Genomic DNA, 55734 nt, shown 5'->3' on the forward strand with positions numbered 1-55734 from the left:
CTTATTTCTATAATCATTAAATAAAAAATACCTTCTGGCATTCACAAAATACTAAAAATGCAATTAACCCCCGTTAGAAATGGAAATAACATACTTTTTTTTATTGAAACTCTTTACCACTTTTTAATTTTGAGATTGCCACAAAAAGTAAAAAAACTTTTTTCGAAATAACAAACTAAAAAAAAGATAGAGCGGAAAGCCAGACCACGCTTTTTTCGCGTGGAAACACCAAAAAAAAATTACTTTTTCTTTTTACGCTTTTTCTTTTTGCGCATTTTAGCAAACATCTTCTTGTAAACTTCTACATTGACTTCTGCTTTTCTTTGGGCAATAATTTTAACAAAATCAAAAACTAGCTTTGAGTCTTGTGGTTTCAAATTATCGTTTTGAAATGCGCGTTGCAAAATATCTTCTATCAAAAAATCTTCGTTTTCTGACTCTGGATGATATTCTGTTTTTAACGAAAGGCTAAAAATATTTGCGGTTGTGTTGTACCAAAAAGCTTTCCAACCACTTCTTAAACTCTTAATGTTTTGAAATGCTGTTTTTCCTGTTTGACGATGAATCAATTTGATTAAAACTCTACCTTCTGTGGTAGTCATTTTTTTTATTTGATCTGTAAACTCGCCTTCTATATACTTTTGTACGCGTTTGGTGTATTTTCTTTTTTTTCTTTTAGATTTGATTCTTTCTAGTCTAGCATTTAAAGAGTCTAATCTCTGAGATGCCAGTTGTGCATAAGGATACGCCTTAAATACTTTTCTGCGAAACCATAAATAATAACGAATATCATTTCTTGATTTAAACTTATGCTTTGGCAATAACGAAAACTCATTAAGTTTTACAGTTAAGGTGTCTCCTGGTTTTACAAAAATATATTCATCTATATTAATAGGTAAGGAATCTTTTTCTTTTATCTGAGCATAAAAGATATATGAATTTAGGATTAAATATATGTAGAGTAGTTTTTTCATATTTAATTTTGATATATAGAAACATAACTTACAAAGTTCTATACAAACAATAGACCAAATTGGTTTTAAGAAATTTTATCTATAAAATCTTGCTCAGAAATAATTTCTATTCCTAAATTTTGTGCTTTTGTTAATTTTGATGGTCCCATATTATCTCCTGCAACTATAAAACTTGTTTTTTTAGAAATTGAAGAACTTACTTTTCCTCCATTATCTTCAATTGCTTTTTTGAGTTCATTTCTACTCATTTGATGAAAAACTCCAGAGACCACAAATATTTGCCCTTGCAATTTATTGGTTTGATTTTCTAAACTTTCTGCCGAAACTTCTAATTGAACTCCTACTTGTTTTAAACGATTTATGAGTTGAATGTTTCCTAAATCGGAAGAAAAATCGATAATGCTTTGTGCAATTCTATCACCAATTTCATCTACAGAAATCAACGTTTCAAAATCGGCAGACATTAAATTATCTATCGATTTAAAATGTTTTGCTAATTTTTTAGCAACGGTTTCACCTACAAAACGAATTCCGAGTGCAAATAATACTTTCTCAAACGGAATTTCTTTTGATTTCTGTATGCCATCAATCATATTTTGTGCAGATTTTTCTGCCATTCTTTCTAACGGAATTACTTGCTCAACTTTTAAATCATACAAATCTGCATAGTTTTGAATCAATCCTTCCTTTCGAAGTAAATCTACAGTTTCTCCTCCTAAACCATCAATATCCATAGCTTTCCTAGAAATAAAATGCTGAATTCTTCCTGTTATTTGTGGTGCACAACCAAATTCATTTGGGCAATAATGTTTTGCGTCACCTTCAGTTCTTATAAGTTCTGTATTACATTCAGGGCAATTGGTTGCGTATTTTGTTGGTTCAGAATCTTTTGGTCTTTTTGTAAAATCTACCGCAATAATTTTAGGAATAATTTCTCCTCCTTTTTCAACAAAAACAGTGTCTTTTTCTCTAATGTCTAGTTTTTCAATTTGATCTGCATTGTGTAACGAAGCACGTTTTACTGTAGTTCCTGCCAATTGGACAGGTTCTAAATTGGCAACAGGAGTTATGGCTCCAGTTCGACCAACTTGATAGGTAATTTCATTTAAAACTGTTGAAACTTGCTCAGCTTTAAATTTATAAGCAATTGCCCAACGCGGCGCTTTTGACGTATATCCTAACTCTTCTTGTTGCTGTAAATTATTTACTTTTATTACAACTCCATCTGTTTCATACGGTAAATCGTGACGTTTAGAGTCCCAATGATTTACAAATTCAAAAACCTCATCAATTGTTTTTGCTAATACTATTGTCTTCGGAACTTTAAACCCTACTTTTCTTGCGTTTTCTAGACTCTCGAAATGCGTTTTATATTTTCTTTCAGAAGTAACCACTTGATATAACAAACAATCTAACGGACGTTTTGCAACTTCTGTACTGTCTTGTAACTTTAAACTTCCGCTTGCGGTATTTCTTGGGTTTTTATATTCTTCTTCGCCATTTTCAACACGATCTTGATTCATTTTATTAAAACCATCTAACGGTAAAATAATTTCTCCGCGCATTTCAAAATCGCGGACGAAGTCTAGTTTTATGCTTAAAGGAATTGATTTTATAGTTCTAATATTTGTAGTTACTTCATCTCCTTGAAAACCGTCTCCACGAGTTACAGCTTTTACAAACTGACCGTTTTCATAGGTTAAGTTGATTGATGCTCCATCATATTTTAATTCACAGGTGTATTCAATTTCAGTTGTTCCTAACATTTTTTGAATGCGTTTTTCCCAATCTAATAAATCTTCTTTAGAATAGGAATTATCTAAAGAATACATTCGATTTTTATGCGTAACCGTTTCAAAATTTTTGGTTATTTCTCCACCAACTCTTTGTGTTGGCGAATTGGCATCAAAAAACTGCGGATTTTCTGCTTCTAGCTTTTCTAATTCTTTGAGTTTGATATCAAAATCATAATCGGAAATAGTAGCATTGTCTAACACATAATAATTATGATTGTGTTGGCGTAATTCTTCTCGAAGCGATTGTATCTGATCTTCTACTGTCATTTTATTTTCTAACTTTTCCTGTTAAAAAACTTGGTCCTTTTGGCAAAGGGTTTCCTGCCGAACGACGAAAAGAAACTAGCTGACCACAATGCCAAATTGCGTCTGCTATTGGACCGTTTATTTGATTCCAAAAGGGATATTTATTTACGCTTCCGTCTCTTCGTTTTATTCTCATTGTCATTTTAGAAATATCTTTAGATGCTTTTAAAATATCGCTAGCTTTTTTAAAATTTTCTAATGTTAACTTTCTCATTTCTTTAAAAGTTAAAGAATCTTCTGTTGGAAATTCCATTTCTGTTCCTTCAACAACACTTAGTGTCATTATAGACAATATTAAAATATGATCTACAGTTTCAAAAGTTGTTCTTGCTTCTTTACTGGGTTTAAATTCTAAATCTTTTTCTGTTAAACCTTCTGTTGCCCAATAATATCGAAAACCTAATCCATCTATCATTCTACTTGCAACGGTACCTGCAGTATATTCTTTTGGAGTTTCAGTGATTTCGTAAAAAGGAAGTTTTTCTTGAGATGCCATAAAACAAGTATAAAATGTAACTAAAAAAAGGAGTTGCTTTTTCATTGTAAATAGAATTATGTGTTTTATCAAAAATAAGACAATAAATGCATATCTCATAGATAAGATTTTATTTTTAAAAAAGAGAATTTTAAACTCTGTAACATAAGTTACATATAGCCTATATATGATTTTTATCATACCATAACTTTTGAATTCACAGTAAATTTGATGCATAAATTATTAATTATGAAAAGCTTAGTTATTTTAGGAGCAGGAACAGCAGGAACAATGATGGCAAATCATTTAGTAAAAAAGCTTCAGAAAAAAGAATGGAAAATTCATATTATAGATCAATATAAAACACATTATTATCAACCTGGTTTTTTGTTTTTGCCTTTTGACACTTATACAGAAGAACAAGTAAAAAAAGTAGGTAAAAAATTCTTACCAAAAGGAGTAAATTATATTCAGCAAAAAATTGAAAAAATTGATACTGAAAATGAATTGATTGAACTTGAAAAAGGCACTTTACCTTACGATTTATTAATTGTGGCAACAGGTTCTAAAATTGCACCCAATGAAGTAGAAGGTATGTTGAGTGAAGAATGGCATAAATCTATTTTCGATTTTTATACTTACGAAGGCGCGCTTGCTTTAAGAAATAAATTACGAGAATTTAAAGGTGGTAAATTAGTAGTTCATATTACTGAAATGCCAATTAAATGCCCAGTTGCACCTCTAGAATTTGCTTTTTTAGCAGACTCCTATTTTCATAAAAAAGGAATTAGAAACAAAGTAGAAATTACATATGTAACACCATTGTCTGGAGCGTTTACAAAAGAGTTTTGCTCTAAATCTCTTGGCTATTTATTAGAAGAAAAGAACATAAAAATAGTTACCGATTTTGCCATAGAAAAAGTAGATTTTAAAAACAACAAAATTATAGATTACATAGACACTGAAGTTGCTTATGATTTACTTGTAACTGTACCTACAAATATGGGCGATGAAGTAATTGAGCGTTCTGGTTTGGGCGATGATTTAAATTTTATACCAACGCATCCTAAAACCTTACAATCTTTAGAACATAAAAATATTTTTGTTATTGGTGATGCAACAAATGTTCCTGCCTCAAAAGCGGGTTCTGTGGCACACTTTCAGGCAGAAACTTTAACAGACAATATTCTATTATATATTAATGATAAACCCCTAAAAGAAGAATTTGACGGTCACGCAAACTGCTTTATAGAAACAGGTAACAACAAAGCATTACTTATAGACTTTAATTACGAACAAGAACCAGTTACAGGAACTTTTCCGTTTGCAGGAATTGGTCCTTTAAAACTATTAAAAGAAAGTGTTTTTAATCACTGGGGAAAATTAGCCTTTAGATGGATTTATTGGAATATGTTACTCAAAGGAATCTCAATTCCATTTGTATCTAGAAATATGAGTCTTAGCGGAAAAAATATTAATAATAAAACTAAATAAAAATGATTAAAACAATAAAACAAGTAGAAATAAATGTTAATGACGAAGGTTATTTAACAGACTTCTCTCAATGGACAAAAGAAATTGGAGAAGAAATTGCTAAAGAGCACGAAATAGAAATGACAGACAAGCATTGGGAAGTTGTTTCTTGGATTCAAGAACAAGTGTTAGCAAACAAAGCTTTGTCTATAAGAGGAATTAAAAAAAGTGGCGTTATAGACATTAAACAATTTTACAGTTTATTTCCAGGAGGACCATTAAAAGTTTCTACCAAAATTGCTGGGGTACCAAAACCAAAAAGCTGTATTTAACTTAAAATCTTAGAAATTATGGGAAAAACAAAAGTAAAAAAGATGCTTTTTATTTTATCGAAAGCAACAATAGAAAACGTTTATGCCGCATTTATTATGGCTAATGGCGCAAGAATGGAAGGAATAGAATCTGAAATTTTCTTTACTTTCTTTGGATTAGAAGCAATTCAGAAAAAAAAGTTAGAGCATTTAAGAGTGGCAACAGTGGGTAACCCTGCAATGCACATACCAACTATGTTAGGTGGTTTACCAGGAATGGAAGCTTTGGCTACCAAAATGATGAAAAAAGAAATGGAAAAACTAGATATGCCACCCGTTGGCGAGTTCTTAGAAATTCTTTCGGATTCTGGCTGTAGACTTTGGGCTTGTAAATTAGCCGTAGAAATGTTCCATCTTAAAAAAGAAGATTTAATTGACGAAATAGAAGACATTATTACTGTGGGAGATTTTTATGAAAGAGCAAATGAAGAAAATACACAAATATTATTTATTTAAACAAAGTTTGATTTTTAAAACTAAAGCTAGCAAACAAGTTTAGCCCAGATTGAAGCATTTGTTTGAGCTCGTTGAGGAACGAAACAGCGAGTGCGAAAAGCTGGAAATAGCTTCAAAAAATAAAAACCCGAATCAAAAAGAAATGATTCGGGTTTCTTTGCTTAAAGATAAGCTGAGGAAATAATATTGAAGATCCTAATATTAAATTAGGATGAGTTCAATTACAAAGTTTCACTAATAATAGGTAAATCTTCTAACCTTAGCAATGTGTTTTGCCAAACGTATTACTTGATGAGAATATCCATATTCATTATCGTACCAAACATAAATTACAATAGTTTCTTTATCTGTTATGGTTGCTTTGCTATCAAAAATTGATGGTGCAGTTGTACCCACAATATCAGAAGATACCAACTCATTGTCTAAAGAGTATTTTATTTGCTCTACTAAATCGCCTTCTAAAGCATATTTTTTTATGATGGCATTAACTCTTTCAGTAGATACTTTCGTTCTTAATTGTAAACTTAAAATTGCTAAAGAACCATTTGGTACAGGCACTCTAATTGCATTTGAAGTTAATCTTCCTTCTAAAGCTGGCAATGCTTTTGCTACGGCTTTTCCTGCTCCTGTTTCTGTAATTACCATATTTAATGCAGCAGCTCTACCTCTTCTGTATTTGCTGTGCATATTGTCTACCAAATTTTGGTCGTTTGTATAGGCGTGTATGGTTTCTAAGTGTCCTTTATGAATTCCGAAATTATCTTCTAAAACTTTTAAAACGGGTGTAATTGCATTGGTTGTACAAGAAGCTGCAGAAAAGATATCTACCTTATCAGGACTGTATTGTTTATGATTTACGCCATGTACAATATTTGGGACTCCTTTTCCTGGTGCCGTTAATAAAACTTTACTAGCTCCTTTTGCTTTTAAATGTCTACTTAATGCTGCTTCATCTCTAAAAGCCCCTGTGTTATCAATAATTAAAGCACCATTTATACCGTATTTTGTATAATCTATATCTTCTGGTTGATTTGCAGAAATCATATAAACCGTTGTTCCGTTAATGATTAAAGCATTGTGTTCTGCATCTACTTGAACTGTTCCTAAAAAATCTCCATGCACAGAATCTATACTTAATAAAGAGGCTCTTTTTTCTAAAACAGTTTCATTAATTTCTCCGCGAGTTACAACTGCTCTTAAACGTAATTGAGAACCTTTACCCATTTTAGACATTAGCTCTCTTGCTAGCAAACGCCCTATTCTACCAAAACCATATAAAACCACATCTTTTGGTTGAATATCTTCTGATTCTGTTGCGCCCTTTAATTTGTTTTTTACAAAGGCAACTTTATCTGCACATTTTTTTTGATTTAAATGACATTCATACGCTAACTTACCAATGTCTAATTTTGATGATGGTAAATTAATTTGCTGAATAGCTTTTGCTATTTCTAAAGCATCTTGTATAGAAATTGGTTTACTTACAAACTCTTTTGCATAGTTTATTAGATTTAAAACTTCACTTGCTCTTTTGTCTACCAAAGGATTTCTAAACAGTACTAACTCTATAGATTTATCATACCATAAATCGTTTACAATATTAATAAACTCTACAGTAGCTCTTCTGTTTTGAGCTTGCGAAAAAACTTCTTCTTCGTAATTTAAGATTGTTGACATAGTTGTGTAACTAAATTTAAAATTTTGCAGCAAAAGTATTTCTTTTTTTAAAAATACGAAATCGATTTCGTGAAATTTTCGTAAATAAAAAAATCCTGATAAAATATCAGGATTTAGCAAATTATATTTTCTATAAAATTATCTAAAAGCGTAACGTTCTCTTTCTCCGTCTAAATTAATAACTTCTATATAAATAGGATTTCCTTTTCCGTAAGTAGCATCAATAGCTTTTGCAGCATCGCCTGCATTTAAAATAGGTTTCTTATTAATTTTAGTAATAATATAACCTTCTTTTACGCCGTAATAAATAAGGTTTTTATTTCCATTTCTACTAATTTTTGCTCCACCTGTAAGTTTATATTTCTTTAATTCTTTTTTTGTTAAATCTTTTAAAATGATGTTTAAACTTCTAGACACATAAGAATCTTTTTTACTCAGTTTCACATTTTTAGTAATAAACTCACCATCTCTATCTATAGTAATTGCTACAAAATCTCCAGGTCTTTTTGCTGTTAACTGTCCTCTTAATTCAGAAAACTTAGAAATTTTTACGTTATTTACTTTCTTAATTACGTCTCCTGATTTTAATCCGGCTTTTAAAGCTCCACCATTTTCTGTAACTGAGGCAATTTTTACTCCTTCAATATTCCCTTCTTTTTGATTGATATTAATTCCTAAAATAGCTTCTTGTACAGCACCAAACTCTAACAAATCATCTACAATTTTTTTAGCAATGTTTGATGGAACTGCAAATGAATACCCAATAAAGGAACCTGTTTTAGAAGAAATTGCTGTATTTATACCCACTAATTCTCCGCGAGTATTTACAAGAGCTCCTCCACTATTTCCAGGATTTACGGCTGCATCTGTTTGAATAAAAGAATCGATTGCAGAATTTCCTTCTAAATCTCTTCCTTTTGCACTGACAATTCCTGCAGTAACTGTAGAGGTTAAGTTATAAGGATTACCCACTGCTAAAACCCACTCTCCTATTTTAATCGTATCTGAATTTGCAAACGCAATGTAAGGCAAATCTAAATCTGCATCAATTTTTAATAAAGCGATATCATTTTCTTTGTCAGAACCAATTAATTCTGCTTTATATTTTTGTCTATTATTTAAGGTGATTTCTATTTCTGTTGCATTCGCAATTACGTGATTATTAGTTACAATATAACCATCTTGCGAAATAATTACACCACTTCCTGTACCTACTTGTTGGTATTTTCTTTTTCCATTTCCGTTTCCAAAGAAAATATCTAAAGGATTTGTCTGCGTTCTAATTGCCGTATTTTTTACGTGTACAACCGCGTGTATAGATTTTTCTGCAGCAAAAGTAAAATCTATTGAATTTACAGCATCAACATTACTATTATATGCTGGGTTGTAATTTGCTTGAACCGTTTTTATAGGTTTAGGCACTGTTTTTTCTACAATAATTTGTTCATTAAATAGCATTTTATAACCTCCTAAGGTTAAGGTTCCTCCTAAAATTGCCATTCCTAAGAATCCAAAAAATTTCTTCATAATCTTAATTTTTAATAGTTCAAATATACAATTTTAACATTTTTAAAAAATCTGTTTAACTTGTTTTTAACGCTCTTTAACCGCTTTTTAACAGTTCTTAATTCTTCATTAAATACCTATATTTGTTGCAATGAATTTAGAATTTTATAAATATCAAGGAACTGGAAACGATTTTGTGATGATAGATAACAGAACAAAAACCTTTCCAAAAAAAAATACTGACATTATTTCACAGCTTTGTGACAGACATTTTGGTATTGGCGCAGATGGTATTATTTTAATTGAAAATGACGCTTCTTTCGATTTTAAAATGATTTATTTTAACGCAGATGGCAGTCAAACTTTCTGCGGAAATGGAGGTAGGTGTGCAGTTGCTTTTGCAAAACAATTAGAAATTATTGATAATGAAACTCATTTTATTGCAGTAGATGGAGAACATTTTGCTGAAATAGAAAATGGAATAGTTTCTTTAAAAATGATAGATGTTGATGAAATAATTGTACAAGAAAATTCAGTTTTTGCATTTACAGGAACGCAACATCACGTTCAGTTGGTTGATAATTTAGAAAATTATCCTGTTTTTGATGAAGGAAAAAAAATAAGGAATTCTTATAAAAACCCTGGAAGTAATGTAAATTTTGTGCAACAAATTGATGCATCAACTTTTAGGGTAAGAACTTATGAAAAAGGTGTAGAAGATGAAACTTTAGCTTGTGGCACCGGAGTTACAGCAGTCGCCATTGCAATGCACAAAACAAAAAAAACAGAAAACAATTTAATTTCATTACCTGTAGAAGGTGGTCATTTAGAAGTTTCTTTTACAGAAAAAAACGGAATTTATACTAATGTATTTTTAAAAGGTTCAGCTAAATTTGTTTTTAAAGGAAACTTTATCATTTGATGAAAATATTAAAAGGAAATAAAATTAATTTAAGAGCTTTAGAACCAGAAGATTTAGATTTTCTTTATCAAATAGAAAACAACGAATCTTTTTGGGAAGTAAGTCATACACAAACTCCTTTTTCTAAATTTATTTTAAAACAATATTTAGAAAATGCGCATCTAGATATTTTTGAAGCCAAACAACTACGCTTGTTAATTGAAGAAAAATCTTCAAGAAAACAATTAGGAATGATTGATTTGTTTGATTTTAATCCGCAACATAAAAGAGCTGGAATTGGTATTTTAATTCATCCTGATTATCAACAAAATGGTTTTGCTTCTGAAGCGCTCTTTTTATTAATCAATTATGCTTTTTCTCATTTAAATCTGCATCAATTGTATGCGAATATTACATCAGAAAATAGTAAAAGTATAGCTCTTTTTAGCAAACATTGTTTTGAAAAAGTTGGAGTTAAAAAAGATTGGATTTTATCCGAAGGAAAATTTAAAGACGAAATTTTGTATCAATTGATAAAAGAGTAATTTTGTAGTTCTTTAAAAACAGAAAATACATTGAGTAAAAAATTTATATTAGCAGTTGTAGCTACAATTGTTCTAGGTTGTGGAATTATTGGCTACAATTATTATCAAAAAATATTTGGAAAAACTATTACTAAAAACACCGAACTTTATGTAAGGTCTTCTGATAGTTTAATAGATATTAAAGAAAAATTAACTGGTTTTTCTAAAAACCCAAACAGTTTTCTTCTGGTTGCTGCCAAGAAAAATTTTAAGACACCAAAAGCTGGTAGATATATTTTAAAAGAAGGAATGTCTAATAACGATTTGGTTAATTTACTAAGAAGTGGCAACCAAACACCAATAAAACTTTCTTTTAACAACCAAGATACTTTAGAAAAATTAGCTGGTAGAATTGCACAACAATTAGAAACAGATTCAATTTCTCTTTTAAACTCTTTTAAAGACAAAGATTTTTTATCAAAAAATAACTTGACAGAAAAATCTATTCTACAAATTTTTATTCCAAATAGTTATCAATTTTATTGGAATACTTCAGCAGAAAAATTTAGAGCTAAAATGCTGAAAGAATACCATCGCTTTTGGAATAAAAGTAGGTTAGAAAAAGCAGAAAAATTAAATTTATCAAAAAAAGAAGTCATCACTTTAGCATCAATTGTACAAAAAGAAACAGCACAAAAAGTAGAGAGACCAATTGTTGCTGGACTGTATTTAAATCGTCTTAAAAAAGGATGGCCATTACAAGCAGATCCAACAATTATATATTGTATCAAAGAAAAAAAAGGACAAGATTATGTGGTAAAAAGAGTGTTAACTGCAGATTTGGAAATCAACTCGCCTTATAACACTTATAAAAAAAGAGGATTACCTCCTTCTTTAATTGCAATGCCAGATATTTCTGCTATAGATGCTGTTTTAAATCCTGCAAAACATAATTACTTTTATATGTGTGCAAGTATTGATAAAATGGGTTATCATAAGTTTGCTAAAACATTATCGCAACATAATAGAAATGCAGCTCAATATCAACGTTGGCTTAATAAACAACGAATTAATAGATAGTGATAAAGAAATTTTTACCAATATTATTTTTCTTTTTTAGTTTGACTTTTTTTGGTCAAGAAAATTCTTTTTATAAAAAATCTGACACCCTAAATAAAAAAAGAAGAAATGCGGTTATTATTACCAAAAGTGCTTTAGCTGGTGGTGCTTTGCTTGCTTTAAATCAGCTTTGGTATAAAGATTACCCACGTTCTAGTTTTCATTTTAAAAATGATAACAACGATTGGAAACAAATGGATAAAATTGGTCATTTTATGACCTCTTATTATGTTGGTAAAGTGGGAATGGAAGTTTTAGATTGGGCAGGGGTTTCTAAGAAAAATCAACTTATTTATGGTGCCACTTACGGTTTTACTTTTTTAACTGCTGTAGAAATTTTAGATGGTTTTTCTAAAGAATGGGGCGCTTCTCTTGGCGATATTTTTGCGAATGCAGCTGGTGCTGGCTTACTTATTGGTCAAGAATTATTATGGAATGAACAAAGAATTACGGTAAAATATTCTTTTCATCAAACTAAATTTGCAAAACAAAGACCCAATACTTTAGGAGAAAGCTTTGCACAACAAGCATTAAAAGATTATAACGGACAAACCTATTGGCTTTCCGCAAATATTTGGTCTTTCAATAAAAAAAGTAAATTTCCTAAGTGGTTGAATCTTGCTTTTGGTTATGGAGCTGATGGAATGCTATTTGGAAATGAAAATTCGCAGAATTTAGCACTTCATAGTCCTTATAGACAATTCTATTTGAGTTTCGATATCGATTTAGTAAAGATTCCTACAAAATCAAAATTCTTAAAAACGGTCTTTTCTGTTATCAACTTCATAAAAATTCCTGCTCCTACATTAGAAATTAATACTAAAGGTAATGTAAAATTTCATTATTTGTATTTCTGATAAAATTTAACATATTGATAATCAGTGGATTTAAATTTTGATTGTAACTTTGCAGTGCAAAACAGAAAGATTTAAAATATCAAAAAGTTTTTAATTTTAGTAGTCTTGTTTTTAGGATTTATCAACGCAACTACCCTTGATAAGGAAGCAAACGCTTTAGAATCAAATTCACTTCCTAAACATATTGATTATAATATTCCTTACTTACAAAAAGATTTTGTTGGTTTTAAAGAAGCTTTGGCTTTTAAAGAATCTCAAGGAAAATATACGGTTGTAAACACTTTAGGATATTTAGGAAAATATCAATTTGGAAGAACAACATTGCATAGGTTTAGAATTTACAACACTACAACTTTTTTAAACAATCCAGAATTACAAGAAAAAGCTTTTATAGCTTTATGTAAAGTTAATAAATGGATTTTAAGAAAAGACATTAAACGTTCTGTTGGTAAAACTATAAACGGAATTAAAATTACGGAATCAGGAATTTTAGCAGCAGCTCATTTAAGTGGTGCTGGTAATGTAAAAAAGTTTTTGCGCAGTAATGGAACTCAATGTTTTTCTGATGCTTATGGAGCAACCATTCAATCTTACCTTAAAAAATTTGGTGGTTATAATGTTTCTAATATTATAGCTGATAAAAAAGCAAAAGTTTAATTACTTCTGAATAATAAAAATAGCTGGTTTTTTATGTAAATCTGGCTGTTGATGTTTCCAATCTTTTACCAGCATTGTTTTAATATATTCTGTTGACAAAGTAATATCTGCAGCAATACATAAATTTGTAGTTGGTGTTAAAGTTGCTTTTAAATCTGCAAACATTTTTTCATTTCTATACGGAGTTTCTATAAAAATTTGTGATTGTTTTTTATCTTTTGATAAACGCTCTAAATCTTTAATTGCTTTTTTTCTATCGCTTTTATCAATAGGTAAATAGCCATTAAAAGCAAAATTTTGACCATTCATACCAGAACTCATCATTGCCATTAATATAGAACTTGGACCAACCAAAGGAACCACTTGAATATTATTTTGATGTGCTAATTTAACAATACTTGCACCAGGATCTGCCACTGCTGGCACACCCGCTTCAGACAACAAACCAACATTAATTCCTTCTTTACAAACCTCTAAATACTTAGTAGTTTCTAACTCTTGAGCATATTTATCTAACAACATTAATTGCAAAGAGGGTTGCGATTTTTTAGGTGAAATTTTCTTGATAAACCTTCTTGCTGATTTTTCATTCTCAACTATATAATAATCAATTTGCTCTACTACTTTTTTTACTGATAATGGCATTACCTCTAAAGGTTCTGTTTCTCCTAAAGTTGTTGGAATTAAATAAAGTTTACCTAGCATAATTTATATTTTTTTAACGATGATATCGCAAGCTTCATCTAACATTTTATAAACATTTTCAAAACCTTGATTTCCTCCATAATATGGATCTGGAACACTTAAATTTTTATTAGGATGTGTTTCATTTAAAATCATTTTTACTTTTTGTTCATCATCCTTATTTCTAGCTAACGAAATAATGTTATTATAATTGCTTTCATCCATTGCGTAAATAACATCAAACTTATTAAAATCATTTACAGAAAACTTTCTTGCCCTTTGGTTTCTGATATTTAACCCATATTTAGCGGCAATATTAATAGAACGTTCATCTGGCAAATTACCAATATGATAGGCTGCTGTTCCTGCAGAATCTACAAAAACTTTTTCTGCATTCACTTTAGATTGTAAAATTCCTTCTGCTAATGGTGATCTACAAATATTACCTAAGCAAACCATTAAAACTTTTTTCATTCAAAAAATAATTTTATTTAAAAATAAGAAAGATTATCTCGCTTAGAAATATTTTAAGCGAAAATAATAATGATACAAAAATCTTTGGATTTTAATTTAACTAAAAAGTCAACTTTTTAGTTAAGTCGTCTACATATTTTCTAAACTGTTTATCTGTTTCCGATAAGTTATCTACAGTTTTGCAAGCGTGTAACACAGTTGCATGGTCTCTCTGTCCTATTTGATTTCCTATACTTGCCAAAGAAGTTTTGGTTAATCGCTTCGCAAAAAACATTGCTAACTGACGTGCTTGCACAATATGGCGTTTACGAGTTTTAGACTGCAATGTAGCCACATCCATATCAAAATACTTAGAAACTTCTTTCTGAATATAATCTATAGAAACTTCTTTTTTCGTATTTTTTACAAATTTATCTACAATTTGTCTTGCTAATTCTAAAGAAAACTCTCTTCTGTTAAAAGAAGCTTGTGCAATCATAGAAATAATTACACCTTCTAATTCTCTAACGTTAGATTTTATATTTTTAGCAATGTATTCTACAATATCTTCTGGCATTTCTACCCCATCTCTGTACAATTTATTTTGTAAGATAGAAATTCTAGTTTCGTAGTCTGGTGCTTGTAACTCTGCCGATAATCCCCATTTAAAACGCGATAATAATCGTTGTTCTATATCTTGCATATCTACAGGCGCTTTATCTGAAGTTAAAATTACCTGTTTTCCATTTTGGTGTAAATGGTTGAATATATGGAAGAAAACATCTTGTGTACCAGCTTTACCTGATAAAAATTGAACATCATCAATAATTAACACATCAATCATTTGGTAGAAATGAATAAAATCGTTTCTGGTATTCGATTTTACAGAATCTATAAACTGTTGTGTAAATTTTTCTGAAGAAATATATAAAACGGTTTTATCTGGATATTTATCTTTAATATCTACACCAATTGCATGTGCTAAGTGTGTTTTTCCTAAACCAACTCCACCATAAATTAAAAGTGGATTAAAAGAAGTTCCTCCTGGTTTATTGGCAACTGCCATACCTGCAGAACGTGCTAATCTATTAGAATCTCCTTCTACAAAATTTGCAAAACTATAATTTGGATTTAATTGAGATTCGATTTTTACTTTTTGCAATCCTGGAATTACAAACGGGTTTCTTAATTCTCTTTTATTAGATTCTAAAGAAACCGTAACTTTTTGAGGCTTTAACGGATCTCTATTAGAACTAGGAATTTTAACAATTTGAGGTCTGTTACTGCTATAATTATTTTCCATTTTTACATCGTAAATCAATTTGGCATCATTTCCTAATTGTCTTACCAATGCAACACGTAATAATTTAATATAATGTTCTTCTAACCATTCATAAAAAAATTTACTAGGCACTTGTATTGTTAATGCTTCTCCTGAAAGTTTCACTGGCTTTATTGGTTCGAACCAAGTTTTATAAGCTTGTGGCTTAATGTTATCCTTAATGAAGGTCAAACATTCATTCCAAACTGAGTCAGCAGTTACAGTCATTTAATTTAAGTAAATTTTTTTAAGTTAATAATTTAGGTTAAAAACGAACTTTTTTTCCCTTTATCTTAAGCACTACAAAAGTGTGAATAAAATTCAGTATAAAAAAATGAATTTGCTATTGATTATTAATTATTTTTTCCGTAAAATACCCAAAACAAAATTGTTTATTACTATTGAAAAAATCATCAACAAAAACTAGAATTCGATATTCAGAAACCGATCAAATGGGTGTTGTTTATCACGGAAACTACGCTCAATTTTTCGAATTAGGGAGAACTGAATGGCTCCGTTCTTTAGGGGTTACCTACAAAGATATGGAAATCAACGGAATAATGCTACCTGTAATTTCGTTAAAATGTAATTTTATAAAATCTGCTTTGTATGATGATGTGTTAACTATAAACACAATTCTCGTAAAAAAGCCAATGGTAAAGATTGAGTTTGATTACAAAATTGTAAATCAAAATAATGAATTAATTTGCACTGGAAATACGGTTTTGGCTTTTATGGACAAAAAAACAATGAAACCAACTCGTTGTCCAGATTATTTATTGGAAGGTTTAGGATATTAACCTGTTTTAGTTAAATTAAATTTACTCTAACTTTTTAATATCTACCTTGTATAAATTATCAAAAACATTAAAAATTATATCTGCATCATTTTTACGAACAGAAATTGTGTACTCGCAATTTATTTCTAATTTCTGATGGATAATTTCAATATTTTTTTCTTTGATGATTCTTTGTACAGCATTCATTACATCGTAAGCAAAAGTTAGTTTAAAATAAACATTAATTGTTTTTTCTAAAATTTCTGATGCTTCTAATGCCAATTTTGCAGAAGTTTTATAAGCAGAAATTAAACCACCTATACCTAATTTTGTACCGCCAAAATAACGAACAGAAACTATTAAAATATTGGTAACCTTAAAAGACTGAATTTGCCCGTAAATTGGTAATCCTGCAGAGTTATTGGGCTCTCCATCATCATTTGTTCTAAACTTTATTTTTTCGATTCCTAATTGATATGCATAACAAAAATGACGCGCAGTATGATGTTTCTTTTTTAACAGATCTAAACAAAGTTTTACATCATCTTCAGATAAAACAGGAAAAGCGTATCCAAAAAACTTAGAGCCTTTTTCTTTAAAAAGTGTTTCTTTTGATGGCTTTTCTATGGTTTTATATCCGTCTTCAATCATATTAAGCAATAGTCACTAAAATAATTCCTAAAATTGCTAAAACTACACCAATTTTGTTTTTTGTGCTAAACTGTTCTTTAAATAATAATAAACCTACTAAAGTAGAAACAATTACCACGCCAACATTGTTGATGGTAAAGAGTGTAGAACTTTCAAAACCTTGTGTTTGCAATGCTTTAATTAAGAAAACTATTGAAAAATAATTAGGAACTCCTAAAACAATACCTGCAATTAAATTTTTTACTCCAAAAGGTTCTCTTTTTTTTATGGTTTTTATCGCTAAAATAATCAATCCGAAAAAGGCTGCAAAACCGAATAAGCTTCCAGAAAAAACAGATACTTCTTCAATTGGCACAAAATTAACTTCAACATATTTTAAAGTGGTATCTATGGCTCCTGAACCAAAAAACAATAATATAGGAAACAATAAACCTGCTTTTTTTACATCATTTTTTTCTTCTTTTATTGATGCTAAATAAACTGCTACTAAAGCTATTATAATACCAACTACTTTTAAAAATGTAACAGATTCATTATATAAAAAAACACCAAACAAAATCGGAATTACAACAGACATTTTTCCGGCAACAGAAGTTACTGAAACGCCATTTCTTTGCGCTGTCATTGCCATTACAAAAAAGATTGTTACAAACAAAAAACCTAAAAATGCAGCTCCTAAAAACCAAGGTTGATGATAAATTTCTGAGATAGAAATACTTTTTTCTGTAAAAACAAATCCTAAAATAAAAGCAATAATATAATTAACAACAATTGCTTTTAAAACATCTACTTTATAAATGCCAAAATATTTAAAAATTACAAATAATCCTGTGGCAAATAAGATACTTAAAACTAAATATATCAAAATAAATTTTCTTTTTTTGTGAATAGTTCAACAACATCATCTATACCAGGTTTAAGGTGCCAAGTATGAATTCCTAACAAATTTGCAGCATCTGTATTTTCTTTTGTATCATCAACAAATAAGGTTTCTTCTGCCACTAAATTATTTTCGTTTAACACAAATTCGTAAATATCTGCATTTGGTTTTCTTAAGTGAATTTTATGTGTTAAATAAAATTTTTCAAAACAATTTTTAAACTCGTTATACAATTTTTCTCCCCATTCTTTTTGAACCCAAGAAATATGTAAATCGTTTGTATTGCTTAGTAAAAAGAGTCTATATTTTTTACTTTTTGCCAATTCTTTAAGAAATTTTAATCGGCTTAAAGGAAAATCTAACAAAATTAAATTCCAAGCATAAACCAATTCTTTTTTAGGGATTTTAAACGCATTAAAAAAATAGGTTACAAATTTTTCTGTAGTCATAAATCCCATTTCATATTGCTGTGCAACCTTCATCATTTCATCAGAAATTTCTGAAATTCCGAACTCCTTTAAAGCGTTAAAAGTTGCAGGTTTGTCTAGGTTGATAAAAATATCGCCAAAATCGAAAATGATGTTTTTAATCATTTTTATATATTTTTAAAACATCATTTTTGATGTTTGTTTCTTTATAAATTTTACTATTAAAAATTGGAGATTTCACTCCTTTTTTAAATTCATTATCTCCAATAAAAACACGAGCTTCATCCCAAAGGTTTTCATCGATAAAAGCTTGTAGTGTTTGTGAACCTCCTTCAATAATTACAGATTGAATTTGATGTTTTTGTAAAACTTTGCAAATTTGATTCGCAATATTATTAGAAAAATTAATTTTTTCAAAAACGAGTGCGCTACTGCGTTCAAACTTACATTCACTATCAACTTCATTCTTATTTTTTGTTTCTATTATTTCTTCTCTATTTTCTGTAATTACGATCGTTTTTACAGTTTCATCAAAAATAATTGCGTTTTTAGGAATTCGCAAATTTCTATCCAACACAATTCTTACCGGGTTTTTACCAGACCAACTTCTAACATTTAATTTAGGATTGTCTGCAATTACGGTATTTGTTCCTACCAAAATTGCGTGTTCTTCACTTCTCCATTTATGAACCAATTGTTGTGAATATTGATTGGAAATCCAAACTGGTTTTTGTTGGTTTTTAGCAATTGGAGCTATAAAACCGTTTTTAGTTTCTGCCCATTTTAGAATAATATAAGGTCGTTTTTTATCTTGAACCGTAAAAAAACGTTTGTGATGTGCTCTGCATTCATCCTCTAAAACACCAACAACAACTTCTATTCCGGCATTTTTAAGTCGTTCAATTCCTTTACCCGCAACCAAACTATTTGTATCTACACAACCAATTACTACTTTTTTAAGTTGATGTTTTACAAGTAAATCTGCACAAGGTGGTGTTTTACCAAAATGCGCACAAGGCTCTAGTGTAACATAAATTGTAGCTTCTTTTAAAAGCGTTTTGTCTTTTACAGAATGAATTGCATTTACTTCTGCATGATTAGCTCCATATTCAGAGGTAAAACCTTCTCCAATAATTTTATTTTTATAAACAATAACCGCACCAACAGAAGGATTAGGTCTTGAAGAACCAATTCCGTTTTTGGCTAATTGCAAACAACGTTTTATGTATTTTTGATGGCTAGTATTCATATTGATAAACTGAATCAAGTTCAGTTTAAAGTTTTATTTCTTGAGTTTCATCAACTTTAAAATTCTTTTTAAAGCCAAAGACTTTATACTCTAAATTTCCTAAAAACTGAACTTTAATAGATTTATTTAAAACTGAGTTTATTAAGCCACCTAAAATTCCGTTTTTATTATTTTCGAACACTTTTTTAGCCGGAATTACTACTTTTAAAGGAATGATAAATTCTTTTCTAGCAGGCACTTTAAATTCTTCTGAAGAAACTTGAGCAACTTCTGCTCCGTTAACAATTACTTTAATTTCATCCGTAGAAATTTTACCACCAACATCGTTAGGATTTGTAAAAAAAGCTTCTGCTTTTAAACGAATTGTGTCTGATTTAAAACTCAATAATTTTACATTATCAACTTTTATAAAAACAGGTTCTTTATTAACAGAACAACTTGTTATCAATAAAAACAACAACACAAAATATAAATACTTTTTCATAAGACTTGTTTAAAAAATTAGGTACATTGCTCCTGCAAAAATACGGTATTAAATGAAAAATTAAGATTTTATCATCAGAGAAATTCTACCTAAAGATAATGCACAAAAGGCTGTTGTAATTCGGTCTGTAATTTTAAAAATGGGCGCACCTAAAACGGGTATTGTTTATGAGGATAAAGAAAATTAGTTAGAAGCTAAAAGCTAAATATTGATACAATAAATGACTGTAAAAGAATATAAAGAAGCGTTTTTTAATGCCCTAATTTCAATTTATCCTAAAACAGAAATAGACACTTTCTTTTTTTTGTTGATGGAAGAAAAACTCAATTTACAAAGAGTTGATACTGTTCTAAAACCAGATTTTATTATTACTGATGATAAATTGTTAGAATTAAATAACATTCTAAAAAGGCTTCAAAATGAAGAACCTTTGCAATATATTTTAGGAAAAACTGAATTTTTTGGATTGCCTTTTTGGGTTGATAAAAATACGCTAATTCCCAGACCAGAAACCGAAGAATTGGTGGAATGGATTTTGTTAGAAGTTACAAAGTTACAAAGTTGTAGAGAGACAAAGTTGCAAAGTCGCAAAGTCGCAAAGTTATCAATTCTTGATATTGGAACAGGTACAGGTTGTATTCCTATTTCATTAGCTAAAAACTTAAAAAACGTTCGCATTTCTGCAATTGATATTTCTGCAGATGCTTTAAAAATTGCGCAACAAAACGCAAAACTAAATGATGTTAACGTAAACTTTATAGAAAGAGATATTTTACAAACTGAAACACTACCTCAACAATTTGATGTAATCGTTTCAAACCCTCCTTATGTTAGAGAATTAGAAAAAGTAGAAATTAAAAATAATGTTTTGCAAAATGAACCTTATTTAGCTTTGTTTGTAGATGATGATAACCCATTAAAATTTTATTCTAAAATTGCAGAATTAGCAAAAAAACATTTAACTAAAAATGGGTTATTGTTTTTTGAAATCAATCAATATCTAGGAAAAGAAATGATTGATTTACTCAAAGCTAAGGGTTTTAAAAATATCGAGTTAAAAAAAGATTTATTCGGAAATAATAGAATGATAAAAGCGAGATTGTTTTAATTCTTATTTTCTTTGCAAATGTTCTTCTATATCTGCAATATGATGTTGTAATGCTTTGGCTGAAATCTGTATTTCTTTTATCAACATTGATAAAGAAATAATTAATAAAATTAAAGCTAAACCAAATACCCAAACTGCCATATTATGCAAATCTATATAAATTAAAAACATTGTTAAAACACAAAACAACAAACTAGAAATACCAAAAATCTGCATATATCTAGTTAAATTTAATCGTAATTTTAAGTTCTTTATTTGTCTTAGTAAAGAGTCGTCTTTTTTTTCTAGATAAATATCGTGTAAATTTCTAATTACTGCTGCATACGCCAAAAAACGGTTTGTATATGCTAACATAATTAATGATATTGCAGAAAATAATAATGCAGGAGTTGTAAGTGTGAGTTCTTCCATATAAGCGTCAAAATTAGACAATAATTTTTTAATATTTAGAACATTTTTCACAAAAACTCTTGCTAATATTCTTAGAAAAGAAACTAAAAATCAATTTATAAAATGCCCAAAAAAGGAAAAGCAAAAAATACAGTTAACAAAGCAAAACACACTAAATTAATGCATCAAAAAATAAATAAAGTAAAGTTAGAAAAACAACGGAATAAAGAACGACTGAAAGCTATTATTAAAAAAGCGAACGAACAGAAAAATTAGTTGAGTCGTCCTAAAATAGGTTAACGATTATTAATATTTAAAATTAAGCCCGTGAATTTAATTTCACTGGTTTCATACTCAATTAAGTTAAGTACAAGTTTTGAACTGAAAAAGGTTAAAAACCAAAATTCTGTATTTAGATTCCCGTTTTCACGGAAATGACAATTTCAACGGAAACCTCGAGGCTCAGCCTCGAGGAATTCTTTTCGATTAAAAACGTAACTGCTTACTTTGGATCGAGAATTGTATTTATTCTTTTAACTAAATCTTTTAAATGGTATCTAGTAATTGTATTTTTAGAACTTGCTAAATAGCTATTAATATCTTTTTTAATTCTATTCAATTCTCCTCTTATAATTGGCTTTAAATCAGAAATATTTGCATCAATAGCCGACAATTTAAATACACTAAAATTAATTGACCCTTGCTTTTTTGCTTTCATTAAAGTAGCTAATTTAATAATATAGGCTCTTTGAAGGTTTCTTCTGTAAGCATCTATTGATTTTTTAGAATATAATTCTGTAAAAATACCTTTTCTAAAATCAGCAATTAAATTCATAAAAGTATAAGCCTTTTTACCATTTAAAGTTTCATTTTCTAACAATCTGGCAAGATGTCCTGGTCTCATAACTCTATTTAAAGTAGCAACTTGTAAATCTTTAATTTTAACATCGGAACCAGAAAATTGTATTTTATTAAAAATCTCTTTTTTTAATAACCAAGTTGGGGTTGTAAAAACCTGATCTACTAAAAACTTAACTGCCCTTTTTTGTTTGTCTTTACTTACATAAGTATAAACAGCTCCTTCTTGGTCTGTAGTTTTAAAATTCTCATAAACTCCACCAATATTTGCTGATACGTGCCCAATATATCTATTAAACTGATTTAATAATTCTTTATACATTGTTGATAATTCAGCATAGTTTTCTCCTTTTACAGAAGTCCACTTTTCTAAATTTGATAAAATTATTTTTAAGTTTTTAATACCATATTCACTTGCTTTCATTGCATCATCTCCTAAATCTTCTGTTTGAGAACTCGGATCTACAGTATTCATAAATTGCTGATTTCCAAAACGATAAATTGGATCTCCTGCGTGTTTTAAAATCCATTTATTTAAAGTTTCTTTTTCTCCTTTTGCAGTTGTATTTAATATTGGTTTATATCCCCAAGCAATAGAATACTTATCATAAGGACCAATATTTGGCATTAAAGCAACATCTTTATCTCCTGGTTGTGCTATATAATTAAAACGAGCATAATCCATTATAGATGGAGTTGTTCCATATTTTTTTGTGAATGTTGCAGAGCGTAAAGAATCTACAGGATAAGCTACAGAACTTCCCATATTATGAGGCAAACCTAAAGTATGACCAACTTCATGAGAAGATACAAAACGAATTAAGCGTCCCATAACTTCTGTCTTAAATGAATTTGAACGCGCATCTGGGTTAATTGCTGCTGTTTGAATAAAAAACCAATTGTGCAACAACGTCATAACATTATGATACCAGTTGATATCAGATTCTAAAATCTCACCAGAACGTGGATCGCTAACATGAGGACCATTTGCATTCGGAATTGGGGAAGCTAAATAACGTACTACAGAATAACGTACATCTTCTGGAGACCAATCTGGGTCTTCTTCTTTACTTGGTGGATCTTTAGCAATAATGGCATTTTTAAAACCAGCAGCTTCAAAAGCAACTTGCCAATCTTCTATTCCTTGTTTTATAAACGGAACCCACTCTTTAGGAGTTGCTCTATCAATATAATAAACAATTTGTTTTTTAGGTTCTACTAATTCACCTCTTTTAAATTTTTCGATGTCTTCATCTTTTACTTCTAGCCTCCATCTATCTATATAAGTTAACCTTTTACTTTTTTGAGCTTTTAAACCATAATCTGTCTGACTTCTGGCAAACCAACCTACTCTTTGATCAAAATACCTTCTACTCATTGGTTTTTTTGGTAGCAAAACCATAGAGTTACTCATCTCTAAAGAAATAGCACCTGTGGTAGAAGCTGTTGAAGGAGCTCTATTTGCATAATACGTTTTAACATGTCTAACTTCAATATTTTTAGGATAACTACTTAATCTTTCTATATAAGAACGATTTTTATCTACTCTAGAGATTAAATGTCTTTTTCTTCTTGATGCTGGATAACCTATTGCTTTTACATCCTCTGTAAAAAAAGGGGTAACATCTATTACAGTTGCAGTAGAATCTTTGCTAAATGCTTTTATGGGAAATGCATATAAGATAGGTTCAAAATTTGAATTTACAACTGCCTCATGCACAGGCAAAATTGTATCTGCAACAACATTATGAGAAACGACACGTAACAATATTTTTTTGCCTTTTTTTTGCCAGCGTAATACTTGAGTATTCATTTTTCCTCCTCCAAAACCCATTCTACTCGCTGTTTTAGCAATTCTAGTTACCATTAACATTTCTCTTTCTAATAAAGAATCTGGAATTTCAAATAAATATTCTTCTTCTTTATGATGAATTTTAAACAAACCTTCGTCTGTTTTATGTTCTTTAGTTACTACTTTACTATACGGTTTTATTGCTCCTTTTTTTGGTTTTGGTTTTGGTTTTGGAGCTACTTTTTTGGTTTCTTTTTTCTTTTTCTTCCAAAATTGAGCATCTACTTCTGTAGAAAAACCAAAAACAAAAGCAACTAGTAATAGTTTTGTTATAATTTTTTTCATTAGTTTGTTTTATTAATTTTTATCTATTTAATTTAAAATCGTGTACTATTTACCTTACTGGTTTTCTTACCTTTTTTACTCACTTTTTTACCTGATGAAAAACGATAAGAAAAACTAAAATTTATTCTAGGGTTTTGTATTACTACTCTTCTAGAAAAACTTGTATTATTTAAAACATAGGTACTTTCATTTCTATTTGAGACGCCAAAAATATCTGAAACACCCACGCGTACAGATGCTTTGTTTTTTAAAAATCGTTTAGATAGTGATACATTTGAAAGAACTCTAAGAAATTCATTTGACCTATCTAAACCACCAGATTCTCCGTTAGAAAAAAGGGTAGTTAAACTTACTCTAAAATTAGCGGGTAAAGTAAATGAGTTTACAGTATAAGCTTGAAATACAAACACTTTGTTGTTAACACGATTATTATTTAAAATGCTATAACTTAACATCGGGTTTACATTTAAACGCCACCAAGAAAACAATTTAAATGTTGTGTTAAAATTGGCTTTATATAAAGATCTAGTGCCTAAATTTTGATAAGAGATAATTGTATTATTCCCTTCTAAAATTTGAGTTGTTTGAAATAGGTTTGTATAAAAATTTGCGTAAAGTGTAAGAAAATATTTATTCTTTATTGTGGTACTCAATGCCAAAATATGATAGAGACTTTGTGTTAATGCTGGGTTGCCTCGTTTTATTGTGTTAGAATTTAAAAAAACCTCAAAAGGATTTAACTGAATATAAGGAGGAAGGCTATATCCTTTTCTATAAGAAAAACCAATATTACTTGTTTGTTTTTTATTGGTCATATATTTTAAAGAAATAACGGGCAAAAAATTAGTGTAAGAATTGCTAAATGGTTTGCTTGTTGTTTTTGAAAAACTTTGTGTTTCTATATGTTCTAATCGTAAACCCAAAGAATACTTTAATTTTTTAAGATTCGTATTGTAAGACATATAACTTGTATACACTTGCTCATTATATTCAAAAGCATTGGTAAAATTAGCATCTGCTTCAAAACTATTATTGTTTGTATTAAAAGTTTCAAATAGATTGGCATCTGTAATTGTTAAATTATCAAATTTAAGACCCGCTTCAAATTTTCCTTTTTTATCTTTTAATGGCTTTGTATAATCTAATCTACTACTGTATTGTTTGTTGTCTTGATTTTGATTATCTCTATTTCTTTTAGAAAGTGTTGTTTTGTTTATAACATCTATTAATTTGCTTTCATTTGTAGCATTGTCATCTTGCTTGTTTTCACCATAACTAGTTGCAAAATCCAAACGCGTTCCTTTTTTATCCATATCAAAACGATAACCAAAATCTACGGTATAGGAATTATTAATTGAGTTTCTAAAGTTGCTATTAGATTGTTGATTGGTTAGCGTTTTAAAAGCAAATTGATTGGTTACAAAATCTATATTTGAATCATTATTAGCATTACTTAAAGTAACACCAGCCGATACCGAATGTTTTTTATCAATAGTATAATCTATTCCAAATTGATTGTAACCACTGTTGGATTTATTTAAACTTCTTTGTTCTTCATCAAAAGACAAACTGTTGTCTAACAATTTTCTTTTTATAAACGCATCTCTAGATCTTTTAGAATAGCTATAAGGAGAAGATGTTGCAGTAAAAACAAACTTGCCAGTTTTATAATTAAGTGAAGCAAAAGGGCTTATTGAGAAATCTGCATTCGAAATTCTTGTTGAAACTGAACCTGCTAAACCATCATTGCGTTTCTTTTTTAAATTAATATCGATTACTTTTTGAACTCTACCACTATACTTTGCAGAAGGTGTGTTAATCAGTTCTATATTTTTAAGTTGGTCACCCTGCATACTTTCTAAAAGCATCATAAGAATGCTAGAAGACATTCTTTGTGTTTTACCATTTATGGTAACTTTAGCAGGAATTCCTTGAAGCTTAACAGCTCCATCTTCACTCACTGTTACACCAGGAAGCAAGGATAATACTTCTGCAGTTGACATTTTTTTATACAATGCATCGTTTTGCATATTAATAGTCATACCAGTTGCATTGTGTTTTATATTTTTAGATAATGCAGCTCTAATTACTACCTCATCTAACGCTTCATTTTGTTCTTGAAGCACAATAGCTTTTAGTACTGTGTTTTTTAAAATCTTCTGTTTTTTAGTATAAGTAGTAAAACCTAAAGCGGTTACTTGTAGTATGTATTCGCCAGGAATTAATTGGATGGAAAACTGTCCATTCTCTTGATGACTAGTAGTACCTAATTTTTTTTCAGTTTTTATATTGATAAAAACTATATGGGCATCTGGTATCGGTTGGTTTTTAATGTTGGTTACTTTGCCACTTATTTTAAAACCTTTTAACTGTTCTGAATTGGAAACAGACTTTTGTGATTGTCCGCATAGATGTTGTATGATTATTAGACAGCTTATTAAAGTAAAATATTTCATATTTATATAAATAACCAATATAGAATAGTTATTTATTTACTATTCTATATTGGTTATTATTTAAGATTTATGAGCAAAAATGTGCAAATTCCCCCAAATCTATAGCTCCATCTGCATCTGTATCTATTATGTCAAACCAATTTTTTATTACAGCATCTACAGCTGCCTCTTCTCTAGAAATAAGTCCGTCCGCATTGCTATCTAATTTAACAAATTTTTCAGCACAAGTCTGTGCGAAACATACAAGAGTCATTAACATAAATACACTAGAAATTATTACTTTTTTCATGATTATAAAATTTAAATTATTAAAATATTTTATTGTAAAATCTGCGAGGTATATTATCTTTATAATACATTCCTCTAGTTGTTTATTATAGAATCTATCTCATTGGCAGATAATTTTTAAGTTTAAGTATTTTGAATTGTTTATATCTATAATCTCTTACAATTCTTAAAATTATCTTAAACTTAAAAAATGTTAGTGCAGAAATACAGCACTATGAGTTAAATTATCTATTTTATAAACCTATATTAAAATATGGATCTAAATTTGATTTCAGAAATTATTCCTTTTTTTGTATATATATAACTTCTTTTAGCTCTACAGTATTTTATTGGGCAACTAAAATCTGTTTTTAATTCATCCAGTAAACAATATAAACTTCTTTTAGAAATTTGTAATTTTCTTGCACATTCCTCTGGATTTCCAGTTGCCTCTAATCTGATGAGCTGATCTATTTGTTTTATGCGATTAATATATTTCTGTAATGACATAATTTAGGGGATTATAAGTTTACATCTTTTAAAAATTAATTTATGATTCTGTTTAATTATTAAGGAGACAATTATTCATAACCAGGGTTAATCTTATATGTTAATTAATTGTAAATAATCAATTATATCCCATCATAACCAGGGTTTTGCTCACCAAACAACGTATTTGTTTGTAACTCGTTTAAAGGTATTGGCATAATATATTGGTTCTTACTCTTTACATTCGACTTTAATATTTCTACTTTGTTATGACGAATTGCTGCAGACCAAACCGAACCAGCTTCAAAACAAAGTTCTTTAACATATTCATTAAAAATTAAATCTAATAATTCTTTTTTATTTGTGTATGTTAATGCAGGTGGAGTTCCTCCATAGGCTCTTTTTCTAACAATATTTAGTGTAGCTTCTGCTGCTGCTAATTGATTTAATCTAGCTTGGCATTCTGCTTTTATTAGGTATACCTCTGCTAAACGCATATAGTTGGTTGCTCCACCTCTTAAACTTAAAATATAGACTTTTTTAATTCTACTATTGCTTGCATTAAAAGAATCTGAAGCTCTTGGGTCTCCTTGTAAACTCTTTTTAACCCAAGGTGAGGCTTTTTGTTGTCTTTGATAAAAAAAAGCTGATTTAGTAGCAACACTATTATCTGAATAACGACCAAAAATAACTTCGTCATTACTGTTTCCACTATTAAAAACATCAACAAATTTAGGCTCTAACTTTACACCTTTATCATTAATTACCTCATTAGCTAAATTAATAGCTTTGGTATAATTAGCATTACCTCCCATATAGAGTAATATGTTTGCTTTAAATGCTTTTGCAGCCAAAGCAGACGCAAAAAAGTTTTTTCTAAAGGGTGCATTCAATTTTATACTCTCTTCTAAATCTTTCAATATAAAATCGTAACTTTCTTGTACTGTAGCTCTTTTCTTTTTTCTATTCTCGAAAGTAGAGAGTTTTTCTCTGATTACTACTCCATATTTACTATTAAGGTCAAAAAATTGTCCAAAATATTTTAAGACTTGAAAATGCCCAAATGCTCTTAAAAAATAAGCCTCACTAAGAATTCTATCTCTTTCTACTTTAGAAACTTTACTATTATCTAAAACTGCTGAAATAGTTGCATTTGCAGAATTTATAATATCATAAGGTGCTTCGTAAATGAATTTTGTAATTATGTTGTTTGAGTCAAAATCATTAGAGCTAGCTTCTTTAAAGGAGCGACTAGAGGTTGTGGTTAAAGAACCTACCATTAAAGATGGCACTAGCTCTATATACTGAGACATAAAAATAATATTAAATTGTGTATATACGCCAGTTAAAGACGCTTGTGCACTTTTATCATCTGTTACTAATTGTTCTTGAAATAAATAATTATTTGGTTTTACGTCTAGTACATTTTCACAAGCACTAAAAAAAACAGTAATTAATAGACTAAGTATTATAATTTTATTTTTCATTTTCTATGATTTTAAAAAGTTAATCTAACACCAGCTGTAAATTGCTTTGATATAGGATACCTGTTTCTATCTGAAGGGATTCTAAAGCTAGAGATATTTGTTAATTCTGGGTCTGCACCAGGATATTTTGTGAATGTAAATAGATTTGTACCCGTTATAAATAAAGATAAATCTTGTAAACCAATATTTCTAATTACTCTTTTAGGCAATCCATAACTAAATGTTACCGTCTTTATTCTCAAATAGTCTCCTTTATGTACATATAAACTAGACCGTCTGTTATTACGATTACCACCACCTGTATTCGTTCTATAAATAGCTCTTGGGTATTTTGCATTTGGGTTTTCTGGTGTCCATCTATCTAGCACATTTACTAGTTTATTACCTTGATCGTTAAGTGATGAAAAGCTAAAAGCATCTTCACCTGCTTTCCAATAAATATCGTTACCTACACTGTAATTTGCAAAAATATTTAAAGAGAAGCCTTTGTAAGAAAAATTAGAATTTATCCCGCCAAAAAAATCTGGTTCTATACTACCAATTGAAGTTACATCACCTCCTTTTGATGAAGGATCTACGCGTCCATCTCCATTTAAATCTGCATATCGAATATCTCCTGCTCCTGTACCACTATATTGATACGCCCCAGTAGGAGATTTTGCGTTTAAAGCATCTACTTCTTTTTGTGTTTTAAAGATTCCTTCTGCAACGTGACCACTTATTAAGCCTAATGGTTGATTTTCTATTAAATAAATGCCTCCAATATTAATTCTTCCTAACGCATCTTTATAACTACTATTTAAACTTTTTACTTTACTACTTGCTGTGGTAGCATTAAACATCATATTCCATTTAAAATCATTTTTATCTAAGATTCTAAAGTTAAGTGTAAGCTCAAAACCTTTGTTTTCTGTATCACCCAAATTTGCTATCACAGTTGCTAACCCAGATGATGATGGTAAAGTTGTTTGAAATAAAACATCTTTTGTTTTTTTAACAAAATAACCTACTTCACCAGTTATAGCTCTATCTAAAAAACCAAAATCAATACCAAAATCTGTTTGCGTTGTTATTTCCCATTTTAAATCTGGATTTCCAATTCTTAATGGCACTATACCTGTTTGCCCATTATATATACCCAATGTTCCATTTAATGCTCCAAATAAACTAAAAGATTGGTTAGGGTCGAAAGTAACATTACCCGACTGACCAATACTTGCTTTAAGTTTTAAATTGCTTAGCCATGATATGTCTTTTGCAAAATTTTCTTTATGTATATTCCAACCAATACCAGCAGATGGAAAATAAGACCAACGTTGGTTTACACCAAATTTAGAAGAACCATCTGCTCTTGCAGAAAGACTTAACAAATATTTACTATCATAGTCGTATTGTAATCTAGAAAAGAATGATAGCAATACACTTTTAGTGATTGCTTCTTGGTTCGATAAATTTTCACTTGCATAGTTAATACCCGTAAGAGTGTTGTCGTTTGGGAAGTTTTCACCATAAGCATTGTTGGTTTTAGAGCTATTACTTTCAAATGTATTTCCAACTACAACATTTGTATGATGTTTGCCTATTGAAAAATCATACGTTAATGTGGTAGCAATTGAAGGATTAATGGTTTTAGTATTTATAAGGCTTCCTCTACCATTTTTTCTTATACCTCCTCCTGCTAATGTAAAACTTGGATAATAAGAGTAGTTTTCACCATCTATATATTGTAAAATACCTGTAGATTTTAAAACTAAATCTTTTATTGGCTCGTATTCAAAACCAATATTTCCTAACATAGAAAAAGTACTAGAAGTAACTGTATTTGCCTTTAATGAAATAGGATTGTAAATATCTCCAAATTTATTTATAAGCTTTCCATCCTTATCATAGGGTGTTTTATCTGGTCTTAAAGCAATGGCTGCTTGAGATGCGCTAAAGAAACCACCAAGTACAGTTTTACTATCTACTCTACCTATGCTTATATTACTTGTAAAAGTTAAATTATCTTTTAATTGTTGCCTTAATGTAAGCCCAAAAGAGTAACGTTTTAACTTATCTCCTTCTATAGCTCCTTTATCGTTTTTCATACTAAGAGATGTAAAATAAGAACCTTTTTCACTAGATCCTCTAACTGCAAATCTGTAATCATTTGTAAAAGAAGTTCCCTTTCCTATTAAAGATTGCCAATCTGTATCTACATCTGTATTTATTTCTGTGCCTGCTAAAATACCTTTAGCAAAAAAATCGTTTCTTGGTATTATACCTCCACTTTTTTGATAATTTTCAATTGCTTCTTTATAAATTTGTTGGTATTGTTTTGTGTTTAAGACATTTACACGTTGTCTTAAATTTACTCTTTGAGTTGCAGAAATTTCAAACTGTGGTTTTGATACTTTTTTACCACCTTTTGTAGTAATTACTATTACACCATTAGAACCTCTTGAGCCATAAATTGCTGTTGCAGAAGCATCTTTTAGAATAGAAATACTTTCAATATTTCTAAAATCTAAAAAACCTAAATCATTATTAAAACCTTCATTTTCAAAATCAGTTGTATTAGAATTTGTAGAATAATCAATAAAACTTGCAAAACCAGGAATTTCAGCATTTGGAGACAATGGCACACCATCAATTACATAAAGAGGTTGGTTGGTTCCTAAAATAGAAGAACTACCACGTATTCTTACTCTTGCAGCTGCACCAGGTCTACCAATTGGGCTACTAACTTGAACACCTGCAATCTGACCTTGTAAAGCTTGATCTATATTCACTAGAGTTCCTTGACTAACTATACCCTTAACATTTACAGAACCCACAGAACCTGTTAGTGCTTCTTTTTTAACCTTACCATAACCAATTACAACTATTTCATCTAAATTAGTTTCTTCTGTTTCTAGTTGAATATCAATTTTTTTTCTATTATTAATAAGTACTTCTTGCTTTTTATAACCAATATATGTAATTATTAAAGTGGTAGCATTTGGTGGCAAAAAAATACTATACTTGCCATCAAAATCTGAACTTGTTGCTCTTTTGCTTCCTTTTACAACAACTGTAGCACCAAATAAAGGTGTTCCTTTTTTATCGGTAATTGTTCCGCTGACAGTTTTTTGTTGCTTTAAACGTTTTTTATTAAAAAAAACTTTCTTTTTAGGGGTAGTTTCTTCTCGAAGAATTATTTGTTTGTTAAAAACTTCAAATTTAATACTAGAAGTTTTAAAAATAATTTCAAGAATTTTTATGATACTTGTTTTTTTAGCATTGATATCTACTTTTTTATTTAAGTTAATATCAGCATTTTTATAGAAAAAGTTGATGTCTGTTTTACGTTCTATTTCATTAAGAACTTTTTCTATGGTTGCTGATTTTAAGCGTAATGATATTTTAGTGTTTTGAGAATAGGTATCACTTGCACTCATTTGAAACAAGGTTAAAAACAAAAGTAATCCCGTAAGTTTCATTTTTAAATCAAGTTTATTAGTGATTGCATTAAAAATGCAAATCATTCTATGATTTTTCATATTTTTGTAATGATTAAAAAGTTAGTTTTCAGATTTTTTAATTAATTCAATTTTCGAGAAATGTTACAGCATTTCTCGATTTTTTATTTTACGTCAAGTCATATTTTATATAGTTATGGGTTAATGGTTATTTGATTCTTATTTTTTGTATACTTAAAATCTAATACTTTATTAATTGTATTTAAAACATCTTCTATAGATTCAACTTCAAATCTACCTGTAAAGCGCTGATTATCAAAGTTTTTCATATTATTAATAATTTCTACTCCATAATGTCTTTCTAGTTTTTTTAGTATAATATCAAACCTTTCGTTTTTAAATAAGAGTACATTATCTATCCAAGCAATATGGCTATCAACTTCAACATTAGCAACCTTAATATTCTTATTAACTTTTGAATATGAGGCTATTTGATTTGGTTTTAAAACCTCTTCTACTTTGTTAGTTAATGAATTATGAACTCCAATACTACCTTCTACTAAAACTACATTTATGTTTTCTTCATTTTTAAAAGACGATATATTAAATTGAGTTCCGTAGACTTTAGTTTTAATATTATTTGCATTAACAACAAAAGAATCCTCTTTATTTTTAGCTATTTTAAAATACCCTTCTCCATTTAGAAAAACTTCTCTTTTTTGTCCTTTAATAAATTCTACAGGATATTTTAATGACGATCCTGAATTTAAATATATTTGAGAACCATCTGATAAAACTACTTGAAACTTTTTTCCGTAAGGAACTGTTAATGTATTATAAACTAGTTTTTTAGCTTTTTTATCTTTTGGTTTTGCATAATAAATTAAACGATTTCCTTTTTGAGTTGCCAGTTTTTTTCCTTTACTTCTAAGTGTATCAATATTTACTTTTAGTTTCTTTATAGTTCCGTCTGATAATTTTATTTTAACTGACTTTTCGCTAGCAGTTGGTTTATCAAGTTTATTATGATACACATAAAAACTAAGGCTTATAATTCCTACAAAAACAGCTGCATACTTTAAAATATTTATATAGCGTCTGTTATTTTTAGTTTTCTGAACTGATGTATCGTCTATTTGATGATTCAATTTAGACCAAATAAATTCTTTTTTAAATTTTAAAGATTTGTCTTCGTTTTCAGATTTCCAAACTTTTAAAAATTCTTTATCTAATTCTTCTATTTGTTTTTCTTTAAAAAAATCACTTAAAATAAAAATTTCTTCTTGTGTACATTTACCTTTCAAAAATTTTTCTATCAGTAAATTTATATTCATAGCTTCTGTTATTAAAGTGCTCTAATATAGATTACACTTCCCAAAACGAGAAGTACTAGTTTTAAATGTTAAAATTTAAAATTTTAACATTTTTTATACGCTTTTAATCTAAAATTGATTGTTTTATTAAATTATTATAACTGTAAAATTGTTACATTAAACACTCTTTTTTAAGAAAACTCATAGCAGCATTTAAATGAGAAGAAACTGTGTTTTTAGAAATATCTAATGCAGTGGCTATTTCGTCGTAAGTTAAACCATTATAGCGATACATTTTAAAAACTATTTGTTGTTGTTTTGGAAGTTTTTCTACAACACTATTAACTTTTTTTAATCTAATTTTAGAAAAATCTTCTTCTTCAAAAAAAAGCTTTTTATTTTCTAACTTTAATTTTTGCAAAAGGTTTCTCTGATTTATTCTTGTTCTTAATGAATTTAAAACTACATTTTTTGTAATAGTAAATAATTGATGTTCTAAGGAGATTTCTGTCGAAATTCTCTCTCTATTCAACCATAATTTTATAAATACTTCTTGTACAATATCATCTACATCAATATTATCTTTTGAATATTTTTTTGCAACCGCAAATACTTTCGAAAAATGTAATTTATATACTTTTTCTAAAGCTTTTTTATTTCCATTAATAATTTCTAACTGTAAAGACATACAAGATTAATATAATACTAAATTATAAAAATTTATTAATTTAATATCTTTGTTAGGTTCTTTTTCTATTTAAGAAGTATTTAGCCTATTTTTTTGCATAAAGAAAAATCCTGAACTATTAATTCAGGATTTTTAAAATAAACTTTAGGTTTTATTATTGATCTATAGAACCCAAAACTCGTTTCATAAAAGCATTTAATGCTTCTTTTTTGGGTGTTCCTTCTTTAATCATTTTATCGACTTCTACAGCTCCGTATAAATTAGAAATTAACTCACCAATAACATCTAATTCTTCGTCTTTTAAAGACGGAACTTCTGTTAAAGCTTCTAGCGTTTCTATGGTTTCTAACACATAATCTTGATCGTTTTCTTCGATAAAATTAGTTAAGTGTTTTATTACTGGTAATTTCATTTCTTTATTTTGTTTGTCAGTTCGAGCGCAGTCGAGAACTAATTATAACCTCTCAACTGCGCTCGAGGAAACAAATGTTAAACAACTTCAGCAACTAATTCCTTTAAAACATCAAACTTATTAGTCTGTGTTTGATTTACAAATTTACCATCTACAAAAGTGGCAAAAGTTGGTAAATTACTTACGTCTGCTAATTTTCTACTTTCAGGAAATTTTTCTGCATCTGCAATTACAAAAACCATTTTTTCATTTTCTGTTGATAATTTTTTGAATTTTGGTTTCATAATTCTACAATTTCCGCACCAAGTTGCAGCATATTGTACCACTACTTTTTTATTGTCTGAAACGATTTCTGCTAAATTATCTTGATTTAATTCTTGTACCATAATAGTTACTTTTTACAAATTATGAATTACAAAATCTGACAACGTAATTCATAATTAGTAATTCATAATTTAAATCTAATGAGAAGCTAAATATTCTGCTGTTCCTTTAGCATTCGGAGACATTGCATCTTTACCTTCTTCCCAGTTTGCTGGGCAAACTTCTCCATGAGATTGCACGTGTGCATACGCATCTATTAAACGTAAAAACTCATTTACATTTCTACCCACTGGCATATGATTGATTCCTTCATGAAAAACAGTTCCTTCTTCATCAATTAAATAAGTTGCTCTATACGTTACATTGTCACCTTCTACTTGAATTGTTTGTGTTGCTTCATCAAAAGTTTCGTTAGAAATGTCTAAAATTCCTAAAATTGATGATAAGTTTCTGTTAGAATCTGCCAAAATTGGATACGTTACACCTTCAATTCCGCCATTATCTTTTGCAGTGCTTAACCAAGCAAAATGCACTTCTGGAGTATCGCAAGAAGCACCAATTACAATGGTGTTTCTTTTTTCGAACTCAGCCAAAGCTGCTTGAAAAGCGTGTAATTCTGTAGGACAAACAAATGTAAAATCTTTTGGATACCAGAATAACAACACTTTCTTTTTGTTATTTACTGCTTCTTCTAATACATTTACTTTAAATGTATCGCCCATTTCATTCATTGCGTCTACATTTAAATCTGGAAATTTTTTACCAACTGCTGTTGCCATTTTTTTAAAATTTTATATGATTAATATTCTATTCTTATTTGTTACACAAAGATAGCAATACAACTATTTTAAATAAAAAAAGTTGATGTAAACTTTTTATGCTTACATCAACTTTATTTATAGTTGTTTTAATTCAGTATAATTTTTAACTATTTGTCTGACCAAACAGCAAGTTCATTACCTGACGGATCTAAAAAATGAAACCTTTTTCCTCCTGGAAAATCAAAAATCGGAACAGTAATTTTTCCACCAGCATTTAAAATTTCAGTTTGAATTTTCTCAAGATTTTCATCATACAAAACTACTAAAACTCCATTTACTATTGGTTTTTCAGTTAACTCAAAACCACCTTGCAATCCACTATTTGAAAAAGCAATATAAGTTGCACCATAATCTGTAAAAGTCCAAGAAAAAACAGTAGCATAAAATTCTTTTATCAGTTGTAAGTCATTTGCTTTAAACTCTACATAATCTATTGTTTTACTTTTCATAATAACTGCTATTTACTTGCAAATAATTTTACATCATTTTCAGAAACTTCTTTTTCTCCTAAAATTATTAAACGCTCTACAACATTTCTTAATTCTCTGATGTTACCTGTCCAATCATATTCTTGTAATCGTTTTATAGCATCCTCAGAAAACTCTTTTTTTGGAGTTCCTTGTTCTTTAGATATTTTATCAGCAAAGAAATTTACCAATAATGGTATGTCTTCTCTACGATTATTTAATGCAGGAACTTTAATTAAAATAACTGCCAATCTGTGATATAAATCTTCTCTAAATCTACCTTTTGCAATTTCTTCTTTTAGATTTTTATTAGTTGCTGCAACTACTCTAACATTTACTTTTATGTCTTTGTCAGAACCTACTCTAGAGATTTTATTCTCTTGTAGTGCACGTAAAACTTTTGCTTGTGCAGACAGACTCATATCACCAATTTCGTCTAAGAAAATTGTACCTGCATTGGCAGCTTCAAACTTACCTGCTCTATCTTTATTTGCACCTGTAAAAGAACCTTTTACGTGCCCAAACAATTCACTTTCTATTAATTCTGATGGAATTGCTGCACAGTTTACCTCTATCATTGGCGCTTTAACTCTATCCGATTTTTCATGCAACCAATGAGCAACTAACTCCTTACCTGTACCATTAGGGCCTGTAATTAAAACTCTTGCATCTGTTGCAGCTACTTTTTCAATGATTTCTTTAATGTGCGTAATTGCATCACTATTACCAATCATTTCGTAATTTTTGCTGACTTTTTTCTTTAAGCGTTTATTTTCTACCACCAAAACTTTTTTCTCTAAAGCATTTCTAACGGTATTTAACAATCGGTTTAAATCTGGTGGTTTAGAAATATAATCAAAAGCTCCTAAACGCATTGTATTTACGGCTGTGTCTAAATCTCCATGACCAGAAATCATAACAATGGGTACTTCTGGTTTTATTTTTTTTGCTTTTTCTAATACTTCTACACCATCCATTTTTGGCATTTTAATATCACATAAAACCAAATCGTAATCGTTGTTTTTAATCATTTCTATACCCAACAAACCATCTTCTGCTTCTTCTACATAATAGGCATTGTTTTCTTCTGAAATGATTTTTGATAAGACTCTTCTAATAGCAGCTTCGTCTTCTATAATTAATATTTTGCTCATTTATTTAGATTTAAAGTCTCAAAGTTTTAAAGTTTACACTTATATCTAAAACTTGACACATTTTATAATTATCTTTTCTCTAGCTATCTTTTCTCTCGAAAAAATGTACATCTCTTTGTGGAAATGGAATTGTAATATTGTTTTCTCTAAATTTTTTATCGATTTCGAAACGTAAATCGCTTTTAATATTTAAGTGTTCGTAACTATGGTTAATAACAAACAACAATTTAAATTGTAACGCACTATCGCCAAAATCAGTAAATAACACCCAAGGCTTTTTTATTTTTAAAACTTTTGGATGCGCTTTTGCAACATCAATTAAAATATTTTTAACCAATTCTACATCTGAACCGTAAGCAACTCCAATTGCTACACTTTCTGTAGTTTGTATTCCGTTTTGTGTCCAATTAAATAAACTATTGGTTAAAAATTTATGATTGGGTATGATTAGCACTTTATCATCAATAGTAACTGCTCTTGTGGTTCTTAATCTTATTTCTATTACTTTACCAACTTTACCTTCTAATTCAATAATATCATTTACGTGTAGAGATTTATCAACCAAAATAAAAATACCCGACATAATGTCTTGAAACAAGGTTTGCAAACCTAAACCTATACCTACTAATAACGCAGCAGAACCTGCTAAAATAACTCCTACTTTTATACCAGAAGATTCTAAAGCAATAATTAATACTACTACATAAACAAAATATTTGATAAAAGAATAAACTGCTTTAAACTTATCTTTATCTTCTTCATCTAATTTTCTGTTCACTATTTTTTTTATCAACTTTAAAAACAGCCCAGTAAGTATAAAAACAATAATTACAAATAGAATTGTTTTTACATCTATATGAATATCATTAGTAATATTAAAAGAAAAATTAAGAAACTTTTTTATATCATTCATTAGAAACTATCCTTTATACTTTAACCATTTATACAAATCTTTGTAGGTTGGCTTTTTACCATACATTAAAATACCTACTCTGTAAATTTTGGCTGCTAACCAAACCATAAACACAAAGGTAACCAATAATAGTGCCATAGATATTGCTAATTCGTACCAAGAAACTCCAAACGGAACTCTCATTAACATTACAATTGGAGAAGTAAATGGAATATAAGAAAATGCTACAGAAATAGGTCCATGAGGATCATTAATAACCGTTGCAAAACCTACATAAACTCCTAATATTAATGGCAACATAATGGGCAACATAAATTGTTGTGTATCTGTTTCGTTATCTACTGCTGCACCCACTGCCGCAAAAAGAGAACTATACAACATATAACCTCCTAAGAAGTAAAAAATAAATAATAAAAACATTTTTAACAAAGGCAACCTTAAAACTTCTTGCATAACAACTTGCATTTTATCTCCTGCTGCTGCAGCTTTAACAGCTTCCATTTGTTCTGCTGGCACTCTTGATGCTTGCATTTCTGCCATATCTACACCAAAAACTGATGAAGCTATTGTCATCACTACAAAAAGAATAACTCCCCAAATAAAGAACTGTAATAAACCTGCTGAGGCATTACCAATTATTTTACCTAGCATTAACTGAAATGGTTTTACAGAAGACACAATAATTTCTATAATTCTACTGGTTTTTTCTTCGATAACACTTCGCATTACGGATGTTCCGTAAATCATTACAAACATCATTAATAAATAACCTGCAATGGCACCAACTCCAATTTTTAAACCGTTTATTAATTTTGATGATTCTTCTCCAGAAAAGTTAAACATCTTTATATCAGACTGAATTCTAGATGCTTTTATTTTTGCCAAATCAAAACCAAATTTATTCAGTTTTTCATTTCTTAGTTTATGTTCTATTTTGTTTTCTAGAGAGTTCATTACAGACATTCCTGGAGAATCTTTAGAATAAAATTCTATAGATTTTGCCAACACCTCTAAACTATCTTGTTTAGGTATAAATAAAGCTCCGTAATAATTACCAGCTTCTACTTTTTTCTTAGTTTCATTAATCCCTAAAGCTGTATAATCTGAATAATGTATGGTTTTAGTGTCTTTAAAATCGTCTTTAGAAAACAAACCAGAATTGTCTACATAAACAATTTTCTTAACTTTTTCGTCGTTTTTTTGCATTAGAAAATAAACCAAAGCACCCATACCTACCATAATTAGCGGACTTAAAAAAGTCATCACTATAAACGATTTATTACGAACTTTTGCAATAAACTCTCTTTGTATAATTAGTTTTAATTTGCTCATTTTCTTAACTGTTTTTATTTACTGCCTGAATAAAAATATCGTTTGCACTAGGTATTAATTCTACAAAATGTTGCACTTCTCCTTTATTGGTTAAAAATGATAACAAATCGTTTGCAGAATTATTTTGATTTAATTTTACATTTAGAGTCAACTCATTTCCTAGTAATTTAAAATCAGCAGGAAAAACTTCAAAATTTTCTTTTAGTTGATGCTCTACTTCTTTTGGATTGTTGGTATGCAAGCCAACTTGAAAAGTATGTGTTCTAAACTTACGTTTAATGTCATCTAATTTACCATCTAAAATTTTGTTCGATTTATCAATTAAAGCAATTTCATCACACATTTCCTCAACAGATTCCATTCTATGTGTAGAAAAAATAATGGTTGCTCCTTCATCTCTCAATTGCAAAATTTCTTTGGCTATTAATTGCGCGTTAATTGGGTCGAATCCAGAAAAAGGTTCATCAAAAATTAATAATTTTGGTTGATGCAAAACAGTAACAATAAATTGTACTTTTTGCGCCATTCCTTTAGAAAGTTCTTCTATTTTTTTATTCCACCAAGCAGAAATATCAAATTTTTCGAACCAATATTTTAAACGTTTTTTAGCTTCAGATTTACTCAATCCTTTTAATTGCGCTAAATACAAAGCTTGCTCACCCACTTTCATAGATTTATACAAACCTCGTTCTTCTGGCAAATAACCAATTTGTACTGTGTGATGTGGTGCCAAAGCTTCTCCGTCTAAAAAAACAGAACCGCTATCTGGCATTGTAATTTGATTTATGATTCTTATCAAAGATGTTTTTCCAGCTCCATTTGGCCCTAATAAACCATAAACACTTCCTTTAGGAATATGTATGGAAACATCATTTAATGCTGTAAAATCTCCATATTTTTTTACAACATTATTTATTTCTAGTAAATTATTCATTTAGTTTTTATTGGTTTTCTGTAAGTCATCAACAATACAAACTTACATATTTTATACATATAAGTGTACACTTATAATAAAACGTTATAATATAATTTTTTGTTAAAATTTACTATGCACGCATAACTTTTTTGCAATTTACTATGCACGCATAATAAATTTTTATATATTTGGCAAAATGGATAAGCACAAATCAATAGATCATCAATTAAGAGCCACTTGGCAAGCTGTTGCAAAAATGTATAATGAGCAAGCAATGCATCATAATAGTACAATGTCTACAGCATTTGTTTTATTAAATATTGATAAAGAAAAAGGAACGCCCTCTACAGCTTTAGGCCCATTAATGGGAATGGAGCCTACAAGTCTTTCAAGAATTTTAAAAAATATGGAAGATAAAGGTGCTATTTGTAGAGAAAAAAATCCTGATGACGGAAGAAGTGTCATCATTAAATTAACAGATTACGGAAAAAAAATGCGTAAGGTATCTAGAGGTCACGTAATTAAATTTAATGACACAGTAAGAAATTCGGTTTCCGAAAAAGACTTAGAAGGTTTTTTTAAGGTAACATCAACCATAAATAAATTAATTGCTGACAGAGAAATTTACGAAGAACTCAATAGCAAAGCAGTATAAACAAACGAAACTATAATGACAAGAAGAATTAAAAAAGTAGCAATAATTGGTTCTGGAATAATGGGCAGTGGAATTGCCTGTCATTTCGCCAATATTGGCGTAGAAGTTCTTTTATTGGACATTGTTCCAAGAGAACTAACTGAAAAAGAAAAGGCTAAAGGTTTAACTTTAGAAGATAAAGTTGTTCGTAATCGTTTAGTAAACGATGCTTTAACAGCTTCATTAAAATCAAAACCTTCGCCAATTTATAATCAGAAATTTGCAAACAGAATTACTACGGGTAATTTAGAAGACGACATTGCAAAAGTAGCAGATGTAGATTGGATTATGGAAGTAGTTGTAGAAAGACTAGACATTAAAAAAATCGTTTTTGAAAAACTAGAAAAACACAGAACTCCAGGAACAATCATTTCTTCTAACACATCTGGTATTCCTATCAAGTTTATGAATGAAGGAAGAAGTGAAGATTTTAAGCAACATTTTGCAGTAACGCACTTTTTTAATCCACCAAGATATTTAAAACTTTTTGAAGTGGTTCCAGGACCCGATTGTAAAAAAGAAGTTACCGATTTCTTAATGATGTATGGAGAAAAATTCTTGGGTAAAACTTCAGTTTTAGCTAAAGACACTCCTGCATTTATTGGAAATAGAATTGGAATTTTCGGAATACAATCTTTATTTCACCAAGTAAAAGAATTAGGATTAACGGTTGAAGAAGTTGATAAATTAACAGGTCCAGTAATTGGTCGTCCAAAATCGGCAACCTTTAGAACGGTTGATGTTGTTGGTTTAGATACTTTGGTACATGTTGCTAACGGAATTTATGACAACTGTCCTAATGATGAAGCGCATGAATTATTTAAGCTTCCAGATTTCATCAACACTATGATGGAAAACAAATGGTTAGGAAGTAAAACTGGACAAGGTTTTTATAAAAAAACAGTAAATGCAGCAGGCAAAAAAGAAATTCTAACACTAGATTTAGAAACGATGGAATATCGTTCTAAAAAACGCGCAAAATTTGCAACGTTAGAATTGACTAAAACAATTGATAAACCAATTGATAGATTTAAAATTTTAGCTGGCGGAAAAGATAAAGCTGGTAAATTTTACAGAAAGAATTTTGCAGCAATGTTTGCTTATGTTCAAAATAGAATTCCAGAAATTTCTGATGAACTCTACAAAATTGATGATGCAATGAAAGCAGGTTTTGGTTGGGAAAATGGACCTTTCGAAATTTGGGATGCTATTGGTGTTGAAAAAGGAATCGAATTAATAAAAGCCGAAGGCAAAGAACCAGCAACTTGGGTAACAGAAATGTTAGCAAGCGGTTCTAAATCTTTTTATTCTGTAAAAGAAGGAGCAACTTATTTTTATGATATTCCTTCTAAATCTCAAACAAAAAAACCAGGGCAAGAATCATTTATTATACTCGATAACATTAGAAAATCAAACGAAGTTTGGAAAAACTCTGGTGTAGTTATAGAAGATATTGGAGATGGAATTTTAAACCTAGAATTCCAATCTAAAATGAATACAATTGGGGGCGATGTTTTAGCAGGAATCAATAAAGCTATAGATTTAGCTGAAAAAGATTACCAAGGACTTGTCGTTGGTAATCAAGCTGCTAATTTCTCTGTTGGTGCCAATATTGGTATGATTTTTATGATGGCAGTAGAGCAAGAATATGATGAGTTAAATTACGCCATTAAATACTTTCAAGATACTATGATGCGTATGCGTTATTCCTCAATTCCAACAATTTCTGCTCCTCACGGAATGGCTTTAGGTGGTGGATGTGAAATATCATTACACGCAGATAAAGTAGTTGCAGCAGCAGAAACTTATATGGGATTAGTAGAATTTGGAGTTGGTGTAATTCCTGGTGGTGGCGGTTCTAAAGAAATGGCTTTAAGAGCTTCAGATTCTTTTAGTAAAGGAGATGTTGAGCTAAACATTTTACAAGAAAACTTCTTGACGATTGGTATGGCAAAAGTATCTACTTCTGGTTACGAAGCGTTTGATTTAGGCTTACTTCAAAAAGGGAAAGATATAATTGTTGTAAATAAAGACAGACAAATTGCAACTGCAAAAGCACACGCAAAACTAATAGCAGAAAGTGGTTATACACAACCCGTAAAACGTAAAGATGTAAAAATTTTAGGTAAGCAAGCCTTGGGTATGTTCTTAGTAGGAACAGATGCTATGGAGCACTCTAAATATATATCAGAACACGATCAAAAAATAGCCAACAAGTTAGCGTATGTTATGGCTGGTGGAGATTTATCTGAACCAACTTTGGTTACAGAACAGTATTTATTAGATTTAGAAAGAGAAGCGTTTTTATCACTCTGTACAGAGCGTAAAACGTTAGAGAGAATTCAACATATGTTAAAAACTGGTAAACCTCTTCGTAACTAAAGTTACTCAAGCTATTAGCCTTTAGCAATTAGCTACTGGCAAATAAATAATAACAACATACTAAAAGCCAAAAGCGATTAGTTAAAAGCTAAAAAAATGAAAACAGCATATATAGTAAAAGCATACAGAACTGCAGTCGCAAAAGCGCCAAAAGGTGTTTTTAGATTTAAAAGAGCAGATGAGTTGGGTGCAGAAACCATTCAACATATGATGAAAGAATTACCAAGTTTAGACGTAAAACGTATAGATGACGTAATTGTAGGTAATGCAATGCCAGAAGGTTCTCAAGGATTAAATATGGCACGTTTTATTTCTTTAATAGGATTAAATTCTGTGGATGTTCCTGGAGTAACTGTAAATCGTTTTTGTTCTTCAGGATTAGAAACGATTGCAATGGCTTCTGCAAAAATTCAAGCAGGAATGGCAGAATGTATTATTGCAGGTGGTGCAGAAAGTATGAGTTCTGTTCCTATGACAGGTTTTAAACCCGAATTAAACTACGAGACCATTAAAGACGGTCACGCAGATTATTATTGGGGAATGGGTAATACTGCAGAAGCAGTTGCCAATCAATTTAAAGTATCTAGAGAAGATCAAGATGAATTTGCTTTCAATTCTCATATGAAAGCTTTAAGAGCACAAACAGAAAACCGTTTTCAAGATCAAATTGTTCCTATTGAAGTTGAACAAACTTATTTAGATGAAAACGGAAAAAAAGCAACAAAAAAATATACAGTTACTAAAGATGAAGGTCCAAGAAAAGGAACTTCAACAGCTGTGTTAAATAAGCTACGTCCGGTATTTGCTGCCGGCGGAAGTGTAACTGCAGGAAATTCATCACAAATGAGTGATGGTGCTGCTTTTGTAATGGTGATGAGCGAAGAAATGGTAAAAGAATTAAATATTGAACCCATTGCAAGAGTTGTAAATTATGCAGCTGCAGGTGTTGAACCAAGAATAATGGGAATTGGCCCTGTTGCTGCAATTCCTAAAGTTTTAAAACAAGCAGGATTACAACAAAACGATATAGATTTAATAGAATTGAATGAAGCTTTTGCTTCTCAATCTTTAGCAGTAATGCGTGAGTTAGAGTTGAATCAAGAAATTGTAAATGTAAATGGTGGTGCTATTGCATTAGGGCATCCTTTAGGATGTACAGGTGCAAAATTGTCTGTGCAATTATTTGATGAAATGCGTAAACGCGAACTAAAAAATAAATACGGAATGGTAACAATGTGTGTGGGAACAGGACAAGGTGCTGCTGGTATATTCGAATTTTTAAAATAAGAAGCCCTTCTAAATCTTCCCAAAGGGAAGACTTTTGAGCAAGTTTGTGAATAAAAAAAGAGATAAAAAATAAATTAACTTTAAACCTGCGAAACCCTTGGCAGGATTATTTCCCCTTTGGGGGACAAGGGGCTTTACTATGGCAGAATTATTAAGAGGTGGTCAATTTCTTGTAAAAGAAACAAACTGTGAAGATGTTTTTACTCCAGAAGATTTTTCTGAAGAACAACAAATGATGAAAGAAGCTGTGATGGAATTTAATGATAGAGAAATTATTCCACATAAAACTCGATTTGAAGCAAAAGATTATGCACTTACAGAAGAAGTGATGCGTAAAGCTGGAGAATTAGGTTTCTTAGGTGTTGCTGTTCCTGAAGCTTATGGAGGTTTAGGAATGGGATTTGTTTCTACCTTACTAACTTGCGATTATATTTCAAGTGGAACTGGTTCTTTTAGCACAGCTTTTGGTGCACATACAGGAATTGGAACAATGCCAATTACTTTGTACGGAACAGAAGAACAAAAACAAAAATACGTTCCTAAATTAGCTACTGGAGAATGGTTTGGTGCTTATTGCTTAACAGAACCAGGTGCTGGATCTGATGCCAATTCTGGAAAAACTACAGCTGAATTATCCGCTGATGGAAAATCATACAAAATTAACGGACAAAAAATGTGGATTTCTAATGCAGGATTTTGTCGTTTAATGATTGTTTTTGCACGTATTGAAAATGATAAAAACATTACTGGTTTTATTGTTGAATATGACAGTGAAAATTCCAACGGAATTACGTTAGGAGAAGAAGAACATAAATTAGGAATTAGAGCATCATCAACAAGACAAGTGTTTTTTAATGACACAGTAGTACCTGTAGAAAATATGCTATCTGAAAGAGGAAATGGTTTTAAAATTGCAATGAACGCACTTAATATTGGTCGTATTAAATTAGCGGGTGCTTGTTTAGATTCTCAACGTAGAATTCTTACTTATGCTGTAAATTATGCTAATGAGCGTAAACAATTTAAAACTCCAATTTCAGATTTTGGGGCTATCAAAGTAAAATTAGCAGAAATGGCAACCAATACTTATGTTGGTGAATCTGCTTCCTATAGAGCCGCAAAAAATATTGAAGACAGAATTGCTTTAAGAGTTGAAGCTGGCAATACACACCAAGAAGCAGAACTAAAAGGAGTTGAAGAATATGCTATTGAATGTTCCATTTTAAAAGTTGCGGTTTCTGAGGATGTACAAAATTGTGCTGATGAAGGGATTCAAATTTTTGGAGGAATGGGATTCTCTGAAGAAACTCCTATGGAAGCTGCTTGGAGAGATGCAAGAATTGCGCGTATTTACGAAGGTACTAACGAAATTAACAGAATGCTTTCTGTGGGTATGTTAATTAAAAAGGCGATGAAAGGTCACGTAGACTTATTAGGTCCTGCAACTGCAGTTGCCGATGAATTAATGGGCATTCCTTCTTTTGAAACTCCAGATTATTCAGTATTATTTTCTGAAGAAAAACATATGATTGCAAAATTAAAGAAGACATTCTTAATGGTTGCAGGTGCTGCGCTTCAAAAATATGGTCCAGAAATTGAAAAGCATCAACAATTATTAATTGCTGCATCAGATATATTAATTGAAATTTATATGGCAGAATCTGCAATTTTAAGAACTGAAAAAAACGCAAAACGTTTTGGTGAAGATGCACAATCTGTTCAAATTGCAATGTCTAAATTGTATTTATATCACGCAGTAGATATTATTGAAGAAAAAGGTAAAGAAAGTATTATTTCTTTTGCTGAAGGTGATGAACAACGTATGATGTTAATGGGCTTAAAGCGTTTTACTAAATATACAAACTACCCCGATATTGTAGATTTGCGAAACGAAATAGCAGAAAAAGTAAAAGCAGAAAACAAGTACTGCTTCTAAGAATTCTTGATGTTAAATTGAGCCTGTTAAAGATAAATATCTTCTTCAAGCTCAACTGACATCAAAATAATACAAAAAAGTTAATTTGAAACATTGCGTTTTAGGTTATAGTTAGTTGTTTGTTTAAAAACCATCATTCTTTATGATGGTTTTTTTAGATATTGATACCATATCTTATTTAAACTGAATTTCTTTTGTTGTAAATTAGTGGTTTCTAAAACCTTAAAATAAAACGAATGTTGAATACTTATATACCATTTATTTTTAGTTTTCTACTCTTGTTTTGTACAAATCAAGAAGCAAAAAAAGAAACGATTAAAACTGATACCCTTACAAAATCAATTAAAAAACATCCAAAATTTAATAATTATTGGTATGCAGGAAAAGCAGAAATTACTTCTTACAAATTATCGCAAGTTAGATATGGAGAAATTCATCAAGGAACTGCTGTTCATATTTTTGTTACCGAAGATTTCTTACCTAAAAAACAAGTAAAAGCAGATTATCAGCATAAAAAAAATATTCCTATCTTAAAATTAAATAGTACTAAAAATTTTACAACGGGTATTTATCCTTATTCTTTAATGACAAGTACGTTTTCTCCTATAAACAGTAACAATCAAGCAATTAAGATTTCTTTTTCATCGCAAGAATGGTGCGGAAATACATTTGTTCAATTAAACCATAGAAAAAAGTTTGATATCGATTTTCATTCTTATTTTGAAACAAATGCTGACAGAAAACTATCACTTAAAAAGAACATTTTAGAAAATGAACTGTGGAATGTACTTAGAATAAATCCTAATAATTTACCCACTGGAAATTTGCAAATAATTCCTTCTTTAGAGTACTTATCGCTCAATCATAAAACAATAAAAGACTATAAAGCAATGGCAACTCTAAAAGAAAAAAATGATTTTTTAATTTACGAAATAAATTATCCTGAGCTAAAAAGAGTTTTAAAAATTAAAGCCACAAAAAAATTTCCTTATACAATAGAAGCCTGGAAAGAAACCATTTATAGTGGAGGTAAAAGCTTAACAACAAGTGCTAAAAAAATTAAAACTATTAAATCTGCTTATTGGAATAAAAATGGTGTTACTGATTTAAATGAAAGAAAAGAATTGGGTTTATAATTTTTAACTCTTTTACATAAAGAAAATCTATGAAAGCTTCAATAGTTACTTAATACTTTATCTTTCTAAACGAATTTAATTAAAGATTCTTGTTTTCTCAGAAATAAAAAAAAGAGATTGCTTTCACAATCTCTTTTTTTATAAATATACAAAACTGTATTGTTACTGTTACTCTAAAGACCCCAAATAGCGTTCTGCGTCTAAAGCAGCCATACAACCTGTACCAGCAGCAGTAACTGCTTGTCTGTATTCTTTGTCTTGAATATCGCCTGCAGCAAAAACTCCAGGTAAATTTGTTTTGGTAGATTTGCCTTTTGTGATTAAATAACCTGTTTCATCCATATCTAAAACACCTTTAAATAAATCTGAATTCGGTTTATGTCCAATCGCAATAAAAACACCTGTTACAGAAATATCTGTAGTTTCTTTTGTTTGATTGTTAATTGCTCTTACTCCTTCAACTACATTATCACCTAAAACCTCATCAATTTCTGAGTTATATAAAACTTCGATATTAGCAGTTTTATTAACTCTATGTTGCATTGCTTTAGAAGCTCTCATAAAATCTTTACGCACTAACATTGTAACTTTATTACAAATGTTTGCTAAATAAGTTGCTTCTTCTGCAGCAGTATCTCCTGCTCCTACTACTACTACATCTTGTCCTTTGTAGAAAAAACCATCGCAAGTAGCACAAGCTGAAACCCCACCACCAATAAGGCGTTGTTCACTTTCTAAACCTAAATATTTAGCTGTTGCTCCTGTAGAAATAATTACAGTTTCCGCTTCAATTTCTTTAGATTCATCTACAATTATTTTATGAATTCCACCAACTTCTTCACTTAAGTCGACAGAAGTTACCATACCAAAGCGTACTTCTGTTCCAAAACGTTCTGCTTGTTTTTTTAAATCTTCCATCATTGCAGTTCCGTCTGTACCATCTGGATATCCTGGAAAATTATCAACCTCTGTTGTAGTTGTTAACTGCCCTCCCATTTGCATTCCTGTATACATAACTGGTTTCATATCAGCTCTTGCTGCATAGATTGCTGCAGTATAACCTGCAGGACCAGAACCTATGATTAAACATTTTATTTTTTCAATTGTATCTGACATCTTTTTTATTTATATAATTACTCTTAGTGTAACAAAAATATAATTTTTAAAACCTTTAAAGAATGATTGTTTATAAGTTTTAATAATGAATATAATAGGTATAAAAAATGGATAAAATGATTCTTCTATAAGTACAATATCTTATTTCTTTGGAAGTAATTTTACAATTCCTAAACCTTCAACACCAACATACAGGTAACCATTTAATCCTTGTTCAATAGAACGAACTCTACCTATGTTTTTTAATAGCTTTTCTTCTTTAAAAACCTTATTTCCTTTTAAAACACATCTACTTACATATTGGAATTTTAAAGAACCCACTAATAAATTTCCTTTCCACTTACCATATTTATCACTGTTAATAAAAGCCATTCCGCTTGGTGCAATAGAGGGCGTCCAATAATGTATAGGACTTTCCATACCTGGCAAATAAGTTTTATCAGTAAATTTTGTTCCAGAATAATTTACTCCATAACTTACTTTTGGCCAACCATAGTTTTTACCTTTTTTGATGATGTTTATTTCATCTCCACCTTTAGGTCCGTGCTCGTGAGACCAAATTTCGTTGGTAAATGGGTTCATTTCCATTCCTTGAGGATTTCTATGCCCATAACTGTAAATTGCTTTTTTTGCATCTTTTTTGTTGATAAAAGGATTGCTTTTGGGAATAGAACCATCATCATTTAATCTATAAATTTTGCCACAATCTTTGGTAATATCTTGCGGATTTTTATCTCTGTTTCCTCTATCTCCAATACTAAAATAAAGATAATTATCTTTGTCAAAAGCAATTCTTGATCCAAAATGTTGTCCTCGATTAGAGTTAGGACTAGCTTTGTACAAGACTTCTTTATTGGTTAATTGATTATTTTTCAATTTAGCTCTCATTAAAGCGGTATTTCCTCCATTTCCTTTTCCTTCAAATGATACATAAGTAAAATAAATCCATCCATTTTCTTTGTAGTTTGGATGTAACTCAATATCCATAAATCCACCTTGACCACGAACATAAATTTTAGGTAAACCTTCCACTTCTATTTTAATTCCATCTTTAAAATGAATTAGTTTTCCTTCTTTTTCTGTAATTAAGATTGATTTATCAGGCAAAAAAGTAAATCCCCCAAGGATTGTTTAATTCTTTAACAATCACTTCATATTCTTTTTTTTGTGAAAATGACAAAAAAATAAAAAAAAGTAAAAAAACTGTAACGTATATTTTTTGTTTCATTTTAAGAAATTTTAGTAATAAAAGCAATACAATATATAAATATTATTCTATCTTTGCAGTCCTAAAATTGATAACTATTTTTCGGGGTGTAGCGTAGCCCGGTTATCGCGCCTCGTTTGGGACGAGGAGGTCGCAGGTTCGAATCCTGCCACCCCGACTAAAATTAATACCAAAGAAAATTAAAACCTTGTAAATCGTATGATTTACAAGGTTTTATGGTTTTTGGGTTATCATAAGAATTGAATTAATATGGTTTAATTCGGTTCACAATTCGGTTCACAGTTTTAAAATACAAAAAGTGTGAACCGGATAGACACTTAAAATACTGTAATTGAAATAGTTGATTTGACTTTCGTCTTGACAAAATGTTTAACTAAAAGACGACAACTATGCAATCACAAACTACCTTTACCCTGTCATTTTGGGTTAATGCCACACGAGTAAAAAATAATTTAGTTTCAGTTTTCGCAAGAGTAACTGTAAATGGCAAACGAGCAAATATCAGTTTAAAACGAAAAGTAGTTTTATCCGAATGGGATACTAATAAAGGTAAAGCAAGAGTTAATAAACAAGAATCTCGATTACTCAACAGATATTTAGACCTGGTTAAAAACAGAATTTACGAAGCTCATGATGAATTAGTAAAAGAAAAAGTCTTTATCTGTGCTCAATCTATTAAAGCTCGCTTTTTAGGCGAAGACAACGAAGAGTATTCTTTATTAACATTAGTAGATTATCATAATACACAAATGAGTGAATCATTAACCTACGGCACTTTAAAGAACTACTTCACTACTCAAAAGTACATCAAGCTATTCCTAACTAAAAAAAGAAAAACTCAAGATGTGTATTTATCACAACTAACATTTCGTTTTTGGTTGATTTTGAAAAGTTTCTACGTTTATATGTTCCAGAGGACCATCAAAAGAAAATGGAAAAAAACACGGTGATGAAACATATTCAAAGACTTCGTAAAATGGTGACATTAGCCTATAAAATGGAATGGATAGAAAAAGATCCTTTTATAAAATTCAAGCCAACATATATTAAGAATGAACGTCAATTTTTAAGAGATGATGAATTGCAAAAAATTATTGAAAAAGAATTTGAAATTGAAAGATTAAACCTTGTTAAAGATTTATTTGTTTTCAGTTGTTATACAGGCTTATCTTATATAGACGTTATGAACCTCAACGAAGATAATATTGCTATTGGTATAGATGGCGGAAGGTGGATTATTGCCAACAGACAAAAAACGCATAATAAAGTTAAAATTCCACTTTTACCTATTGCTGAAGAATTAATTAAAGAATATAATGGTCATATTAAAACGAAAAAAACGAAAACCTTATTTCCTAATATTTCAAATCAAAAACTAAATTCTTATCTAAAAGAGATTGCAGATTTATGCAGTATTAAAAAGAATCTAACATTCCATATCGCACGACATACATTTGCAACAACAATAACTTTATCTAATGGTGTGCCAATAGAAACTGTTTCAAAGTTGCTTGGTCATTCAAAAATTGCCACTACTCAAATTTATGCGAAAGTCATAGAACGAAAAGTTAGTGAAGATATTAACAATTTAAAGCTAATATTAAACAATAAAGACACAAAATTAAAATCAGCAAATTAATACCGTTTTTTAAAAGTATTAATTACTAAAAATTCTCTTTTCAAATAAACTTATGATTATTCCTAAATATGAAAAAGTGTATTTTAAATAATAAAATCAAAATTTTATTGTACATTTGAACCCGAATGAATATTCGTTTTGTGATATATTTAACTCAATGAAAACAAAAAGCAAAAGAACATTAATACTCGAAACAGCTTTAAATCTCTTTACTAACCAAGGGCTTCAACAAACATCAATGGCACAAATATCAAATGAAAGCGGTGTAGCGGTTGGTACTATGTATCATCATTTTAAAAGTAAAGATGAGTTAATAAATGGATTATTTTTAGATGAAAAGGAAGAGTTTGGTGAATACATAAAATTCACAGAAGATGAAAAAAAACTATCTATTAAAGACAGATTTTCCATTCTTTGGAGAAAATCTTATGAATTTTATGTTAATGACCCCAATAAATTTATGTTTTCAAGCTCTATTCTTTATTCCCCGTTAATTTCTCAAGAAACAAGAAATCAAGCTCGCAAGTACTATAAAGAAGCTATAGATTTTATTTTAGAAGCAGTAGATAATGATGTGTTTGTAAAAACTGAACTGGTATTTCTTATGAGATGGTACTATTTAAGTGTAGCTGTTTTTGCTCAAGTAGTAATTGCAAATGAAGTTGAAGGAAGTGAAAAGAACATAAAGCAAGCCATTGAAATGGCTTGGAACGCTATGACTAATTGTAATCAACAATAAAACAGAACGTTAGATAAAGTAAAAAAATTTACCTCAAATACCGAATGAATATTCACTTGAAACTATATAAAAATAACTTATTATGACAGCACAAGAAGCATATGATTATTTAGACCCAAAAACATGGGCACAGACTTCTGCTATTGAAAAATTAGCATTAATTGAAGAAGTCCAAAAGAACTTGAGCCAGTATGCCGAAGATTTAGGTATTGCTGATGCGAGAATGAAAAACGATTATATCGGCACTGAAATTTATACTAAAGGATTTGGTATTGCAGGAACAGCAGGCCCAATTGCAGGAATGCTAATGGGAAGTCATCATTTATATGAAAAATTGGTAAATGGAGAACTATTAGAACCTGTAAGTACAAAAACATTAGATGGAGATATTACAGCCATTCAGACTTGGCCAATATTTCCAAAAGATAAAATGTTAGCGGGTAAACAAAAGGGCTATTTACACATAAAAGGCGAACCAAAACAAGTTAATCCGTTAGATAAACCAGCAGGAGTAATAGCTATTTCGGGAGCAGGCAATTACAGTTCTTCAGTAGAAATGGTAAAAGCCTTATTTTATGAAAATAAAGCCGTTATTCATAAACCGCATCAAAACAATGTTGAAACAGACCATATTTGGGCAAAAATATTTCAACCATTGATTGATAGAAAAGCATTAGTGTTTATAGAACCCGAAGAAGCCAGAGCGATGACCTCTTTAAAAGGTTTGCACGCCATATATTTTACGGGTTCAACAGGTGTAGCACACGCAATTCAAAATAACGCAAAAGCTCCTGTTGTTGCAGAATGTGGTGGAAACAATCCGTTGTTAATTATTCCAGGAGATAGACCTTGGACGGATAAAGAGATAAAGCATCAAGCTTTGCAAGTGGTTTCGGTTGGTAAAATGAATGGTGGTGCAGTTTGTGGTCGTGTACAAACCATAATCACTTCTAAAAATTGGCCTCAAAGAGAGCAGTTTCTAAATGCCGTTAGACTGGCTATTCAAGAAGACACCTATGCAGTAGGAACGTATTATCCAGGTGTAGAAGAAACCAAAAAAGCATTTTTAGAAAATCAGCCAACTGCTGAAGTATTGAAAGTAGAAAACGGAAAATATCCAACTACAGATTTTGTGTTTATACCAAATGTAAAGGAAGATGATTTCGCAGTAACTAATGAGGCATTTTGCCAGATCATATCTGAAATACCTTTAGACACAGAAAATAATACTGATGACTACTTAACCAAAGCCACAACGTTTTGTAATGAAAAACTATTGGGTTCTTTAGGTTTAATGATTTTGGTTGATAACGATACGATGAAAGCTCATGAAGAACGTGTTTATCAAGCGATTAATGAGTTGAATTATGGAGGTATTGCAGTTAATACCATTCCACCAAATGTGTTTATGAGTGCCTACTTAACTTGGGGAGGTTGTAATGAAACAACTCAAAATTTTGTTTCAGGAGTAGGTAATTTTGGAAATGCACATCAGTATGAGAATGTTGTTAAATCGGTATTGATTGACGATTTCAACTCTCAAGGGATGTTAATGACCAATAAAAAAATGATGGAACATTTGTTTACTAATTCAGCTTACTTCGCTATTGACAATAGCTGGAAACACTTTGCAAAAATGGCTGGTCAAATGGTGGTAGATGGGTTTAAGAAAAAAGATTTTTAATAAGACAATAATAAAATAATAACAAAATGAATAAAATAATTTTAATCACAGGATGTAGTAGCGGAATAGGACGCATAACTGCTAAATATTTTCAAGGAAAGGGATGGAACGTTGTAGCTACGGTTCGCAAATTTTCTGACAACGACAAAGAATTAACAGACTTGGGTAATGTTTTAGTTACAGAATTAGATGTAACCAAAGAAGACACTATTAAAAATTCAGTAGCACAAGCAGTAGAAAAATTCGGTGCTATCGATGTATTATTAAATAACGCAGGATACGGTTCGTATGGCATTTTAGAAGCAACACCAGAACATAAAATTAGAATGCAATTTGAAGTTAATGTTATTGGACTACTTTTAGTAACCAAAAATGTAATTCCTGTTATGCGCAAGCAAGGAAATGGAACCATAATAAACATTTCTTCAATGGGTGGAAAAGTATCTTTCCCGATGGGAACATTATACCACGGTTCAAAGTTTGCGGTTGAGGGCATGAGTGAAGCGCTTTCATTTGAATTGGCAGAAATAGGTGTACAAGTAAAAATGGTAGAACCAGGTGTTATCAATACCAATTTTGCAACAACATCATTCGATATGAATTTAGATCCATCTATGACCGAATATGCAGAGTTTACAGGTAAAGTTCTAAAAGCATTTGAAGCAGGTGCCAATGGTTCTGAACCTATTTTAGTAGCAGAGACAATTTATAAGGCAGCAACCGACGGAACAAACCAATTACGTTATATAGCTGGACCAGACGCAGAACAAATTATTACAGCACGTAAGCAAATGAATGACCCAGAATATTTACAATTAATACGTTGGACTTGTTACCTTTACTCGGACACAAAATTTAAGACTGTTTGTTACAAAACAAATATCTTAGAAACATGAAAAA

Annotated in this window: 49 protein-coding genes, 1 tRNA gene and 3 pseudogenes; 22 read left to right on the forward strand and 31 right to left on the reverse strand. The window is 29.9% G+C overall.

The genetic code is table 11. The features are described from left to right. Positions 1-239 precede the first annotated feature (239 nt). The 3 genes from ACY2RX_RS13675 to ACY2RX_RS13685 all read right to left on the reverse strand — a co-directional run bounded on the left by ACY2RX_RS13675 (position 240) and on the right by ACY2RX_RS13685 (position 3617). Positions 240-974, reverse strand: a complete 735-nt coding sequence (locus ACY2RX_RS13675) for a DUF4294 domain-containing protein (RefSeq protein ID WP_490104542.1) — start codon at positions 972-974, stop codon at positions 240-242. A 65-nt stretch (positions 975-1039) separates the two neighbouring features. Then, positions 1040-3037 (reverse strand): NAD-dependent DNA ligase LigA, encoded by a 1998-nt coding sequence (gene ligA / locus ACY2RX_RS13680; protein WP_490104543.1) that lies wholly within the window; start codon positions 3035-3037, stop codon positions 1040-1042. Position 3038: 1 nt separating this feature from the next. Then, positions 3039-3617: a hypothetical protein gene (locus ACY2RX_RS13685; protein WP_490104544.1), complete on the reverse strand. Its 579-nt coding sequence runs from the start codon at positions 3615-3617 to the stop codon at positions 3039-3041. Positions 3618-3800: 183 nt separating this feature from the next. Here ACY2RX_RS13685 and sqr point away from each other — a divergent pair, with 183 nt between their 5' ends. The 3 genes from sqr to ACY2RX_RS13700 are packed head-to-tail and all read left to right on the forward strand — an operon-like array spanning position 3801 to position 5851. After that, on the forward strand, positions 3801-5045 hold the full coding sequence (sqr, locus tag ACY2RX_RS13690) for a type III sulfide quinone reductase, selenoprotein subtype (RefSeq protein ID WP_490104545.1): 1245 nt from the start codon (positions 3801-3803) through the stop codon (positions 5043-5045). Positions 5046-5047: 2 nt separating this feature from the next. Next, positions 5048-5356, forward strand: a complete 309-nt coding sequence (locus tag ACY2RX_RS13695) for a TusE/DsrC/DsvC family sulfur relay protein (RefSeq protein WP_490104546.1) — start codon at positions 5048-5050, stop codon at positions 5354-5356. A gap of 18 nt (positions 5357-5374) precedes the next feature. Beyond that, on the forward strand, positions 5375-5851 hold the full coding sequence (locus ACY2RX_RS13700; protein WP_490104547.1) for a DsrE/DsrF/DrsH-like family protein: 477 nt from the start codon (positions 5375-5377) through the stop codon (positions 5849-5851). Between the two features lie 234 nt (positions 5852-6085). Here ACY2RX_RS13700 and ACY2RX_RS13705 read toward each other — a convergent pair whose 3' ends face one another. Together ACY2RX_RS13705 and ACY2RX_RS13710 are read right to left on the reverse strand one after the other, a co-directional pair. Continuing rightward, positions 6086-7528 carry a glyceraldehyde-3-phosphate dehydrogenase gene (locus tag ACY2RX_RS13705; protein ID WP_490104548.1) on the reverse strand — a complete coding sequence of 481 codons (1443 nt, stop codon included), beginning with the start codon at positions 7526-7528 and terminating at the stop codon, positions 6086-6088. Positions 7529-7666: 138 nt separating this feature from the next. Continuing rightward, positions 7667-9055 carry a trypsin-like peptidase domain-containing protein gene (locus ACY2RX_RS13710; protein WP_490104549.1) on the reverse strand — a complete coding sequence of 463 codons (1389 nt, stop codon included), beginning with the start codon at positions 9053-9055 and terminating at the stop codon, positions 7667-7669. Between the two features lie 130 nt (positions 9056-9185). On the opposite strand from ACY2RX_RS13710, the gene dapF reads away from it, so the two are divergent. The 5 genes from dapF to ACY2RX_RS13735 all read left to right on the forward strand — a co-directional run bounded on the left by dapF (position 9186) and on the right by ACY2RX_RS13735 (position 13092). After that, on the forward strand, positions 9186-9956 hold the full coding sequence (dapF, locus tag ACY2RX_RS13715; protein WP_490104550.1) for a diaminopimelate epimerase: 771 nt from the start codon (positions 9186-9188) through the stop codon (positions 9954-9956). Further along, positions 9956-10480 (forward strand): GNAT family N-acetyltransferase, encoded by a 525-nt coding sequence (locus ACY2RX_RS13720; protein WP_490104551.1) that lies wholly within the window; start codon positions 9956-9958, stop codon positions 10478-10480. The genes dapF and ACY2RX_RS13720 overlap by 1 nt, the downstream gene beginning before the upstream one ends. Positions 10481-10510: 30 nt before the next feature. Continuing rightward, complete coding sequence (gene mltG / locus ACY2RX_RS13725; RefSeq protein ID WP_490104552.1) at positions 10511-11539, forward strand: endolytic transglycosylase MltG; 1029 nt, start codon at positions 10511-10513, stop codon at positions 11537-11539. Further along, complete coding sequence (locus ACY2RX_RS13730) at positions 11536-12435, forward strand: DUF2279 domain-containing protein (protein WP_490104589.1); 900 nt, start codon at positions 11536-11538, stop codon at positions 12433-12435. The genes mltG and ACY2RX_RS13730 overlap by 4 nt, the downstream gene beginning before the upstream one ends. Before the next feature lie 105 nt (positions 12436-12540). Beyond that, complete coding sequence (locus tag ACY2RX_RS13735; protein WP_490104553.1) at positions 12541-13092, forward strand: peptidoglycan-binding protein LysM; 552 nt, start codon at positions 12541-12543, stop codon at positions 13090-13092. Here ACY2RX_RS13735 and ACY2RX_RS13740 read toward each other — a convergent pair whose 3' ends face one another. From ACY2RX_RS13740 to dnaA, 3 genes are all read right to left on the reverse strand, one after another. Further along, entirely contained in the window at positions 13093-13797 is a 705-nt protein-coding gene (locus tag ACY2RX_RS13740) for an SAM-dependent methyltransferase (RefSeq protein ID WP_490104554.1), read from the reverse strand. It abuts the gene before it with no gap. 3 nt (positions 13798-13800) lie between these two features. After that, the gene (locus ACY2RX_RS13745) at positions 13801-14250 is read right to left on the reverse strand and encodes a low molecular weight protein-tyrosine-phosphatase (RefSeq protein WP_490104555.1); all 450 of its coding nucleotides are present in this window, start codon (positions 14248-14250) and stop codon (positions 13801-13803) included. Positions 14251-14350: 100 nt separating this feature from the next. Beyond that, positions 14351-15778 carry a chromosomal replication initiator protein DnaA gene (gene dnaA / locus ACY2RX_RS13750; protein WP_490104556.1) on the reverse strand — a complete coding sequence of 476 codons (1428 nt, stop codon included), beginning with the start codon at positions 15776-15778 and terminating at the stop codon, positions 14351-14353. A 173-nt stretch (positions 15779-15951) separates the two neighbouring features. Between dnaA and ACY2RX_RS13755 the strand changes: the two genes are divergently transcribed. Further along, entirely contained in the window at positions 15952-16350 is a 399-nt protein-coding gene (locus ACY2RX_RS13755) for an acyl-CoA thioesterase (protein ID WP_490104557.1), read from the forward strand. Between the two features lie 21 nt (positions 16351-16371). Here ACY2RX_RS13755 and ACY2RX_RS13760 read toward each other — a convergent pair whose 3' ends face one another. From ACY2RX_RS13760 to ACY2RX_RS13780, 5 genes are read right to left on the reverse strand one after another with little or no spacing between them, the layout of a single operon-like run. Further along, positions 16372-16980, reverse strand: coding sequence for an IMPACT family protein (locus ACY2RX_RS13760; protein WP_490104558.1), 609 nt, complete (start codon positions 16978-16980; stop codon positions 16372-16374). A 1-nt stretch (position 16981) separates the two neighbouring features. After that, positions 16982-17845, reverse strand: coding sequence for an EamA family transporter (locus ACY2RX_RS13765; RefSeq protein WP_490104559.1), 864 nt, complete (start codon positions 17843-17845; stop codon positions 16982-16984). Continuing rightward, entirely contained in the window at positions 17842-18453 is a 612-nt protein-coding gene (locus tag ACY2RX_RS13770) for an HAD family hydrolase (protein ID WP_490104560.1), read from the reverse strand. Before ACY2RX_RS13770 ends, ACY2RX_RS13765 begins: the two co-directional genes overlap by 4 nt. Further along, entirely contained in the window at positions 18446-19537 is a 1092-nt protein-coding gene (gene ribD, locus ACY2RX_RS13775) for a bifunctional diaminohydroxyphosphoribosylaminopyrimidine deaminase/5-amino-6-(5-phosphoribosylamino)uracil reductase RibD (RefSeq protein ID WP_490104561.1), read from the reverse strand. Before ribD ends, ACY2RX_RS13770 begins: the two co-directional genes overlap by 8 nt. A 25-nt stretch (positions 19538-19562) precedes the next feature. Then, positions 19563-20021 carry an LEA type 2 family protein gene (locus tag ACY2RX_RS13780; protein ID WP_490104562.1) on the reverse strand — a complete coding sequence of 153 codons (459 nt, stop codon included), beginning with the start codon at positions 20019-20021 and terminating at the stop codon, positions 19563-19565. A gap of 220 nt (positions 20022-20241) precedes the next feature. On the opposite strand from ACY2RX_RS13780, the gene prmC reads away from it, so the two are divergent. After that, positions 20242-21129 carry a peptide chain release factor N(5)-glutamine methyltransferase gene (gene prmC / locus ACY2RX_RS13785; protein WP_490104563.1) on the forward strand — a complete coding sequence of 296 codons (888 nt, stop codon included), beginning with the start codon at positions 20242-20244 and terminating at the stop codon, positions 21127-21129. A gap of 3 nt (positions 21130-21132) precedes the next feature. On the opposite strand, the gene ACY2RX_RS13790 is transcribed toward prmC, so the two are convergent. Beyond that, a complete protein-coding gene (locus tag ACY2RX_RS13790) occupies positions 21133-21540 on the reverse strand; it encodes a DUF2721 domain-containing protein (protein ID WP_490104590.1) in 408 nt (135 codons plus the stop codon). Positions 21541-21642: 102 nt separating this feature from the next. Between ACY2RX_RS13790 and ACY2RX_RS13795 the strand changes: the two genes are divergently transcribed. Next, on the forward strand, positions 21643-21795 hold the full coding sequence (locus ACY2RX_RS13795) for a hypothetical protein (protein WP_490104564.1): 153 nt from the start codon (positions 21643-21645) through the stop codon (positions 21793-21795). 226 nt (positions 21796-22021) lie between these two features. Here ACY2RX_RS13795 and ACY2RX_RS13800 read toward each other — a convergent pair whose 3' ends face one another. The 15 genes from ACY2RX_RS13800 to ACY2RX_RS13870 form a co-directional block, all read right to left on the reverse strand. Beyond that, positions 22022-24514, reverse strand: coding sequence for a zinc-dependent metalloprotease (locus ACY2RX_RS13800; RefSeq protein WP_490104565.1), 2493 nt, complete (start codon positions 24512-24514; stop codon positions 22022-22024). A 32-nt stretch (positions 24515-24546) separates the two neighbouring features. Further along, positions 24547-26970, reverse strand: coding sequence for an outer membrane beta-barrel protein (locus tag ACY2RX_RS13805; protein WP_490104566.1), 2424 nt, complete (start codon positions 26968-26970; stop codon positions 24547-24549). A 67-nt stretch (positions 26971-27037) separates the two neighbouring features. Further along, the gene (locus ACY2RX_RS13810; RefSeq protein WP_490104567.1) at positions 27038-27259 is read right to left on the reverse strand and encodes a hypothetical protein; all 222 of its coding nucleotides are present in this window, start codon (positions 27257-27259) and stop codon (positions 27038-27040) included. A 610-nt stretch (positions 27260-27869) separates the two neighbouring features. Beyond that, positions 27870-29213 carry a RagB/SusD family nutrient uptake outer membrane protein gene (locus ACY2RX_RS13815; protein ID WP_490104568.1) on the reverse strand — a complete coding sequence of 448 codons (1344 nt, stop codon included), beginning with the start codon at positions 29211-29213 and terminating at the stop codon, positions 27870-27872. 11 nt (positions 29214-29224) lie between these two features. Beyond that, entirely contained in the window at positions 29225-32674 is a 3450-nt protein-coding gene (locus ACY2RX_RS13820) for a SusC/RagA family TonB-linked outer membrane protein (RefSeq protein WP_490104569.1), read from the reverse strand. A gap of 173 nt (positions 32675-32847) precedes the next feature. Beyond that, positions 32848-33987 (reverse strand): FecR family protein, encoded by a 1140-nt coding sequence (locus tag ACY2RX_RS13825; RefSeq protein ID WP_490104570.1) that lies wholly within the window; start codon positions 33985-33987, stop codon positions 32848-32850. A 151-nt stretch (positions 33988-34138) separates the two neighbouring features. Beyond that, positions 34139-34654, reverse strand: coding sequence for an RNA polymerase sigma factor (locus ACY2RX_RS13830; protein WP_490104571.1), 516 nt, complete (start codon positions 34652-34654; stop codon positions 34139-34141). 154 nt (positions 34655-34808) lie between these two features. Further along, a complete protein-coding gene (locus ACY2RX_RS13835; RefSeq protein WP_490104572.1) occupies positions 34809-35066 on the reverse strand; it encodes a DUF6952 family protein in 258 nt (85 codons plus the stop codon). A gap of 77 nt (positions 35067-35143) precedes the next feature. Beyond that, positions 35144-35452, reverse strand: coding sequence for a thioredoxin family protein (locus tag ACY2RX_RS13840; RefSeq protein ID WP_490104573.1), 309 nt, complete (start codon positions 35450-35452; stop codon positions 35144-35146). A gap of 75 nt (positions 35453-35527) precedes the next feature. Then, positions 35528-36169, reverse strand: a complete 642-nt coding sequence (locus tag ACY2RX_RS13845) for a peroxiredoxin (protein ID WP_490104574.1) — start codon at positions 36167-36169, stop codon at positions 35528-35530. Positions 36170-36318: 149 nt separating this feature from the next. Beyond that, positions 36319-36660, reverse strand: a complete 342-nt coding sequence (locus ACY2RX_RS13850; protein WP_490104575.1) for a VOC family protein — start codon at positions 36658-36660, stop codon at positions 36319-36321. Between the two features lie 8 nt (positions 36661-36668). Beyond that, entirely contained in the window at positions 36669-37832 is a 1164-nt protein-coding gene (locus ACY2RX_RS13855) for a sigma-54-dependent transcriptional regulator (RefSeq protein ID WP_490104576.1), read from the reverse strand. Positions 37833-37911: 79 nt separating this feature from the next. Beyond that, positions 37912-38745, reverse strand: coding sequence for a mechanosensitive ion channel family protein (locus ACY2RX_RS13860; RefSeq protein WP_490104577.1), 834 nt, complete (start codon positions 38743-38745; stop codon positions 37912-37914). Between the two features lie 6 nt (positions 38746-38751). Next, positions 38752-40077 (reverse strand): ABC transporter permease, encoded by a 1326-nt coding sequence (locus ACY2RX_RS13865; RefSeq protein WP_490104578.1) that lies wholly within the window; start codon positions 40075-40077, stop codon positions 38752-38754. 4 nt (positions 40078-40081) lie between these two features. Further along, complete coding sequence (locus tag ACY2RX_RS13870) at positions 40082-41011, reverse strand: ABC transporter ATP-binding protein (protein ID WP_490104579.1); 930 nt, start codon at positions 41009-41011, stop codon at positions 40082-40084. A gap of 178 nt (positions 41012-41189) precedes the next feature. On the opposite strand from ACY2RX_RS13870, the gene ACY2RX_RS13875 reads away from it, so the two are divergent. The 5 genes from ACY2RX_RS13875 (at position 41190) to ACY2RX_RS13895 (ending at position 48428) form a co-directional block, all read left to right on the forward strand. Further along, complete coding sequence (locus ACY2RX_RS13875; RefSeq protein ID WP_490104580.1) at positions 41190-41648, forward strand: MarR family winged helix-turn-helix transcriptional regulator; 459 nt, start codon at positions 41190-41192, stop codon at positions 41646-41648. Positions 41649-41663: 15 nt separating this feature from the next. After that, complete coding sequence (locus tag ACY2RX_RS13880; RefSeq protein WP_490104581.1) at positions 41664-44069, forward strand: 3-hydroxyacyl-CoA dehydrogenase/enoyl-CoA hydratase family protein; 2406 nt, start codon at positions 41664-41666, stop codon at positions 44067-44069. Positions 44070-44165: 96 nt separating this feature from the next. Continuing rightward, positions 44166-45356 carry an acetyl-CoA C-acyltransferase gene (locus ACY2RX_RS13885; protein ID WP_490104582.1) on the forward strand — a complete coding sequence of 397 codons (1191 nt, stop codon included), beginning with the start codon at positions 44166-44168 and terminating at the stop codon, positions 45354-45356. 139 nt (positions 45357-45495) lie between these two features. After that, entirely contained in the window at positions 45496-47292 is a 1797-nt protein-coding gene (locus tag ACY2RX_RS13890) for an acyl-CoA dehydrogenase FadE (RefSeq protein WP_490104583.1), read from the forward strand. Between the two features lie 236 nt (positions 47293-47528). Further along, positions 47529-48428 carry a septum formation inhibitor Maf gene (locus ACY2RX_RS13895; RefSeq protein ID WP_490104584.1) on the forward strand — a complete coding sequence of 300 codons (900 nt, stop codon included), beginning with the start codon at positions 47529-47531 and terminating at the stop codon, positions 48426-48428. Between the two features lie 168 nt (positions 48429-48596). On the opposite strand, the gene trxB is transcribed toward ACY2RX_RS13895, so the two are convergent. Both trxB and ACY2RX_RS13905 read right to left on the reverse strand, forming a co-directional pair. Next, the gene (gene trxB / locus ACY2RX_RS13900) at positions 48597-49544 is read right to left on the reverse strand and encodes a thioredoxin-disulfide reductase (RefSeq protein ID WP_490104585.1); all 948 of its coding nucleotides are present in this window, start codon (positions 49542-49544) and stop codon (positions 48597-48599) included. A gap of 141 nt (positions 49545-49685) precedes the next feature. After that, positions 49686-50772 (reverse strand): annotated as a pseudogene (locus tag ACY2RX_RS13905) (PQQ-dependent sugar dehydrogenase). Between the two features lie 82 nt (positions 50773-50854). On the opposite strand from ACY2RX_RS13905, the gene ACY2RX_RS13910 reads away from it, so the two are divergent. From ACY2RX_RS13910 to ACY2RX_RS13935, 6 genes and pseudogenes are all read left to right on the forward strand, one after another. Continuing rightward, a tRNA-Pro gene (locus ACY2RX_RS13910) sits at positions 50855-50929 on the forward strand. 232 nt (positions 50930-51161) lie between these two features. Beyond that, positions 51162-51392, forward strand: a pseudogene (locus ACY2RX_RS13915) (Arm DNA-binding domain-containing protein); the annotation flags it as partial. Then, a pseudogene (locus ACY2RX_RS13920) lies at positions 51390-52411 on the forward strand (site-specific integrase). The pseudogenes ACY2RX_RS13915 and ACY2RX_RS13920, both read left to right, overlap by 3 nt. A 157-nt stretch (positions 52412-52568) precedes the next feature. Continuing rightward, on the forward strand, positions 52569-53150 hold the full coding sequence (locus ACY2RX_RS13925) for a TetR/AcrR family transcriptional regulator (protein WP_490104586.1): 582 nt from the start codon (positions 52569-52571) through the stop codon (positions 53148-53150). Between the two features lie 82 nt (positions 53151-53232). Next, positions 53233-54834: an aldehyde dehydrogenase family protein gene (locus tag ACY2RX_RS13930; protein WP_490104587.1), complete on the forward strand. Its 1602-nt coding sequence runs from the start codon at positions 53233-53235 to the stop codon at positions 54832-54834. 26 nt (positions 54835-54860) lie between these two features. Then, positions 54861-55730 (forward strand): SDR family oxidoreductase, encoded by an 870-nt coding sequence (locus tag ACY2RX_RS13935; RefSeq protein WP_490104588.1) that lies wholly within the window; start codon positions 54861-54863, stop codon positions 55728-55730. Positions 55731-55734 lie beyond the last annotated feature (4 nt).

The sequence above is a fragment of the Polaribacter sp. 2405UD43-2 genome (genome assembly GCF_058147125.1).

Bases quoted from the DNA above. Each gene is read 5' to 3' on its own strand.
- ACY2RX_RS13685 (WP_490104544.1), bottom strand. From the start codon at position 3,617: ATGAAAAAGCAACTCCTTTTTTTAGTTACATTTTATACTTGTTTTATG.
- ACY2RX_RS13870 (WP_490104579.1), bottom strand. From the start codon at position 41,011: ATGAATAATTTACTAGAAATAAATAATGTTGTAAAAAAATATGGAGAT.
- ACY2RX_RS13705 (WP_490104548.1), bottom strand. From the start codon at position 7,528: ATGTCAACAATCTTAAATTACGAAGAAGAAGTTTTTTCGCAAGCTCAA.
- ACY2RX_RS13740 (WP_490104554.1), bottom strand. From the start codon at position 13,797: ATGCTAGGTAAACTTTATTTAATTCCAACAACTTTAGGAGAAACAGAA.
- ACY2RX_RS13805 (WP_490104566.1), bottom strand. From the start codon at position 26,970: ATGAAATATTTTACTTTAATAAGCTGTCTAATAATCATACAACATCTA.
- ACY2RX_RS13695 (WP_490104546.1), top strand. From the start codon at position 5,048: ATGATTAAAACAATAAAACAAGTAGAAATAAATGTTAATGACGAAGGT.
- ACY2RX_RS13800 (WP_490104565.1), bottom strand. From the start codon at position 24,514: ATGAAAAAAATTATAACAAAACTATTACTAGTTGCTTTTGTTTTTGGT.
- ACY2RX_RS13895 (WP_490104584.1), top strand. From the start codon at position 47,529: ATGTTGAATACTTATATACCATTTATTTTTAGTTTTCTACTCTTGTTT.
- ACY2RX_RS13760 (WP_490104558.1), bottom strand. From the start codon at position 16,980: ATGATTGAAGACGGATATAAAACCATAGAAAAGCCATCAAAAGAAACA.
- sqr (WP_490104545.1), top strand. From the start codon at position 3,801: ATGAAAAGCTTAGTTATTTTAGGAGCAGGAACAGCAGGAACAATGATG.
- ACY2RX_RS13835 (WP_490104572.1), bottom strand. From the start codon at position 35,066: ATGAAATTACCAGTAATAAAACACTTAACTAATTTTATCGAAGAAAAC.
- ACY2RX_RS13930 (WP_490104587.1), top strand. From the start codon at position 53,233: ATGACAGCACAAGAAGCATATGATTATTTAGACCCAAAAACATGGGCA.
- ACY2RX_RS13710 (WP_490104549.1), bottom strand. From the start codon at position 9,055: ATGAAGAAATTTTTTGGATTCTTAGGAATGGCAATTTTAGGAGGAACC.
- ligA (WP_490104543.1), bottom strand. From the start codon at position 3,037: ATGACAGTAGAAGATCAGATACAATCGCTTCGAGAAGAATTACGCCAA.
- ACY2RX_RS13890 (WP_490104583.1), top strand. From the start codon at position 45,496: ATGGCAGAATTATTAAGAGGTGGTCAATTTCTTGTAAAAGAAACAAAC.
- ACY2RX_RS13845 (WP_490104574.1), bottom strand. From the start codon at position 36,169: ATGGCAACAGCAGTTGGTAAAAAATTTCCAGATTTAAATGTAGACGCA.
- ACY2RX_RS13780 (WP_490104562.1), bottom strand. From the start codon at position 20,021: ATGAAAAAGTATTTATATTTTGTGTTGTTGTTTTTATTGATAACAAGT.
- ACY2RX_RS13850 (WP_490104575.1), bottom strand. From the start codon at position 36,660: ATGAAAAGTAAAACAATAGATTATGTAGAGTTTAAAGCAAATGACTTA.
- dapF (WP_490104550.1), top strand. From the start codon at position 9,186: ATGAATTTAGAATTTTATAAATATCAAGGAACTGGAAACGATTTTGTG.
- ACY2RX_RS13830 (WP_490104571.1), bottom strand. From the start codon at position 34,654: ATGTCTTTACAGTTAGAAATTATTAATGGAAATAAAAAAGCTTTAGAA.
- ACY2RX_RS13820 (WP_490104569.1), bottom strand. From the start codon at position 32,674: ATGAAACTTACGGGATTACTTTTGTTTTTAACCTTGTTTCAAATGAGT.
- ACY2RX_RS13790 (WP_490104590.1), bottom strand. From the start codon at position 21,540: ATGGAAGAACTCACACTTACAACTCCTGCATTATTATTTTCTGCAATA.
- dnaA (WP_490104556.1), bottom strand. From the start codon at position 15,778: ATGACTGTAACTGCTGACTCAGTTTGGAATGAATGTTTGACCTTCATT.
- ACY2RX_RS13770 (WP_490104560.1), bottom strand. From the start codon at position 18,453: ATGATTAAAAACATCATTTTCGATTTTGGCGATATTTTTATCAACCTA.
- ACY2RX_RS13855 (WP_490104576.1), bottom strand. From the start codon at position 37,832: ATGAGCAAAATATTAATTATAGAAGACGAAGCTGCTATTAGAAGAGTC.
- ACY2RX_RS13675 (WP_490104542.1), bottom strand. From the start codon at position 974: ATGAAAAAACTACTCTACATATATTTAATCCTAAATTCATATATCTTT.
- ribD (WP_490104561.1), bottom strand. From the start codon at position 19,537: ATGAATACTAGCCATCAAAAATACATAAAACGTTGTTTGCAATTAGCC.
- ACY2RX_RS13825 (WP_490104570.1), bottom strand. From the start codon at position 33,987: ATGAATATAAATTTACTGATAGAAAAATTTTTGAAAGGTAAATGTACA.
- trxB (WP_490104585.1), bottom strand. From the start codon at position 49,544: ATGTCAGATACAATTGAAAAAATAAAATGTTTAATCATAGGTTCTGGT.
- ACY2RX_RS13720 (WP_490104551.1), top strand. From the start codon at position 9,956: ATGAAAATATTAAAAGGAAATAAAATTAATTTAAGAGCTTTAGAACCA.
- ACY2RX_RS13925 (WP_490104586.1), top strand. From the start codon at position 52,569: ATGAAAACAAAAAGCAAAAGAACATTAATACTCGAAACAGCTTTAAAT.
- ACY2RX_RS13745 (WP_490104555.1), bottom strand. From the start codon at position 14,250: ATGAAAAAAGTTTTAATGGTTTGCTTAGGTAATATTTGTAGATCACCA.
- ACY2RX_RS13795 (WP_490104564.1), top strand. From the start codon at position 21,643: ATGCCCAAAAAAGGAAAAGCAAAAAATACAGTTAACAAAGCAAAACAC.
- ACY2RX_RS13885 (WP_490104582.1), top strand. From the start codon at position 44,166: ATGAAAACAGCATATATAGTAAAAGCATACAGAACTGCAGTCGCAAAA.
- ACY2RX_RS13880 (WP_490104581.1), top strand. From the start codon at position 41,664: ATGACAAGAAGAATTAAAAAAGTAGCAATAATTGGTTCTGGAATAATG.
- ACY2RX_RS13860 (WP_490104577.1), bottom strand. From the start codon at position 38,745: ATGAATGATATAAAAAAGTTTCTTAATTTTTCTTTTAATATTACTAAT.
- ACY2RX_RS13840 (WP_490104573.1), bottom strand. From the start codon at position 35,452: ATGGTACAAGAATTAAATCAAGATAATTTAGCAGAAATCGTTTCAGAC.
- ACY2RX_RS13810 (WP_490104567.1), bottom strand. From the start codon at position 27,259: ATGAAAAAAGTAATAATTTCTAGTGTATTTATGTTAATGACTCTTGTA.
- ACY2RX_RS13815 (WP_490104568.1), bottom strand. From the start codon at position 29,213: ATGAAAAATAAAATTATAATACTTAGTCTATTAATTACTGTTTTTTTT.
- prmC (WP_490104563.1), top strand. From the start codon at position 20,242: ATGACTGTAAAAGAATATAAAGAAGCGTTTTTTAATGCCCTAATTTCA.
- ACY2RX_RS13700 (WP_490104547.1), top strand. From the start codon at position 5,375: ATGGGAAAAACAAAAGTAAAAAAGATGCTTTTTATTTTATCGAAAGCA.
- ACY2RX_RS13865 (WP_490104578.1), bottom strand. From the start codon at position 40,077: ATGAGCAAATTAAAACTAATTATACAAAGAGAGTTTATTGCAAAAGTT.
- ACY2RX_RS13935 (WP_490104588.1), top strand. From the start codon at position 54,861: ATGAATAAAATAATTTTAATCACAGGATGTAGTAGCGGAATAGGACGC.
- ACY2RX_RS13875 (WP_490104580.1), top strand. From the start codon at position 41,190: ATGGATAAGCACAAATCAATAGATCATCAATTAAGAGCCACTTGGCAA.